This is a genomic window from Streptomyces sp. NBC_01224 (genome assembly GCF_036002945.1).
In the GTDB taxonomy this organism is placed as follows: domain Bacteria; phylum Actinomycetota; class Actinomycetes; order Streptomycetales; family Streptomycetaceae; genus Streptomyces.
In genome coordinates this window covers 3,676,740-3,734,154 of sequence record NZ_CP108529.1, presented here as the reverse complement: position 1 = coordinate 3,734,154, position 57,415 = coordinate 3,676,740, and the positions used below count along the sequence as shown (strand labels likewise).

Sequence of the window (57,415 nt, the reverse complement as noted above, 5' to 3'; positions counted from 1 at the left end):
CCCTGCTGTCGCTCGCCTGGCGGCAGGGCATCCGCGTACCGGACCAGCGGGAGGCCATCGAGTCGTCCGTCGAACTGCTCACCCGGTGGGCGGTGCGCGACGAGCACGGGCTGTACTGGCCCCCGTACCTGAGCCTCACCGAGTGGCTGGCCGGACCCGACGCCTTCGCCGCCCCCGCCGGACGGCCCGCCTGGTGCTACGGCGCCCCCGCGGTCTCCCGCGCGCTGCAACTGGCCGGGCTGGCGCTGGGCCGCGCGGACTGGGCCGGCACGGCGAAGGCGTCCGTGGAGCGGCTGCTGACGCTGACCCCGGACCGGTGGGACATCGACGACAACGCGCTGTGCCACGGCTGGGCGGGGGCCCTGCACCAGCTCGGGCGGCTCAACGAGCACTTCGGCGACGGCCGGATCGAAGAGGTCCGGGACCGGATCGCTGCCCCGCTGGTCGACGCCTTCGACCCGGAGCTGCCCTTCGGCTACCGCTTCACCATGACGAAGGTGCCGTACGGGTCGGACGTCTCCGGATACCTCGACGGGGCGGCGGGCCTGGCCTTGGCCCTCGACGCGTACTCCGCGGGGGGCTCCCCCTCGGACTGGGACATGCCGCTGCTGCTGGCCTGAGACGACGTGGTGCCGACGGCGTTCCCTGCCGCCTTGTTCACCTTCTGCGACGATGCGAAGAAGAGGGGAGAGCGACCAGGAAGGGAACGGTATGTGCGGAATCGTCGGATACGTCGGTGGTCAGTCGGCGCAGGACGTCGTCGTCGCGGGTCTCAAGCGCCTCGAATACCGGGGCTACGACTCGGCGGGAATCGCCGTCCTGGCGGACGGCGGGCTGGCTGCCGCCAAGAAGGCCGGGAAGCTCGTCAATCTGGAGAAGACGCTGGCCGAGGCGCCGCTCCCGGCCGGGACCACCGGGATCGGGCACACCCGCTGGGCCACTCACGGCGCTCCCACCGACGCCAATGCCCACCCGCACCTCGACAATGCGGGCCGCGTCGCCGTCGTGCACAACGGGATCATCGAGAACTTCGCCGTCCTGCGCGCCGAACTCGCCGAGCGGGGCCACGATCTGGCCTCCGAGACCGACACCGAGGTCGTCGCCCATCTCCTCGCCGAGGCGTTCTCGTCCTGTGCGGACCTGGCGGAGGCGATGCGGCAGGTCTGCCGGCAGCTGGAGGGCGCCTTCACCCTCGTCGCCGTGCACGCGGACGCGCCCGACGCGGTGGTCGGGGCCCGGCGCAACTCGCCGCTCGTGGTGGGGGTGGGGGAGGACGAGTCGTTCCTGGCCTCCGACGTGGCCGCGTTCATCGCGCACACCCGCTCCGCGATCGAGCTGGGGCAGGACCAGGTGGTGGAGCTGCGCCGGGAAGGTGTCACCGTCACCGACTTCGACGGGCGGCCCGCCGAGGTCCGTAAGTACCACGTGGACTGGGACGTCTCCGCCGCCGAGAAGGGCGGCCACGACTACTTCATGCTCAAGGAGATCGCCGAACAGCCCAAGGCCGTCGCCGACACGCTCCTCGGGCGGATCGACGGCGCGGGCCGGCTCCACCTCGACGAGGTACGGATCACGCCCCGCGAGCTCCGGGAGGTCGACAAGGTCGTCATCGTCGCCTGCGGTACCGCGTTCCACGCAGGGATGATCGCCAAGTACGCCATCGAGCACTGGACCAGGATTCCCTGCGAGACCGAGCTGGCCAGCGAGTTCCGCTACCGCGACCCGATCCTCGACCACCGCACCCTCGTCGTCGCGATCTCCCAGTCCGGCGAGACGATGGACACTCTGATGGCCCTGCGGCACGCCCGCGAACAGGGTGCGAAGGTCCTCGCCATCTGCAACACGAACGGCTCCACCATCCCGCGGGAGTCCGACGCCGTGCTCTACACGCACGCCGGGCCCGAAGTCGCCGTCGCCTCCACCAAGGCGTTTCTCACCCAGCTCGTCGCCTGCTACCTGGTCGCGCTGTATCTCGGACAGATCTGCGGTACGAAGTGGGGCGACGAGATCCGGACCGTCATCCGCCAGCTCTCCGAGATCTCCGGGGCGGTCGAACGGGTCCTTGCGACCATGGAACCCGTACGCGCACTCGCCCGCTCCCTCGCCGACCACGACACCGTGCTCTTCCTGGGCCGCCATGTCGGCTATCCCGTAGCCCTGGAAGGCGCGTTGAAGCTCAAGGAACTCGCGTACATGCACGCCGAGGGCTTCGCCGCCGGTGAGCTCAAACACGGGCCGATCGCGCTCATCGAGGACGATCTGCCGGTCGTCGTGGTCGTGCCCTCACCGCGCGGCCGGTCGGTGCTGCACGACAAGATCGTGTCGAACATCCAGGAGATCCGGGCCCGCGGCGCCCGCACCATCGTCATCGCCGAGGAGGGGGACGAGGCGGTCGTCCCGTACGCCGACCATCTGATCCGGATTCCCGTTACGCCTACGCTGCTTCAGCCGCTGGTGTCGACCGTGCCGCTGCAGGTGTTCGCCTGCGAACTGGCGACGGCCCGCGGCAACGACGTGGACCAGCCGCGCAATCTGGCGAAGTCCGTGACCGTGGAGTAGCGAGCAGTGAAGGAACAGGCGTGATCATCGGGGTCGGGATCGATGTGGCGGAGATCGAACGGTTCGACGCGGCGCTGGAGCGTACGCCGCAGATGGCCGACCGGCTCTTCCTGAAGAGTGAGTTGCTGCTGCCCAGCGGCGAGCGGCGCGGTATCGCCTCGCTCGCCGCGCGGTTCGCCGCGAAGGAAGCCCTCGCGAAGGCGCTCGGCGCACCGAGCGGCCTGCTCTGGACGGACGCCGAGGTGTACGTCGAGGACAGCGGGCAGCCCCGGCTGCGGGTGATCGGCACGGTCGCCGCACGCGCGGCCGAGCTGGGCGTACGGCACTGGCATGTGTCGCTCAGCCACGACGCGGGGGTGGCATCGGCCGTGGTGATCGCGGAGGGTTGAGCACATGCGTACTGCGTACAGCGTTCAGACCGTAAGGGCCGCCGAGCGGGCCCTGATGGCCAAGCTGCCCCAGGGCGCCCTGATGCAGCGCGCCGCGGCGGGACTCGCGGCGGCCTGCGCCGATGTGCTGCGGCGGCGCGGCCGGGTGTACGGGTCCCGGGTCGTCCTGCTCGTCGGCAGCGGCGACAACGGGGGCGACGCGCTGTACGCGGGCGCCCGGCTGGCCCGCCGCGGCGCGGGCGTGCGCGCCGTGCTCACCTCCCAGGGGCGCGCCCATGAGGGCGGGCTCGCGGCGCTGCTCGCGGCGGGCGGGCGCGTGGCGGAGGGGGGCGCGGCGACGAGCGCCTGGGGCGGGCACATCGATCTCGTCGTGGACGGGATCACCGGCATCGGCGGGCGCGGCGGGCTGCGCGCGGAGGCCGCCGAGCTGGTGCGGGCCTTCGAGGCGACCGGTGCGGCCTTCGTCGCCGTCGATCTGCCCAGCGGGGTCGAGGCCGACACCGGTGAGGTGCTCGGCGACGCCGTGCGCGCCGACGCGACCGTCACCTTCGGTACGCACAAGCCGGGGCTGCTCATCGACCCGGCCGCCGACCTGGCGGGCGCCCTGCACCTCGTCGACATCGGGCTCGGGCCCGAGCTGCCCGACGTACCCGACCTGGAGGCCTTGCAGTACGCGGACGTCGCCGCACTCCTGCCGGCTCCCAGCAACGAGAGCGACAAGTACCGGCGTGGTGTCGTCGGCATCGTTGCCGGGTCGGCGCGGTACCCGGGGGCGGCGGTGCTGGCCGTCTCCGGGGCGCTGCGGGGCGGTGCCGGAGCCGTGCGGTACGTCGGGCCCGGGGCCGGCGCGGTGATCGCCTGCCATCCGGAGACGCTGGTCCACGCGGGGCCGCCGTCGAAGGCCGGGCGGGTGCAGGCATGGGTCGTCGGGCCCGGGCTCGGTGACGGTACGGAGGCCGTCGAGGCGGTCCGTGGCGTGCTGGCCGCGGACGTTCCGGTGCTCGTCGACGCGGACGGGTTGCGGCTGCTCGACGCCACCGCCGTACGCTCGCGCACCGCGCCGACCGTCCTCACCCCGCACGCCGGTGAGGCCGCGGCCCTGCTCGGCGTCCCGCGCGAGGAGGTCGAGACGGGGCGGCTCGCCGCCGTACGGGAACTGGCCGCCCGCTACCGCGCCACGGTCCTGCTCAAGGGGTCGACGACCCTGGTCGCCACCGACACCGCAGACACTCCCGTACGGGTCAACCCGACCGGCACCTCCTGGCTGGCCACGGCCGGCAGCGGCGACGTCCTCTCCGGCCTGACCGGCTCCCTGCTGGCTGCGGGCCTCGCCCCGCGCGACGCCGCGTCCGTCGGTGCGTATCTGCACGGCCTGGCCGCCCGCCACGCCTCGAACGGCGCTCCCGTCGCCGCGCAGGACGTCGCCGAGGCGATTGCGGCGGCGTGGCGGGACGTACGGGGCTGAGTGATCCTGGGCGCAGGCAGCCGCCGACACGGGCTGACAGGAGCGACAGGAGGGCCGATCGTGGGCAGCAGCAGCGATGTGCGAGTACGCCGGGTGTACGACCCGCAGGAGGACGGCGACGGCACCCGCGTCCTCGTCGACCGGCTCTGGCCGCGCGGCGTGGCGAAGGACCGGGCCGGGATCGACAAGTGGCTCAAGGACGTCACCCCGTCGAACGAGCTGCGCGCCTGGTACCACGAGGACCGCACGGGCACCCGCTACGACGACTTCGTCGACCGCTACCGCGCCGAGCTGGCCGACCCCGCCCACACGGCGGCCGTCGGGGAGCTGGTGGAACTGGTCCGCGCGGGCGGCCCGGTGACGCTGGTCACGGCGGTCAAGGACGTACCGCACAGCCATGTCCCGGTCCTCGTCGACCATCTGGAACACGAGCTGCGCCATCACTGAGGTGTACACACCCAGCACGGCGGGCGACTCGGGCGGCGGGTCCTTCCCGACCCGCCGCCCGAGGGTGCTGTCGTACGCCTCTGAGAGACTGGGCGCGATGAACGAGACAGCGTCCTTGAGAGCCCGTGCCGAGATCGACCTCGCCGCATTGCGCGCCAACGTGCGTGTGCTGCGCGCGCGGGCGGCCGGCGCGCAACTCATGGCCGTCGTCAAATCCGATGCGTACGGGCACGGGGCGGTGCCCTGCGCCCGGGCCGCGCTGGAGGCCGGGGCGACCTGGCTGGGCACCGCGACGCCGCAGGAGGCGCTCGCCCTGCGGGCGGCCGGGCTCGGCGGCCGGGTGATGTGCTGGCTGTGGACGCCGGGCGGCCCCTGGCGCGAGGCGATCGAGGCCGACATCGATGTGTCGGTGAGCGGGATGTGGGCCCTGCGCGAGGTCGTCGCCGCGGCCACGGAAGCCGGTATTCCGGCCCGTGTCCAGCTCAAGGCCGACACCGGCCTCGGGCGCAACGGCTGCCAGCCCGCCGACTGGCCGGAGCTGGTCGCTGCCGCCCGCACCGCCGAGGACGCGGGCACTGTCAGGATCACCGGCCTCTGGTCCCACTTCGCCTGCGCCGACGAGCCCGGCCACCCCTCCATCGCCGCCCAGCTGAACGTGTTCCGGGACATGGTCGCGTACGCCGAGAAGGAGGGCGTCGACCCCGAGGTGCGCCACATCGCCAACTCCCCGGCGACGCTGACGATCCCCGAGGCGCACTTCGATCTCGTACGGACCGGGATCGCGATGTACGGCATCTCGCCCAGCCCCGAGCTGGGCACCCCGGCCGACTTCGGGCTGCGCCCCGTCATGACGCTCGTCGCGTCGGTCGCCCTGGTCAAGCAGGTGCCGGCCGGTCACGGGGTCAGTTACGGACACCACTACACGACGACCGCCGCGACCACCCTGGGCCTGGTGCCGGTCGGTTACGCGGACGGCATTCCGCGCCATGCCTCCGGCCGTGCACCCGTCCTGGTCGGCGGTGCGCGGCGGCGGATCGCGGGCCGGGTGGCCATGGACCAGTTCGTCGTCGACCTCGACGGGGACGAGATCGAGGTGGGCAGCGAGGCGGTGCTCTTCGGCCCGGGGGACCGGGGCGAGCCGAGCGCCGAGGACTGGGCGCAGGCCTGCGACACGATCGCGTACGAGATCGTCACCCGGATCGGCAGCCGTGTGCCGCGCGTCCATCTGAATGGAACCCCGGCCGGGTCCTGACCGATCAAGCGCCCCTGACCAGGCACGATCTGAGCACGGCCGGAACAGGCCAGCCCTGACCTGACGGATACGACCGACGAGGAGCGCGGCACGGTGAGCGAGATCGGTGCGGGGGACGCGGTCACGACGGCCGCTACGGCGGTCGGCTGGCGCCGGGCAGGGATCGCCGGAGCCGCCATAGGTGTGATCGCGGCCGGTGCGGCCGCCGGTGTCGCGGTCGAGCGGCTGACCGTGGGCCGTGGCATGCGCAGAAGGGCGAGGCTGGCGCTGGACGCCTCGGGGCCGTACGGCTCGCTGCGCGGGCTGCCGGGCCGGGCCGCGGCCGACGACGGCACCGAGCTGTACTACGAGGTCGACGAGGTCGAGCCGGACGGCGGTGCGGGGGCCGCCGGGGGCGACGAGAGCGGTACCAGCGCCTCCGGTACCGCCACGGGGGCCGGTACGCGCCGCCGCCGGCTCTTCGGCCGCAAGGCACCCGCGCCCGTCACCGTCGTCTTCAGCCATGGCTACTGCCTCAGCCAGGACTCCTGGCACTTCCAGCGGGCGGCGCTGCGCGGCCTGGTCCGCACCGTCCACTGGGACCAGCGCAGCCACGGCCGCTCCGAGCGGGGCCGGGCCCAGGCGGACGGGGTGACGGTCGGCATCGACCAGCTCGGCCGCGATCTGAAGGCGGTCATCGACGCGGCCGCACCGGAGGGGCGGCTGGTGCTGGTCGGGCACTCGATGGGCGGCATGACGATGATGGCGCTCGCCGAGCAGTACCCCCAGCTCATCCGGGACCGGGTCGCCGCCGTCGCCTTCGTCGGCACATCGAGCGGAAAGCTCGGCGAGGTCACTTTCGGGCTGCCGATCGCGGGCGTGAACGCCGTGCGGCGGGTGCTGCCCGGGGTGCTCAGGGCGCTCGGCTCCCAGGCCGAGCTGGTGGAACGGGGCCGGCGGGCGACCGCCGATCTCTTCGCCGGGCTGATCAAGCGGTACTCGTTCGGTTCGCGGGACGTCGACCCGGCGGTCGAGCGGTTCGCCGAGCGGCTCATCGAATCCACCCCGATCGATGTGGTCGCCGAGTTCTACCCGGCCTTCACCGAACACGACAAGAGCCACGTCCTGCCCGCCTTCCGTGACCTCCCGGTGCTGATCCTGGCGGGCGACAAGGATCTGGTGACGCCCAGCTCGCACAGCGAGGCCATCGCGGACCATCTCCCGGACGCGGAGCTGGTCATCGTCCCGGACGCCGGTCATCTGGTGATGCTGGAACACCCGGAAACGGTGACGGACCGGCTGGCGGACCTGCTGGTCCGCGTCGGGGCGGTGCCGGCAGCGGCTAACGTTGGCGGGCATGGAAGCACCGCACAACAGCCTGGCGGCTGAGGTGGACGAGGGCGCCGCGCCGGGCACCGTCACCGTGAGCCTCGCCGTCGAGTCCCCCGAACAGATGCAGGCCCTCGGCCGCCGGATCGCGGGTGTACTGCGCCCCGGCGACCTCGTGATGCTCACCGGTGAGCTCGGCGCCGGAAAGACGACGCTCACCCGTGGGCTCGGCGAGGGCCTCGGGGTGCGCGGCGCCGTCACCTCTCCCACCTTCGTGATCGCTCGCGTCCACCCGTCGCTGACCGGCGGTCCCGCGCTGGTCCACGTCGACGCGTACCGCCTCGGCGGCGGGCTGGACGAGATGGAGGACCTGGACCTCGATGTGTCGCTGCCGGAGTCGGTGGTGGTCGTGGAATGGGGCGACGGCAAGGTCGAGGAACTGTCGGAGGACCGGCTGCAGGTGCTGATCCACCGCGCGGTCGGCGACACGGACGATGAACGGCGCTCGGTGACGCTGGTGGGGATCGGGGCGCGCTGGGCGGGGCTGCGGGGGGCGCGAGAGACGCTGGAGGGCTGAGCACGGGTGTGCTTTCCGACAGTGTGTCGGCAAATTGTTGCGCCGGGCGGGGCGGGCGTGGTCACATGGATGGCGAGAGCGGGTTAGGTCTACCTAACCACGCCTTCCATCGGAGCCTCAGGAGGCATCCATGACGACGCCCGCCGAACGTGAAGTGCCGCCGCCGCCATCGATGAGAGACCTGCTGGCGGCTTGCGCTGCGGCCACGGCGGTCTCGACGCCGCCACCGCCGTCCACGGACCGGGCCCCGGCCGTTGCCCCGCCCTCCGACGCCGACCACGCCGAGTCCGCCCTGGAGCGCCGGGCAGGCTGAACGGATGGGCGGCACGCGGTGCTGGGTACGCAAACCGTGTGGGTGGAATTTCAAGCCTGTCCCGGCGACCGAGGACACCGTGGCCTGCCGGCTACGGGAGGACGACGACCTTCGTGCGCACCGTCGCGAACTTCCACATCGCATCCCCGTCGGCCCGGGACATTCGCACGCCGCCCGTCTTCAGCGACGGGTCCGGGCTCTCCATCGAGCCGTCCACTGCCGCGCTGAATCCCACGGCCACGCCGTCCGCCATCGCGAACCGCACCACGTGCTCGATCGTCACGCCGTCCGAGCCCCTGGTGGCCGGCCCCTGTCGCGGCGTAACCACCTGGTACGTGCCGGGCTGCGGACTCAGCGTGCTCGGCATGACCTCGAAGGTCCGGGTCACCTTCCCGGCCTCGTCGACGAGCCACACCTGACGGTCCTCCAGGGCGTACACCACACGCTTCCCGGAACCGGAGACGGCAGGGAGCGCGGCCGGAGGCTTCTTGGCCTTCGGCTTGTCGTGGCCGGCGGCGGGGGCGCTGCTGGAAGCCTTCGGCTTGGGGGCGGCGACGGTGTCGGGGGCGTTCGCCGATGCCTGGTAGGCCAGGAAACCGACCGCGGCGAGAGCCGCCACAGTGAGCCCGGCCACGATTCCCGAGCTGCCCCTAGCCACCGTGCGCGCCCCTTTCGCTTCCGTATGTACTACAAGCGTTTACGTCGTACCCGCGTGTACACGGTGACGGTAGCAGCCGGGGCCGGTCGTACCAGGACGCCGTACGGGACGCCGTGCCCGGTCGGAGGAGCCGTAGGCTGTTTGCGTGCTCTTGCTCGCCGTGGATACCGCCACCCCCGCCGTCACCGTCGCCCTTCACGACGGGACCTCCGTCGTCGCCGAGTCCGGTCGGGTCGACGCCCGAAGGCACGGGGAGCTGCTGCTGCCCGCCGTCGACCGGGTCCTCGCCGAGGCCGGGGTGAAACTCGACGCCGTGACCGACGTGGTCGTGGGCGTCGGGCCCGGACCGTACACCGGGCTGCGGGTCGGCCTGGTCACGGCCGCGACCTTTGGCTCCGCGCTCTCCGTACCCGTGCACGGGCTGTGCACCCTGGACGGTCTCGCGTACGCCGCCGGGCAGGGCGGCCAGGAAGGCCCGTTCGCCGTCGCGACGGACGCCCGCCGCAAGGAGGTCTACTGGGCGAGGTACGACGACTTCCGTACGCGTGCCACGGAGCCCGCTGTCGACCGGCCCGCCGACATCGCCGAGCAGCTCGCCGGACTTCCCGTCGTCGGGGCGGGCGCGGTGCTCTACCCCGAGGCGTTCCCGGACGCCCGGGGCCCCGAGCACGTCTCCGCGGGTGCGCTGGCAGCCCTCGCCGCCGAACGTCTCGCCGCGGGCGCGGAGCTGCTGCCGCCGCAGCCGCTCTACCTCCGCAGGCCCGACGCCCAGGTCCCGAAGAACTACAAGGTGGTCACCCCGAAGTGACGACCACGACTGCCGTACTGCGCGAGATGCGCTGGTGGGACATCGATCCGGTGCTGGAGCTCGAACACGAGCTGTTTCCGGACGACGCCTGGTCGGCCGGCATGTTCTGGTCCGAGCTGGCGCACTCCCGCGGCCCGCAGGCCACCCGCCGCTACGTCGTCGCCGAGGACCCCGTCACCGGCCGGGTCGTCGGCTACGCAGGGCTCGCCGCGGCCGGTGACCTCGCCGATGTGCAGACGATCGGTGTCACCCGCGACCACTGGGGCGGCGGCCTCGGCTCCGAACTCCTCAACGATCTGCTGAAGCATGCCACGGCCTTCGAGTGCGCCGAGGTGCTGCTCGAAGTCCGCGTCGACAACACCCGGGCGCAGAAGCTGTACGAACGCTTCGGCTTCGAACCGATCGGCTTCCGACGCGGCTACTACCAGCCGGGCAACATCGACGCACTCGTCATGCGCCTCCACGTACACGAACACGATCACGTACAAGAGCTCGTACAGGAAACAGAGACTGACTGATGGCTGACGAACCGCTCGTACTCGGCATCGAGACCTCCTGCGACGAGACCGGCGTCGGCATCGTCCGCGGTACGACGCTGCTCGCCGACGCCGTCGCGTCCAGCGTCGACACGCACGCCCGCTTCGGCGGCGTCGTCCCCGAGATCGCCTCCCGCGCGCACCTGGAGGCGATGGTCCCCACCATCGAGCGCGCCCTGAAGGACGCCGGGATCAGCGCCCGCGACCTCGACGGCATCTCCGTCACCGCGGGTCCCGGGCTCGCGGGCGCGCTGCTCGTCGGTGTCTCGGCGGCGAAGGCGTACGCGTACGCGCTGAACAAGCCGCTCTACGGGGTCAACCACCTCGCCTCCCACATCTGCGTCGACCAGCTGGAGCACGGCCCGCTGCCCGAGCCGACGATGGCGCTGCTGGTCAGCGGCGGCCACTCCTCGCTGCTGCTCGCGCCGGACATCACCAATGACGTACGGCCGCTGGGCGCGACCATCGACGACGCGGCGGGCGAGGCCTTCGACAAGATCGCCCGGGTGCTGGACCTCGGCTTCCCCGGCGGTCCGGTCATCGACCGGCTGGCGAAGGAGGGCGACCCGAAGGCGATCGCGTTCCCGCGCGGTCTGAGCGGCTCGCGCGACCCCGCGTACGACTTCTCCTTCTCCGGTCTGAAGACCTCGGTGGCCCGCTGGATCGAGGCCAAGCGCGCGGCGGGCGAAGAGGTGCCGGTACGGGATGTGGCCGCGTCCTTCCAGGAGGCCGTGGTGGATGTGCTCACCCGAAAGGCCGTCCGGGCCTGCAAGGACGAGGGCGTCGACCACCTGATGATCGGCGGCGGTGTCGCGGCCAACTCACGGCTGCGGGCGCTGGCCGAGGAACGGTGCGAGCGGGCCGGCATCCGGCTGCGGGTGCCGCGGCCGGGGCTGTGCACGGACAACGGGGCGATGGTCGCGGCGCTGGGCGCGGAGATGGTGGCCCGGGGCAGGCCGGCGTCGGACCTGGAGCTGTCCGCGGACTCGTCGCTGCCGGTGACCGACACCCACGTTCCCGGTGCCCACGCGCACGACCACGACCATGTGCACGAGATCAGCAAGGACAACCTCTACTCATGAGCGGTACGACCGTTGCGCTGATGTGGGAGGCCCGCGCCGTCGACGGCAGGGGTTCCGAACTCCTGGAGTGGGCGCGCGCCCGGTCGGCCGAGCTGGCCCGCGAGCCACTGCGCCGCGAGCTGCTGCGCGCCCCGCAGGACCGGGTCCTGGTCATCACCTGGTGGGAGGGGGCGTACGGCGACGAGCTGCCCGAGCTCCCCGAACCGGACCCCGAGCTGATCACTCGTCCGGTGCACCGCTGGCGTTTCGAGTCCGTGGGGGCCGTCGGGTCCCTCGGCTGAGTCGAGCCGCAGAGTCCGGGGGAATCTCCAGCCCCCGGGAAGTCCCCGGCCCCGGGGAAACCCTAGCCCCGGGAAGTTCCTCGGCTGATCAGCCCCTCGATGATCGCGTCGAGTTCCTCCGCCACTTCGTAGTCGGCTGCGTACTCGCGCCACCGGTCCCTGACCTCCGTCAGCCGGGGCAGCGCGGCCGCGTCCTCCTCGTTGATCATCTCGGGGAAGTACCGCCTGCCCGGCGGGTTCTCCGCGCGGCGCTCGGCCGCCCTGCGGAAGACCAGGTCGCCGTAGACGTAACTCCAGATCGTCCGGTACGCGCGTACCGCCTGGGCGGGGGAGAGACCGCAGGCGAGCGCGGAGCCGATGATCTCCTCGACCATCCACAGCGCGTTCTTGTCGGTGAGCTCGCCCAGCGCCAGGATGTCCAGCACCCAGGGGATTTGCGCCAGTATGCCGTGCATGTGCACCGCCACCGCGAGCAGCCGCTCGCGCGGGTCCTCGGGCAGTTCGGGGCGCGGGAAGGCGGCCGCGGTGCCCGACAGGGTGAGCATCAGCAGCTCGTCCTTGTCCTGCACATAGTGGTACAGCGCCATCGGCGTGGAGCCGAGCTCCTTCGCCACCCGCCGCATGCTCAGGGCGTCCAGGCCCTCTTCCTCGATGATGCGGCGCGCGACGGCGACCATCGCGTCCGGGTCGAGCCTGCGCGGCCGCCCGACGGACCGTTTCGCCGCCGTCTGCTTCTTCGCTGTTCCTGATGCCTTTTCTGTCCCTGACACCCGGGCATTGTCTCCCGTTCCAACGCGTCCGCCTCTTCCCCGATCCCCTCGCAGCTAATTTCTATACGCGTATAGTAATGGCTCGACCGAGCGACCGCGAGGGAAGGGGAAGTCGTGAACGACCAGTCACGACAAGTGCGTTGGCTGCTGATGGTGGCTCTCATCGTGCAGTTCATGGTGGCGTTGGACATGTCCGTGGTGAACGTCGCGCTGCCGGACATGCGCCGCGATCTCGGCTTCACCCCGGAGGGGCTCCTCTGGGTGGTGAACGCCTATGCGCTGGCGTTCGGCGGGCTGTTGATGCTCGGCGGGCGTCTCGCCGACCTGATCGGCAGCGGCCGGGTCCTGACGGCGGGCCTGGTGCTCTTCGGCGTGGCGAGCCTGGCCGGGGGACTCGCATGGTCGCCCGGTGGGCTGATCGCCGCACGGGCGGTGCAGGGGATCGGCGCGGCCGCGCTCGCCCCGGTCGCCTTCGCCCTGATCGCCATCGCCTTCCCGGCCGGGCCCGCCCGCTCCCGTGCCCTGGGGCTGTGGGGCATGGCGGGTGCGGCGGGCGGAGCGGTGGGCGTGCTCGCCGGCGGGGTGCTCACCGATGCGGCGAGCTGGCGTGCGGTGATGCTGGTGAATGTGCCGATCGTGGTGTTCGCGCTGGTGGGAGCCGTACGCTCCGGGCTGGAGAGCCGTCCCGCCCGGACCGGCGCCCGGCTCGATGTGGCCGGAGCGCTGCTGGCAACCGCCGGTGCAGCCCTGCTGGTCCTCGGGCTCGTACGCACATCGAGCCACCCATGGGGGTCGGCACAGACGCTGAGCACGCTCGGTGCCGCCGTGCTCCTGCTGGTCGCCTTCGCCGCTGTCGAGCTGCGGGCCGGGACTCCACTGCTGCGTCTCGGTCTGCTGAAGGGGAGGCCGGTCCTGACCGCGAATCTCTTCTGCCTGCTGCTGAGCTCGGGGCAGTTCGCCGCGTTCTACTTCGCCTCGCTCTACATGCAGCAGGTGCTCGGTTACGGGCCGACCGCCGCCGGTGCCGCGTTTGTGCCGTTCTCGGTGGGCGTCGTCGCGGGCTCGCTCGTCGCCACCCGTACGATCGCGGCGCTCGGCACCCGGCGGCTGCTGGCGGCGGGCGGTGGTCTTGCCGCGCTCGGCCTCGCCGGGTTCGCGGCGACGGCGCAGGCGGACGGCAGCTTCCTGTACTCGGTCCTCGGCCCGTCCCTGGTCTGCAGCACCGGCATCGGGATGTGCTTCGTACCGCTCGGCACCGCGGCCACGACCGACGTCGCGTCCGACGAGACGGGGATGGCCTCCGGGCTGCTGAACAGTGCCCGCCAGGTCGGCGGCTCGCTGGGGCTCGCGGTCCTGGTCACCGTCGCCGCCCGGGTCACCGGCGACGGTGACCGGCCGGCCGATCTGGCGGCGGGGTACGCGGCGGCGTTCTGGGTCTGCGCGGGGCTGCTCGCGGCGGCGGCGCTGGCGGCCCTGGTGCTTCTCCCGGCACTGGAACGGACCGCTCCGGTGGCTGCCCCGGTGGCCGTTCCGGAAGATTCTCAGAAGAATTCCGGTGGAGCTGTCGATCCGGCCGCCTCCCGTTCGACGCAAGGGTGAGAGGCGGGGAAGGACCCCGCCCTTCCGACCGAGGAGTCACCATGCCCCGCTTCATGTCGCTGATCCGCATCGATGAGCAGAACCTCCCCTCCGAGAACCCGGGCCCCGAGTTCGAGAAGCGCATGGGCGCCCTGTTCGAGGAGATCACCAAGGCCGGGGTCATGCTGGAGACGGCCGGGCTCACCCCGACCGCCCAGGGCACGAGGGTCACCTGGTCCGGCGGCAAGCTCAGCTGCACCGACGGTCCCTTCACCGAGACCAAGGAGGTCGTCGGCGGCTACGCCATCCTCCAGGCCAAGGACAAGGCCGAAGCCCTGGAATGGACCAAGCGGTTCCTGCAGATCCACCCGGCGAACTGGACCGTCACCTCCGAGGTCCGCCAGATCGACGAGGCCACGGGCCTCTGACCGGTCGCGCTTGCCGCCTCCCACCGCGGCTGCTCTGATGAGTGACCGTGACGGCAGCAAGTGCGAGGACGGCGGTCGAAGCGGTCTTCAGGATCGAGTCCGCGCGGATCATCGCAGGTGTCACCCGCATCGTGCGGGACGTGGGCATCGCCGAGGAACTCGCGCAGGACGCCCTGGTGGCCGCGCTGGAACAGTGGCCGGAGTCAGGTGTCCCGGACCGGCCGGGCGCCTGGCTCATGGCCACCGCCAGACACCGCGCGATCGATCTCGTACGCCGCAAGGAGACGTACGCGCGCAAGCTGGCCGAGGTCGGGCGGGCCCTGGAGGACGTGCCGCCGCCCGAGCCCGCCGAAGCGGACGACATCGACGACGACCTGCTCCGGCTGATCTTTACCGCCTGCCATCCGGTGCTCTCCACCGCGGCCCGGATCGCCCTCACCCTGCGGCTGCTCGGCGGGCTCACCACCGATGAGATCGCCCGCGCGTTCCTGGCCCCCGAACCGACCGTCGCCCAGCGCATCGTCCGGGCGAAACGGACCCTGGGCCGGGAGGGCGTCCCCTTCGAGGTGCCCTACGGACCCGAGCGCGCCGCCCGCCTCGATTCCGTGCTCGAAGTCATCTACCTGATCTTCAACGAGGGGTATGCGGCGACCACGGGCGACGACTGGCTGCGACCGGCGCTGTGCGAGGACGCGCTGCGGCTGGCCCGGGTGCTCGCGGGCCTGATGGAGCAGGAGCCCGAGGTCCACGGCCTGGTCGCGCTGCTGGAACTCCAGGCCTCGCGCACCGCCGCCAGGACCGGGCCGGACCGCGCGCCGGTGCTGCTCGCCGACCAGAACCGGGCCCGCTGGGACCACTTGCTGATCCGGCGCGGTGTCGCGGCCCTGGAGCGGGCCGTGGCCGCGACGGAGGAGGGCGCCGGGCTCGGCCCGTACGCCGTGCAGGCCGCGATCGCCGCGTGCCACGCCCGGGCGGTGACGTACGAGGACACGGACTGGACGACCATCGCCGTCCTCTACGACCGCCTCGCCGTCATCGCACCGTCTCCGGTCGTCGAGCTCAACCGGGCCGTGGCGGTCTCGATGGCACAGGGCCCGGCGGCCGGTCTCGCCCTGGTCGACGCGCTGGCCGACGACCCGGCGCTCAAGGACTACCACCTGCTGCCCAGCGTCCGCGGCGATCTGCTGGCCAGGACGGGCCGTACGGACGAGGCGCGGGCGGAGTTCGTACGGGCGGCCGGACTGACCCGGAACGAACGGGAACGCGCGATGCTCCTGGACCGCGCGGCACTTCAGGGCCGCGCCGAGCGATGAGTTCCGGGCGCCGGACCGGTCTACCCCGAACAAGCTTCGGCACCATCCGACTCCGCGCCACCTGACAGGAGCAGACCATGCAGAAGATCAAGACCTTCCTGTGGTTCGACAACCAGGCCGAGGAAGCCGCGAATCACTACATCTCCATCTTCGGCGGCGACTCGAAGGTACTGAACACGACGTACTACAACGAGGCGGCGCCCGGCGAGACGGGCAAGGTCATGACGGTCGACTTCCTCCTGGCCGGCCAGGAGTACATCGCGCTCAACGGCGGCCCGCAGTTCCCCTTCACCGAGGCGATCTCGCTGTCCGTGGACTGTGCGTCGCAGGAAGAGGTGGACACCCTGTGGTCCAGGCTCACCGAGGGCGGCGAAGAGGGGCAGTGCGGCTGGCTCAAGGACAAGTACGGTCTGTCCTGGCAACTCGTTCCGCAGGGGCTGAGCGAGGCGCTGTCCGACCCGGACCCGGCGAAGGCCGAGCGGGCGATGAAGGCGATGCTCGGCATGAGGAAGCTGGACATCGAGGCGCTGCGCAACGCCTGAACCCCGCCTCCCGGCCCCGTCAGCGCACGGCGACGCCCAGCGAGTAGGCCCCCATCGACTTCGGCGCGCCCTTCCCGTAGAACACGTCGAGAGCGATGATCGTGAACCCCGCGGCCGTCAGCATGTCGGCGATCCGCCGGGTCAGATGGCACCCGGCGAAGAGCCGCTGCTCCAGAGGATCGAGGCGGCGTTGCCAGCGGCGTACGTTCTCGTCCTCCTCCGGCGCCAGCCCGTGCTCCAGGAAGTGCAGGGCCGCACCGGGTTTGAGTACCCGCCGCACCTCGCGCAGCGCCGCATCGGCGTCGGGGATGGTGCACAGCGTCCACGTGGACAGGGCACCGTCGAAGGTGTCGTCCTCGAACGGCAGGTACTGACTGTCCAGACAGGCGCGCCGCACCGGGGTGTGCCCCGTGTCGATACGGTCATGGGCCAGCTCCCAGCCGAGATCGGACGGCTCGACCGCGGCCACGTCGGTGACGGCGTCCGGATAGAACGGAACGTTGTGCCCGGAACCGAACCCGATCTCGATGATCTCGCCGTACAGGCCCTCGCAGACCCGCCGCCGCAGCGGTTCGACTGCCTCTGTACCGCCGACGGCATCGGCGATCCGGGGCACGATCCGCTCGACATAGAACCCCATCTCGAACCTCCATGTGTCCCTTCCCAGCATGGCACCCCGGCGGCCCCGACGCACCGTGCCGTCCACAGGCGGCGCACGGTCGATAGGGTCTGGCTCATGTTCAGCCGCGTACAACTGCCGCCGCCCCCACCGCCCGTGGAGATACGTGCCTGGCCCGACCGTGAGGCGCTGCTCGCCGACCGGGCCGTGGTGCTCGGGGAGTTGGTGAAGATGCATGTCTCACCGGGGCGACTGGCGGTGCTGTGGCTGTGGGGAGCGCTCTGTGCGGTGGGCTGGTCGCTGGTGGGCTCGGCGATCGTCACGTTCGAGGAGTCGTACGACATCTTCAGCACCGTGATCGGCGTGATCCTCGTCGGCATGGGTGCCTGCTGTATGGTGCCCGCGATCATCCTCGTCGTCGTCGGTCTGCGCCGCGACCGCCACATCCGCCGACTGCTCGCCGCCTGGGGCGGGTTGGACCGCGATCCGGTGCGCGATGCGCGGCTGCGGATGCCGGGCGTCAGCCTCGTCTGGCTGCTGATGTCCTTCGCGCTGTGCGCACTCGGGCTGTACGCGTGCATCGCTGTTCCGGCGACCGTCGAAGCGGGCCGGGGGGCCTACGGCCTGGTCGCCCTGGTCATGGGACTCGGGATGACCGGCTGGATCGTCGGACTGATCGGCACCACCAAGGCGTTCGCCCACCGACGTTGGGTGCTGCGGGTACTGATCGGAGCGCCCGCTCCGGAGCCGCTGTTTTCCGTCGGGGGCGGCGCGCACCGCTGACCCCGGACCTATCCTGACCGGATACATGAGTCACGCAGGGGGAGGAGCGTCACATGGAGTGGTACTGGTGGGTGCTCATCATCTTCTGGACGGGCGGGTTCGGATGGGCCGTCGACAACGTCCGTACCGCGCTGCGCAACCGGCACACCCGCAAGCTGGAGCTGCTGGAGGCGGCCAAGCAGGAGCGGCTGGCCGTCGAAGCGGCCCACAAGCCGCCGGAGCCTGTCTGCGGCTGCACGCACCATCTCGCCAAGCATGACAAGCAGGGCAAGTGCCACGAGCGGGTCGAGGTGCCGACCGCCTGGGACGATTCCAAGAAGCCGGTCCGCTTCGAGTCGGGGCAGTGCAACTGCCAGCAGTACGTGGGTCCTCAGCCGCTCTCGCAGGTGTACGCCGAGGACCTGACCGACCTGGCCTGATGGCCGCCCCGCCGGTCAGGCGGGTCCGGTCAGCGGGTGGCCGATCAGCATCGTCGGGGCTCCGGCCACCCGGGTGAGGAAGACCGTCGCGGAGTTCGGCCCCTGGAGCTTCATCCTGCGGCGCAGCTCCTCCGGTTCGACGGCCGAGCCGCGCTTCTTCACCGTCAGGACGCCGACCTTCCGCTCCCGCAGCAGCGCCTTGAGCTTCTTCATGTTGAACGGCAGCCGGTCGGTGATCTCGTACCCGGCGGTGTACGGGGAGTCGTACAGCTGGTCGCTCGTGACGTACGCGATGGTCTCGTCGACCAGTCGGCCGTCGCACCGCGCCACGATGTCGGCGACCAGATGGGCGCGGATGACGGCGCCGTCCGGCTCGTACAGATAGCGGCCGACCGGGCCGACGGGCGGGGCGGGCAGCGGGGCGCCGGACCACAGGGTGGCGCGGGCGGGAAGCACGGTGGCGCGGTAGGAACCGGCCGCGAAGCCCTCGCCGAACCAGAGCACCGCCTCCTTCACATCACCGCCGTCCGAGATCCACTCGGCCTCCGCCTGCGCCGGGATCGCCTCGTGCGGGATGCCGGGGGCGATCTTCAGCGCGGCACGGGGCGCCTCGAGTGCGGCGCCGGTCGCCCAGGAGAGCGGCGGTGAGTACGCCTCGGGGTCGAAGATCCTGCCCCGGCCGCCGCGCCGGGCCGGGTCGACGAAGACCGCGTCGTAGGGCGAGGTGTCGATCTCGGTGACATCGGCGCACCGCACCTCGATCAGCCCGTCCAGGCCGAGCGCGGCGGCGTTGGCGCGGGCCACCTCGGCGGTCAGCGGGTCGCGGTCCACTGCGAGGACGGAGATGCCCGCCCGTGCGAGCGCGATCGCGTCGCCGCCGATCCCGCAGCAGAGATCGGCGACGCTCCGCACCCCGCCCGCCGCCACGAACCGCTGTGCGCGATGGGTGGCCACCGACGTACGCGTCGCCTGCTCGACGCCGTTCGGTGTGAAGAACATCCGGTACGCGTCCTCGGCACCGAATTTCGCCACCGCCCGCTGCCGCAGCCGCGCCTGCCCCAGCGCCGCCGAGACCAGCGAGGCCGGATGGGTGCGGCGAAGCCGGGTGGCGGTGGCGAGTTCCTGGGCGGGGTCGTACGACCGCAGTCCGTCCAGGAGCGCCGCGCCCTCGGGGGTGCGCAGGGCCATGAAAGCGGCGAGGGGGTCGGACGGGTCGGGGGCGTCGGACCTGTCGTCGGCGTCGGACGGGTCGTTCGGGGCGAAGGCGTTCACGCGCCCCATTGTGAGCCAGCCGGGTTGACCGGCGGGCCCGGTGGCGGTGTCGGACCGGGGCGCCCCTCACGTGCTGGCAGGATGCGACGCCATGCAACTTGTACGACAAAAGGAAAAACTGACCATGAAAAGGAGTAGATCGGGCACGCCTCGGCCGGGGGGCGGGCGGGGCTCCGGCAGGCATCGGCCGGTCTGCGCGGTCCTGGCCGCACTCCTGGTCGCCGCGGTCTGCTCCGGCTGCGCCTCCGGGGCCGGCGGCCAGTCCGGCGACGGTGACGAGCACGGGGCCCGACCTGCCGCCGGACCGCCGGGTGGTCCGGGACTGGGGGCGGGCCCCGGACAGCTTGCCGGCCAGGGCGGCGCACCCGCCGGGCTCCGTGAGAACGCGAGGTTCGGCCCGGCCGTACGGGCGGCCCTCGCCAAGAAGTGGGGGCTGGACAGGCCACCGCTGATCGCACCCCCGTCGCCCGCCGTGAAGCCGCACATCACCACCCGCGAGGGGTTCGAGGTCGACGGCGGCGACGACTCGCTGCCGCCGGTCTTCACCACCGTCCCGACCAAGGACCGGGTCGTCTTCCTGACGATGGACGACGGTGACGAGAAGGATCCCGAACTGCTGCAGATGATGGACGAGCTGGACATCCCGTACAGCGCGTTCCTCAGCGACTACCTGGTACGCGACAGCTACGGGTACTTCCTGGAGATGCAGCGGCTGGGTGTCGGCCTCAACAACCACACGCTCAACCACCCCTACCTGCCCGGACTCTCGTACAAAGAGCAGAAGAGCGAGATCTGCGACCAGCAGGCCGTCATCGCGGAGCAGTACGGGCAGCGGCCCACCCTCTTCCGCCCGCCGTACGGCAACTACAACGCGGACACGCTCCGCATCGCGAAGTCCTGCGGCATCAAGGCCGTACCGCTCTGGAACGCGGAGGCGTTCCCGGACCACATGGAGTGGCGCGAGGCGGACCAGGACCTGCACCCCGGCGACATCATCCTCACGCACTTCCGGGGCCGGAAGGACTGGGGCGGCAGCATGGCCGACCTGGTCCGGGCGGTCATGAAGACCATTACGGACAAGGGGTATGCCGTGGCCCGGCTGGAGGACTACGTATGAGAAGGGCGCATCGGCTGCTCGCCGGACTGCTGACCGCCGGTGCGCTCCTGGCCGCCACCGCCGGGTGCGCACAGTCGGTGGACCCGATCGAACGGCTGGGCCGCAAGGCCGCACAGAAGATGACCCACCCGAAGCCGGCCCCCGCGGCGGGCCCGCAGGCGCATCCGCACGGCGACCACGGGGCGCCGGGATCGCTGGTCGTCATCGCCTGCCGTCAGCTGGAGGAGTCCAGGCACTCGCGGTTGTCGCCACCGCTGAGGCACTGGTGGCCGGACCGGCCGGGATCGTACGGGGGAGCGGAGGCCGGCGCCGGGTGCGAGCGGCGGTAGTCCTCGTGCCCGATCAGCGCCGCCACCACGCACAGCAGGAGCGCGGCCAGGATCTGGACCGCGCCCGCCCAGGGCCGGTTCGCGCGGATCAGCACCACGGCGAACAGGCAGATCACCGCGGCGATCCCGCCGAAGACGAGGACAGGCGTCCAGTCCATCGGCGGCGGCCCCGCCGGCTCCTGACCGTCGGGGTCCCACCGCGAGAGGATCAGGTAATAGAGGGCGCCCACACAGATCAGCCCTTCCAGGACCACGAGCAGCAGACCCGGCAGCACATCGAGGCAGCCGTTCACGGGGCGCGAGGAGTCCTGTGCGGCCGAGGGGCGATGCGGCAGCGGGTTCGACGGCCGGTACGGAGGTTCGAGCATGAACCCACGGTCGTACGGAACGGTGTGGTCCGTCCCCGCGTTGTCCCTGATGTTGCCCGGACCTTTGCGTTGTCCGGACTGCCGCATGCGACCAGCGCCCCGTCGCACCGTGCGCGAGCGGGGTCCACATGACGCCACGACTGGCTGAATTGGCACTCCGCTTGACCGAGTGCTAATCCCGGTCATAGTCTCGGTGCTGGCACTCACCACTGGAGAGTGCCAGCAGTACTGTGCGACTGGCAGGTCCGGCACCCGCGACGACGGATCCACCTGGTCGCCATCCAAAGACTCTTAACCCCGTGAGATCTCCGAAGGGGGAGACCGGATCGTGTCGACCGCCAGCTCCAAGGTTGCGATCAAGCCGCTCGAGGACCGCATTGTGGTCCAGCCGCTCGACGCCGAGCAGACCACGGCCTCCGGCCTGGTCATTCCGGACACCGCTAAGGAGAAGCCCCAGGAGGGCGTCGTCCTGGCCGTGGGCCCGGGCCGCTTCGAGAACGGCGAGCGCCTTCCGCTCGACGTCAAGACCGGCGACGTCGTGCTGTACAGCAAGTACGGCGGCACCGAGGTGAAGTACAACGGCGAGGAGTACCTCGTCCTCTCGGCTCGCGACGTGCTCGCGATCATCGAGAAGTAATTCACCCACGTTTGCTTCTGTTCTGCGCCCCTGGCCCCCTGCGAATAACCAGCCGGGTGGCCGGGGGCGCAGTTCGTTTGAGAGGAATGCTCAGCTGCCATGGCGAAGATTCTGAAGTTCGACGAGGACGCCCGTCGCGCCCTTGAGCGCGGCGTCAACAAGCTTGCCGACACGGTCAAGGTGACGATCGGCCCCAAGGGCCGCAACGTCGTCATCGACAAGAAGTTCGGCGCTCCCACCATCACCAACGACGGTGTCACCATCGCGCGCGAGGTCGAGCTCGACGACCCGTACGAGAACCTCGGTGCCCAGCTGGTGAAGGAGGTGGCGACCAAGACCAACGACGTGGCGGGTGACGGTACGACCACCGCCACCGTGCTGGCCCAGGCGCTCGTCCGCGAGGGTCTGCGCAACGTTGCCGCGGGTGCTTCCCCGGCCGCCCTGAAGAAGGGCATCGACGCCGCGGTCAAGGCCGTGTCCGAGGAGCTCCTCGCGACCGCCCGCCCGATCGACGACAAGTCCGACATCGCCGCCGTGGCCGCGCTCTCCGCGCAGGACCCGCAGGTCGGCGAGCTCATCGCGGACGCGATGGACAAGGTCGGCAAGGACGGTGTCATCACCGTCGAGGAGTCCAACACCTTCGGTCTGGACCTCGACTTCACCGAGGGCATGGCCTTCGACAAGGGCTACCTGTCCCCGTACATGGTGACCGACCAGGAGCGTATGGAGGCCGTCCTCGACGACCCGTACATCCTGATCCACCAGGGCAAGATCGGCGCGATCCAGGAGCTGCTCCCGCTGCTGGAGAAGGTCATCCAGGCCGGTGGCTCCAAGCCGCTGCTGATCATCGCCGAGGACGTCGAGGGCGAGGCGCTGTCGACCCTCGTCGTCAACAAGATCCGTGGCACCTTCAACGCCGTCGCGGTGAAGGCCCCGGGCTTCGGTGACCGCCGCAAGGCCATGCTCGGCGACATCGCCACCCTCACCGGTGCGACCGTCATCGCCGAGGAGGTCGGCCTCAAGCTCGACCAGGCCGGTCTGGACGTGCTGGGTACCGCCCGCCGCGTCACCGTCTCCAAGGACGACACGACCATCGTGGACGGCGGCGGCGAGCCCGGCGACGTCAAGGGCCGGGTCAACCAGATCAAGGCCGAGATCGACGCCACGGACTCCGACTGGGACCGCGAGAAGCTCCAGGAGCGCCTCGCGAAGCTGGCCGGCGGCGTGTGCGTGATCCGTGTCGGTGCCGCCACCGAGGTGGAGCTCAAGGAGAAGAAGCACCGTCTGGAGGACGCCATCTCCGCGACCCGCGCCGCGGTCGAGGAGGGCATCGTCTCCGGTGGTGGCTCCGCTCTGGTCCACGCCGTCAAGGTTCTTGAGGGCAACCTCGACAAGACCGGCGACGAGGCCACCGGTGTCGCGGTCGTGCGCCGCGCCGCCGTCGAGCCGCTGCGCTGGATCGCCGAGAACGCCGGCCTCGAGGGTTACGTCATCACCTCGAAGGTCTCCGAGCTCGACAAGGGCCAGGGCTTCAACGCCGCGACCGGCGAGTACGGCGACCTGGTGAAGGCCGGCGTCATCGACCCGGTCAAGGTCACCCGCTCCGCGCTGGAGAACGCCGCGTCCATCGCGTCGCTGCTGCTCACGACCGAGACGCTGGTCGTCGAGAAGCCGGCCGAGGAAGAGGCCGAGGCCGGTCACGGTCACGGCCACTCGCACTAGCGTGTAGCTCGGACAGCCACTGAGGCCCGGTACCCCGTCGCGGGGTACCGGGCCTCAGAGGTGCCCGGCCAGGCGTTGAGCGATGGTGCTGCCCGCTGTGCGTCGCTCGTTCTCGCGGACGTGGTGGACGTGGATCATGTGCAGCCGCTCGCGCGTGGTGGCGAGGACACGGACGGGGTTGTTCAGCCGCTGTGCCGTGAGTGTCACTTGGTGAAGACCGGCGAGGACTTCGGGGCTGCCGGCGACTCGTCCTGATGCAGTCTCGGACGGTGGAACGGCCGCCCGAGACAGATCGGCGCTCAGCCCGCTGTCAGCTACAGCCGCCGCCGCACTGACATGGGCCGCCGGACCGGCAGCAGCCGCATGAGTAGCCCGGGCCGCACTGACAGCCACTCGCGAGGGGCTTGCCGACTGCGGGATCACTACTCAACTGGGTTTCCGGGAGGGCTCCTTGGCGCTCGGACGAGCCGCAACGAGGGCCCATGGCATACCAATGCCGTTATAGATGTCCGGCCTTTTGTTCGTGCTCCACTGCTGCTGCTTGTAGGACTTGCCCTCAAAGGACACCAACTCGTCGGCGGTGTCGTATTTCCTCTCGGGGTCCCACGGTAACGCGCCTGCCATTGGACTCGCCCCTCGCTCTGGTCGTCTGCAAGCCGATCCATGCGGATCTTCCCATCGTCACCGGTGGCTGCAACAGCTTTCCTCCGGACAAGAGTTGGAGGCAGAACCATGCGGCACGACCACGGCGTCCCCGCGCTCGTCACCCCTCACCGGGGCGGCGGTGAGGGGGTTTCGTCATTTCCGCGCGCGGTCGGGAGCACTGGCGGGGGCGGGGAGCCTCCGATCCCGGCTCAGCAGCTCACAACCCCCGTCACGCCGAGCGCGGCAGCGCCCCCGCCCGGACCGGGTCCGCGAAGGGCAGGCCGGCCGCGAACCGCTCCATCTCGTCCAGCGCCTGGTCGGCCATCCGGTGCAGCTCATCGCCCAGCGAACCCGCGACATGCGGGGTGAGCAGCACATTCGGCAGGTCGTACAACGGCGAGTGCGCAGGCGGAAGTTCAGGCTCCGTCACATCCAGCACCGCGTGCAGCCGCCCGGTGGTCAGCTCGGGCAGCAGCGCCTCCTCGTCGATCAGCGACCCCCGCGCCGTGTTGATCAGCGTCGCCCCGGTCGCCATGGCCGACAGCTGCGCCACGCCGATCATGTGGTGCGTCTCCGGGAGCTGCGGCGCGTGTACAGATACGACCGAGCTGCTCGCGCACAGCTCGTCGAGCGAGGTGAGCCGTACACCGAGCCGCGCCGCCTCCGGACCGTCCACGTACGGGTCGTACAGCAGGACGTCCAGGTCGAAGGGGCGCAGCAGCTCGATCACGCGCCGGCCGATGCGGGAGGCGCCGACGATGCCGACCGTACGGCGGTAGTTGCCGGAGCCGTCGAGCTCCGCGAGCCAGTCGTGGTCGGCGCGCAGGGCGCGATAGCGATCCGCGGAGTGCAGGATGCGCTTGCCCGCGAAGAGGATCGCGGCGAGCGTGAATTCGGCGACCGGCAGCGCGTTGGCCCCGGCCGCCGAGGTGACGGCGATCCCGCGCTCCCAGCAGGCGTCCGTGATGTGGTGCTTCACGGAACCGGCCGCGTGCACCACGGCCCGCAGCCGGGGCGCGGCCGTCAGCACCTCGGCGGTGAGCGGAGTCGCGCCCCAGCAGGTGAACAGCACCTCGGCATCGGCGAGCGCGGCGGCCACCTCGGGCGTCGGGTCGGCCAGGTCGTGGGCGACGAGGTGCGGATCGGTACGGGTGAGGGTCGCCAGCCGGGTGCGGTGGCGGTCGGCGAGGAGGCGTCCGGCGATGCCGGGGCCCATCGCGAGCAGGGCCGTCGGCCGGTTGTCAGTGGCGTGGGGCATGGTGGAACTCGTACTCCTCAGGTCTCGTGTGAGAGTCACTTGACGCTGCCGGCGGTCAGACCGGCCTTCCAGTGCCGCTGCAGCGAGACGAAGGCGACGATCAGGGGGATGACGGCGAGGAGGGAGCCGGTGACGACGAGCGGATAGAAGCTCGGCTCGCCGTGGGTGTTGGTGTTCCAGGAGTACAGACCGAGGCTCAGCGGGAAGAGCTTGCGGTCCGAGAGCATCACGAGGGGGAGGAAGAAGTTGTTCCAGATCGCGGTGAACTGGAAGAGGAAGACGGTCACGAAGCCCGGCATGACCATGCGCAGTCCGATGGACCAGAAGACGCGCAGCTCGCCGGCCCCGTCGATCCGGGCGGCCTCCAGGGCCTCGTTCGGTATGTACCCGGCGCTGAACACCCGGGCGAGATACACGCCGAACGGATTGACGAGCACCGGGATCAGCACGGACCAGTAGGTGTTGACCAGGCCGGTCTTGGAGGCCAGGAGATACATCGGCAGGGCGAGCGCCGTGGTGGGGACGAGCACGCCCATCAGCACGAGGCCGAACAGCTTCTCCTTGCCCCGGAATTCGTACTTGTCGAAGGCGTATCCCGCGGCGACACAGATCAGCGAGCAGACGATCGCCCCGCCGCCCGCGTAGAAGAGGCTGTTGAGGTACCAGCGGAAGTAGATGCCGTCGCCGTAGGAGGCCAGGTTCGACAGATTCTCGCCGAGGTTGAAACCCTCGAAGGAGAAGGCGTTGCCCGCGAGCAGACCGCCCGTGTCCTTCGTGGCGGCGGTGACCAGCCAGACGAGGGGGAAGAGCATGTAGACGACGGCGAGCAGGAGGAAGCCGTTGACCGCGGTCTTCGACATCCAGCGGCCGCGGGAGGCGGGGGAGTTCATGCTTTCTTGCCCTTCCGGCCGGTGAAGCGGGTGACGACGAAGGACAGCAGCGCGGCCGTGAGCGCCAGCAGGATGGAGGCGGCCGCGGCGAGACCGTAGTCGTTGCGTTCGAAGGCCGCGGTGTACGCGTACATGTTCGGCGTCCAGGTGGAGGTGACGGCCGAACCGGTCCCCTTGTTGAGGATCAGCGGCTCGGTGAACAGCTGGAGCGAGCCGATGACCGTGAACAGCGCGACCATCACGACCGAGGCGCGGATCAGCGGGACCTTGATGCTGAGTGCGACGCGCCAGGCACCAGCCCCGTCGACCGTCGCCGCTTCGAGTACGGAGCGGTCGATTGCCTGCAACGCGGCATAGAAGATCACCATGTTGTAGCCGAGCCACTCCCACAGGGCGATGTTGACGATGGAGGGGAGGGCGCCCTCGGGTGAGAAGAAGTCGAAGCCGATGCCGCCGGACTCCATGGCGCTGACCACCGGGCTGAGCTGGGGTGTGTAGAGGTACACCCAGATCAGCGCGGCGATGATGCCGGGCACGGCGTGCGGCAGGAAGAGCGCGAGCTGGAAGAACCGGCGGGCGCGGGCCAGCGTGGAGTCCAGCAGCAGGGCGAGGGCGAGGGCCCCGATGAGCAGCAGCGGAATGTAGAACAGGCAGTATCCGAGGAGTACGCCGAAGCCCTCGCGGAACGCCCGGTCGCCCAGGGCCGCCGTGTAGTTGTCGAGTCCGCTGAAGACGGTCTCGGTGCCGCCGAAGCCCAGGCCGGACTGTTTCTCCGTGAACAGGCTGAGCCAGACCGCGTATCCGATCGGCAGCACCATGGCCACGGTGAACAGTACGAAGAAGGGCCCCAGCAGGATGGCGGCGGCTCTGGTCGTCCGGGCGCGCTTCATCAGCCGGCGTCCTCGACCTTCAGACCGCGCTTCTTCAGCTCGGCGACGGTGGCCTCGTGCCCGGCCTTCACGGCGTCCTTGATGGTGGTGCCACCGCTCGCGACCTTGCCGAACTGGTCCTTCATGGTGGTGTTCGTGGTGCCGGTCGTCGGGCCCCAGTTCCAGTCCGGGCCGATGGACGCGGCGGCGCCCTCGAACACCTGGTAGATGTCCTCGCCGCCGTAGAAGCCGGCGTCGAAGGACTTCTTCGCCACCGGGCGCAGAGCCGCCGCGGCCGGGAAGGCACTCGAAGTGCCGGACTCGATGCGGGCCTTGATGCCTTCCTCGGTGGTCGACATCCAGGTGGCGAACTCGACCGCGGCCTCGGCCTTCTTGCTGGTCTTCGTCACCGCGAAGGTGGAGCCGCCGAGCATGCCGCTGGCCGGCTTGCCGTCCCAGCTGGGCATCGGGGCGACGGCCCACTTGCCGCTCTGCTCGGGCAGCGTGCCCTTGAGGACACCTGCGCCCCAGGCGGCGCCGAGGTAGCCGACGGTGCCGCCGTTCTTGAGGGAGTTGGTCCACTCGGGACTGAACGAGGCGTTGGCGCGGATCAGGTCGTCGTCGAGCAGGCCCTGCCAGTAGTCGGCGACCTTGTTGGTGGCCGCGTCTGCCGTGCTGACCTTCCAGGTGTCGCCCTCGGGCTTGTACCACTGGGCGCCGGCCTGCCAGGCCATCGCCTGGAACGTGGTCGGGTCGTCGGGGAAGAAGGTGCCGATCCGGGCCTTCTTGTCGGCCTTCTTGATCTTCTCGGCGGCCTTGCGGAACTCGTCCCAGGTCTTGGGGACCTCGACGCCGTACTTCTCGAACAGGTCCTTGCGGTAGTAGAAGGACTGCGGCGAGGCGTCGAACGGGACAGCCCAGTTCTTGCCGCCGAGCGTCGTCAGCTCGACCGCCTGCGGCAGCAGCTTCTTCTTGATGTCGTCGGTGAAGTACTGGCCGATGTCCTGGAGCGCGCCCTGACTGACGTACTCCGGAAGCTGCGGGTACTCGATGGAGACCAGATCGGGGGCGTTGCCCGCCTTCACCGCGTTGGAGATCTTGGCGTAGCCGCCCGCGTTGCCGGACGGGATCTCCTCGTACACCACCTTGATGTTCTTGTGCGAGGCGTTGAACGCGTCAACGACCTCCTTGGACCCCTTGGTCCAGCCCCAGAAGGTGATGCTGACGGGCTTGCCGTCGCTTCCGGCGGCGGCATTGTCGTCGCCGCTGCCGCCACAGGCCGTGAGAACGGCGAGGGCGGTGGCGGCGCCGACTACGGCGAGGGACGTTCTGCTCGAACTGCGGCTCACAGCGAGGCTCCTGAACAGGCGACAACATTGGCGTTGGCCGTGATCCTTGGACCAGCCGTGACCGAAGTCAAGAGCGAAAGAGCGATTGATCGAAAAAAGATCAGATAAGTTACGTACGGAAGCGGGTGGAATGCCCCGCGGGAGGGGGCGTGAGGCCGCGAGGACGCCTGCTCCAAGCCGGCTTCAACGCCTGCTTCACCGCCTACGAGAAAGGTGCTCCGCACGAGTCCCGGACCCGCAGCTGCGGGAGCAGCGTCAGATGACGCCGGGGCATGTCCGTGCCCTGGCCGAGCCGCTCCACCAGCAGTTCCGTCGCATGGCGGCCCACTTCGCGCTTGGGCGGTGCCACCGCCGTGAGCGGGGTGTCCGCGAGGGCGGCCACCTCGTCGTCGTACGCGATCAGCGCCAGATCGTCCGGCACCCGTACGCCCAGCTCGGCCAGGCGCTGCACCACCTGGATCGCGTCCACGTCGTTGTGGATCAGCGCCGCCGTCGCCACCCCCGAGTGGACCGCCTCACGCAGCGCCTGCACGGCCTGTTCGAACGCGTCCGGAGCGAGTTCGGCCGGTACGGAATCGATCACGTCCTGCGGTGCCCGCAGCCCGAGCACAGCCAGGGCCTCCTCGTACCCGGACCGCACCGCGACGGCGGTCGGGGAGTCCGCCCGAGCCATCAGCAGCGGCGCCCCGTGTCCGAGATCCACCAGGTGGCGCACGGCGAGCAGCACCCCGTGCGCATGGTCCGAGCAGACCCGGTCCAGGCCGTCCAGCGGGGATCCCGCGGTGGGCCTGCGCTCCAGCAGGACGGTCGGCACGGGCAGCGAGGCGATCCAGCCGCCGAACGCGGCGGGGTCGCCGGGGTGCTGCCAGCCCGGCGCGACCAGCAGCCCCTCGGCGCCCGCGGAGAGCAGGCCCTCGGTGCGGGCGTGGTCCTCCTGCGGCCGGTAGTCGGAGATCCGCAGGATCAGCCGGGCACCCGCCCTGGCCGCGGCCTCGTGTGCCCCACGGATGACCTCGGCGAAGTAGTAGGTCGACGAGGGTGCGAGCATGCCGAGGACCAGGCCGGCGCCGGTGCCGGTGCCGCCGGGCCCCGTCGCGGCGGGGGCGGCGTTCTGCGGCCAGGACACCGAGCCGTGGACCCGGTCGAGCAGGCCCCGGCCGGCCAGCTCCTCCACGTCCCGGCGCACCGTGACGGGCGAGACCCCCAGCTGCGAGGCCAGGTCCGAGACCCGGGCCGAGCCCCTTTCCCGTACCAGCCCCAGCAGGCGGTCATGGCGTTCAGCAGCACTTTCGCGCACGGCAGCAGTCCCCTCGCAGTGTGTGGCCCGGCCCCCGGTCCGGCCGGTGCCGAGGCCCGTTGTCCGACCCTAGACCAACGTGATCGAACGATGGGAGTTTCGATCATTCAAACGCAATCCATTGACGTTCGATCAATCCGAGTCCAGGATTCCGGCGATGCCGACTCGTCCCGTCCCTGACTGTTCGTACGGAGGAATTGTGAGACATCGCGTCACCGCTGCGACGCTCGCGGCCCTGACGGCCGCCGCCGGTCTGACTGTTGCCGGCCAGAGCGCCGCACAGGCCGCACCCACCGGCCGTACCTTCCACGTCGACTGCACAGCCGCCCCGGCCGACGCCACCGGCAGCAAGCAGCACCCCTGGACCACGCTCGCCGAGGCCAACGCGCACATCTATGGCCCCGGCGACCGGCTGCTCTTCAAGCGCGGCGCCACCTGCACCGGCACCCTCGCCCCCAAGGGCACCGGCTCCGCCCGCGCACCGTTCACCATCGCCGACTACGGCAACGGCCCGGCCCGCGCCAAGCTGGACGGCGCGGGCGCCCACGATGCCGTGCTGCTCTCCAACATGCAGTACGTGCACCTCAAGGCCCTGGAGATCACCAACGCCGACAACCCCGGCAGCGAGCGCAACGGCGTCCGCCTCCGCCTCACCGACTACGGCACCGCCCGCGGCTTCGACATCTCCGGCCTCTACATTCACGATGTGCGCGGCGGCGACTACAAGACGGTGTCCGGTTCCAGCGCGATCCACATCGCGGTCGAGGGCAAGGCGAAGGCGAGCCGGTACGACGGCCTGGACATCGGGCACAACCGTATCGAGGACGTCGACCGCGAGGGCATCTACTTCAAGTCGACCTTCTCCAAGCGCGATCTGGTCGGCCAGCAGCAGGACCCGAACGTCTACCCGGGGGAGTGGACGCCGAGCACCGGAGTCCGCATCCACCACAACACGCTGAAGTCCCTGGCCGGCGACGGCATGAAGCTCGACACCACCAGTGGCGCCCGCGTCGACCACAACCGGGTCGACGGCTTCCAGCTGCGCTCGCCCTCCGCCAACGCGGGCATCTGGACCTTCAACACCGACGACACGACCGTCGAGTACAACGAGGTCTCCGGCGGCGGCAACACCCACGACGGGATGTCCTTCGACGCCGACGGCGCCTCGCAGAACACGGTCTTCCAGTACAACTACAGCCACGACAACAAGGGCGGCTTCCTGCTGATCTGCCCGTACAGCGGCGCCAAGACCATCGGCACGGTCGCCCGCTACAACGTCAGCCGCAACGACGGGGCCCGTCTGATCCAGAACTGCTGGGGCCCGATCCTCGGCACGGAGATCTACAACAACACCTTCCACAACAAGGAGCAGATCCCCGGCTACCTCGTCCAGGACGACGCCGGCAGCCCCGCCACCACCCAGCACGAACTTTCCATCCGGAACAACATCTTCGTGAGCGAGGGCATTGGCGGCTACGCCTTCAAGAACCCGACACCCGGGCTCTCCTTCGACCACAACGCCTTCTACGGCATCGGCATGACCCGCCCCAACCCCGGCGGCATCACGGCCGATCCGAAGCTCCGACCCGACTTCCGTCTCGGTGCGGGCTCCCCCGCCCTCGCCGCCGGAGCCGTCATCGAGAACAACGGCGGCAAGGACTACTTCGGCAACGAGCTGAAGCCCGGCGCCCCCAACCTCGGCGCCTACGCGGGCCGCGGGGTGAAGTAACAGCCCACTCGGTATCCGCCGACCCGGTAACGACCTCGCCCACGATTGGCAGTGGGAGAAGGAGCGGCGTCCGGGGCCTTCGAATCCAGGGTGGAGGAGGGAGTCGACGCGGAGCGTCGGCGACTGACGACAACGCCGGAGGCGGAGGTCCCGGACACCGCGACGCCGCTGACAATCGCGGGCGAGGCCGTAACCCACTCACTGTGGCCCGTACTTGCGGCCTGTCTTGGAGGTCACCCCTCCGAGCAGGCCGCGCGGCGTCACCTTCACGAGCCCCATCAACGCCTTGTACCGCGGGTCCGGGATCGAGACCGACTTGCCGCGTGCCAGGTCCGTCAGAGCAGCCGCCACCAGCTTGTCCGCGTCGAGCCACATCCAGCCCGGGATGTTGCCGGTCCCCATCCCGGCCCGCTCGTGGAACTCCGTCCGCACGAAGCCGGGGCACAGCGCCATCAGCCGCACCCCCGAACCGGCCAGGTCCTTCGCCGCGCCCTGGGTGAACTGCACGACCCACGCCTTGGACGCGCCGTACGTCCCGCGCGGCACGAACGCCGCCACCGAGGCCACATTGACGACCCCGCCCCGCCCGCGCTCCCGCATCCCGGCCGCGGCCGCCGAGGTCAGCCGCAGCACCGCCTCGCAGTGCACCTTCAGCATGTTCAGCTCATCGGCCATGGGCACATCCAGATAGCGGCCCTTGTTGCCGAACCCGGCATTGTTGACCAGTAGATCGACCGACTGGTGACGGTTCGTCAACCGGGCCTCGACCGTGGCGATCCCCTCGTCCTCGGACAGGTCGGCCGTCAGCACCTCTGCCTCGATGCCGTGCCGGTCGTGCAGTTCGGTCGCCTGCTCGCGCAGCCGCTCGGTGTTGCGCGCCACCAGCACCAGGTTGTGCCCATCGGCCGCGAGCCGCCGCGCGAATGCGGCTCCGATCCCTGCGGTCGCGCCCGTAATCAGTGCAGTCGTCATACGCGGCACGTTAGTGCCTGTCCGGCACGCCGCGATCAGTCGTCCGCCGCCTCCGTCTCCACGTACTTCAGAGCGGCACGCAGCGTCTCGGGACGCAGCGCGTCCCGCGCCGGGAGCAGCTTCGGGAGCAGCTCCCGGCGCGTCGTCGAGGCCAGGAAGTCCAGCTCCACGGTGACGTCGTGGTCCGGCCGGTGCACGATCTCGACCGGGTCCCCGGAGCGGATCTCGCCCGGCTCGATCACCCGCAGGTAGGCACCCGGGGCAGCCGCCTGTATGAACCGCTTGACCCAGTGCTTCTCGTCGACATGGCCGGCGAACGTACGGCAGGGAATCCGGCTCGACGTGACCTCCAGGACCAGGTCGGGGCCGATCCGCCAGCGCTCGCCGATCCTCGCGCCGCTCACGTCCAGACCGCTGGTCGTCAGGTTCTCGCCGAACGTGCCATTGGCCAGCGGGCGGCCGAGCTCCCGCTCCCAGACGTCGAGTTCCTCGCGGGCGAATGCGTACACGGCCTGGTCGGAGCCGCCGTGGTGACGCAGATCGCAGACCGCGTCCCCGGCCAGGCCGCTGCCGCCGGTGCCCTTGGGGCCGGGGTCGGTGACGCGTACGGGGCCGTCGGCCGGCTGCTTGCCGATCCCGGTCGCGCCGCCGGGGGCGTCGGTGTAGTCGACGGCCTCGGGCCGTCCCACATTCACAGTCAGCAGCTTCATCGGCCTCATACGGAGAACGCTAACCACTCCACCCCCAAAGATGCGCGCCAATAACTCGCATGCAACCCAAGAGTCGCTTATGGTTGGAGTGTGATCGAAGCCCGTCATCTCCGTGTCCTGCGCGCCGTGGCCGCCACCGGCTCGTTCTCCGCCGCCGCCCGCGAACTGGGCTGCACCCAGCCGGCGGTCAGCCAGCAGATGAAGGCCCTGGAAGCCTCTGCGGGGACCACCCTGCTGATCCGTACGGGACGCGAGATGCGGCTCACCCAGGCGGGCGAGGCCCTCGTCCGGCACGCCTCCGGAATCCTCGCCGGGCTCATCGCCGCCGAGGAGGAGGTCGCCGCGATCGCCGGGCTGCGGGCCGGCCGGGTCCGGCTCGTCTCGTTCCCCAGCGGCAGCTCCACGCTGGTCCCCTGCGCCCTCGCGGCGCTGCGCGCGGCCCATCCCGGCACCCGGGTCTCCCTGGTCGAGGCCGAGCCGCCGCGTTCGGTCGAGATGCTGCGCGAGGGTGACTGCGACATCGCGCTGGCGTTCCGTTACGGCGCCTCCGGCGCGGAGTGGGACGACCTGGTCGTACGCCCGCTGCTCACCGACCGGCTGATCGGCCTGGTCCCCGAGGGGCACCGGCTGGCCGGTTCGGCTGCCGTCGGCATCGCCGAGCTGGCCGACGAGTCGTGGATCGCGGGCTGCCCGCGCTGCCGCCGTCAGCTGGTGGAGGTCTGCGAGGAGTCCGGCTTCACGCCCCGGATCGACTTCGCCACCGACGACTATCCGGCAGTGATCGGCCTGGTCGGCGCCGGTCTGGGGGTGGCCGTACTGCCGGAGCTGGCGATCGAGTCGGTACGCCCCAAGGGGGCCCGCACGGTGACGGTGGAGCCGGCCATCGAGCGCGAGATCGTCGCCCTGACCCTGCCCGACCTGGCCCAGGTGCCGGCGGTGGCGGCCACCCTCGACCGGCTGTCCCTGGCGGCCGCCCGCTGAGCGGGGCCTGCCTGTGGCCCGGCCCCCCTCGGTGGCCGGGTGAAGTGCGGAAACGTTTTTGTATTTGTTGTGCCGGGCGGGGTGGGATCAGCCGTGCCCCGACGGGGACGGTAGGCCCGACGGCGCCGCTGCCGCGATCAGCCGGTTGCGGGCCCGTCCCATGAGCTCCTCGCGTTCGTCCTCGGTCAGCCCGCCCCACACTCCGTAGGGCTCTCGCACCGCCAGTGCGTGTGCTGCGCACTCGGCACGTACCGGGCATCGCATACAGACCTCTTTCGCCGAGTTCTCGCGGGCGCTCCGTGCCGCCCCGCGTTCACCCTCCGGGTGGAAGAACAGCGAGCTGTCGACCCCGCGGCAGGCCGCCAACAGCTGCCAGTCCCACAGATCGGCGTTGGGTCCGGGAAGCCGGGAGAAATCTGCCATTGCTTGTCCCCTCGAAACCATGCTGAGTCGGAATCGTCGTTGTCGTCCGTTGTTGACCGTGCCCATGACATTTACATCTACGGTGTAAGTAGATGTAAATATGACTGATTGCGAATCTAGCCACAGACACCAGTAAAAGGGAAGAAAACCCGCCAAATAGGGCATATCTTCATGTGAAGTTTCGGTTGACGGTTGGATGATTCGCGCCGCTCTCCTCTGTGCACGGGTCCTCACGTAGAGTGCCGATCCCGGCCGTCCGACCCGTAACTCTTTCGAGTGACCATCGTTGAGAGGGCGGAGGCGGTTGACAGAAAAAGCGATCGGGCAGATGTCCGAGAGCGTCAACCGCTCAGGTGACGACTTGTAACAGCCTGGAGGCTCAAGGTGACGCGCATCAGCTGCGGAGGACGGTCATGACATCCGTCCTCGTCTGCGACGACTCCCCGCTTGCCCGAGAAGCGCTCCGTCGCGCGGTCGCGACCGTGCCCGGCGTCGAGCGTGTGACGACGGCGGCCAACGGCGAGGAAGTCCTCCGCCGCTGGGGCGCCGACCGTTCGGATCTGATTCTGATGGACGTACGCATGCCCGGTCTGGGGGGTGTGGAGACGGTCCGGCGGCTGCTCTCCGCCGACCCCGGCGCCAGGATCATCATGCTGACCGTCGCCGAGGACCTGGACGGTGTCGCGCTCGCGGTCGCCGCCGGTGCCCGCGGCTATCTGCACAAGGACGCCTCCCGCGCGGAGTTGCGGGCCACCGTCACTCAGGCGCTGGCCGATCCGACGTGGCGGCTCGCCCCCCGCCGGCTGCGGTCGGCCGAGATGGGTGCGGCGCCGACGCTCACCGCGCGTGAGATCCAGGTGCTCGAAGGAATGAGTCACGGCCGCTCGAACGCCGAGATCGGCCGTGAGCTGTTCCTCTCCGAGGACACGGTGAAGACGCACGCCAGGCGTCTGTTCAAGAAGCTCGGCGCCTCGGACCGGGCGCATGCCGTGGCGCTCGGCTTCCGCTGGGGCCTGGTCCGCTGAGGACCGGCCATGGCCGGCAGCCGATCGACGCCCCGTCCGCACACCGGCGGACGGGGCGATGTGACCGACGTGCGCGGGGCGGGCTCCGCCCCCCTGGTGGAGCCCTCCGCGCCGGCGGTATGTGACGCTTCCCGGCCGATGCCGCATCCTTGAGTTGTGGAGTTCCTCGGGAACGATTCGGTCGAGCGGAAGGGGAGGGCGCAGGACATGACTTCCGGCGCACCCGCTCATAACGCTTCGGTGCACAACTACGGACGCGGCGGCACGGATGACGCGGCTCCGGGGCACCATGGTCCGATGCGCGACGACGAGACGACGGTGATCGGTGCACTGGTGCACCGTGCTGTCGAGGGCGACGCGCAGGCCACCCATGATCTGCTGGCCCATGTCCACCCCCTCGCGCTGCGCTACTGCAGGTCCCGGCTGAACCGGCTGCCCGGTGATGCTCGCCACTTCGTGGAGGACCTGGCGCAGGAGGTCTGTGTCGCGGTGCTGATGGCTCTGCCGCGCTACAAGGACACCGGCAGACCCTTCGAAGCCTTTGTCTTCGCCATCGCGGGCCACAAGGTCGCCGATCTCCAGCGGGCCGCCATGCGGCACCCGGGATCGACGGCCGTGCCCTCCGACGAGATGCCCGAGCGGCCGGACGATTCGCTCGGGCCCGAGGAGCGCGCGCTGCTCAGCAGCGATGCGGCCTGGGCCAAGAAGCTTCTTGCCAACCTCCCGGACAACCAGCGTGAGCTGCTCGTTCTGCGGGTCGCGGTCGGTCTGACCGCCGAGGAGACCGGGCAGATGCTGGGCATGTCTCCCGGTGCGGTCCGGGTCGCCCAGCACCGGGCGCTCAGCAGGCTGCGGGCCCTCGCGGAGCAGTGAGCCGGGCCCCGTTCCGGTTCTGTACGAAGCTACAGAACCTCTAGGTGATCTTGCTCGTGGAATGAGACACCCCCGGAGGCCGTTAGCATGGACATCCGCACCGATCAAGGCCATTTGGGGAAGGTGTCATGACTGCAAACGTCGACGGAGTGCCCGAGAAATTCGCGACGCTCGGGCTGACATACGACGACGTGCTGCTGCTGCCCGGCGCGTCCGACATGACGCCCGACCAGATCGACACTTCCTCGTACATCTCCAGGAACGTGCGGGTGAACATCCCGCTGCTCTCCGCCGCGATGGACAAGGTCACCGAGGCCCGCATGGCGATCGCCATGGCCCGGCAGGGTGGCGCCGGTGTGCTGCACCGCAACCTCTCCATCGCCGACCAGGCCAACCAGGTCGACCTGGTGAAGCGCTCCGAGTCCGGCATGGTCACCGACCCGATCACGGTGCACCCGGACGCGACGCTGCGCGACGCCGACGAGCTGTGTGCCAAGTTCCGTATCAGCGGCGTCCCGGTCACCGACGGCGCGGGCAAGCTGCTCGGCATCGTCACCAACCGTGACATGGCCTTCGAATCGGACCGCACGCGCCAGGTGCGCGAGGTCATGACGCCGATGCCGCTGGTCACCGGCAAGGTCGGTATCTCCGGCGTGGACGCCATGGAGCTGCTGCGCCGCCACAAGATCGAGAAGCTTCCGCTGGTCGACGACGCGGGGGTCCTCAAGGGCCTCATCACCGTCAAGGACTTCGTCAAGGCCGAGCAGTACCCGAACGCCGCCAAGGACAAGGAAGGCCGGCTGCTGGTCGGCGCCGCCGTCGGTGTCGCGGGCGACGCGTACGAGCGGGCCCAGGCGCTCATCGAGGCGGGCGTCGACTTCATCGTCGTCGACACCGCCCACGGTCACTCCCGACTGGTCGGCGACATGGTCGCCAAGATCAAGTCGAACTCCTCGGTCGACGTCATCGGCGGCAACATCGCCACCCGTGACGGCGCCCAGGCGCTGATCGACTCGGGCGTCGACGGCATCAAGGTCGGCGTGGGCCCCGGCTCCATCTGCACCACCCGCGTCGTCGCCGGCATCGGCGTCCCGCAGGTCACCGCGATCTACGAGGCCTCGCTCGCCGCCAAGGCGGCCGGTGTCCCGGTCATCGGTGACGGTGGCCTGCAGTACTCCGGCGACATCGCCAAGGCCCTGGTGGCCGGTGCGGACACCGTGATGCTCGGCTCGCTCCTCGCGGGCTGCGAGGAGTCTCCGGGCGAGCTGCTCTTCATCAACGGCAAGCAGTTCAAGTCGTACCGCGGCATGGGTTCCCTCGCCGCGATGCAGACCCGTGGCGACCGCAAGTCGTTCTCCAAGGACCGCTACTTCCAGGAGGGCGTCGCCTCCGACGAGAAGCTGGTCCCCGAGGGCATCGAGGGGCAGGTCCCCTACCGCGGCCCGCTCTCCGCGGTCGTCCACCAGCTCACCGGCGGTCTGCGCCAGTCGATGTTCTACGTCGGCGGACGCACCGTCCCGGAGCTCCAGGCCAACGGCCGGTTCGTCCGGATCACCTCGGCGGGTCTCAAGGAGAGCCACCCGCACGACATCCAGATGACGGTCGAGGCGCCGAACTACAGCAGGAAGTAACGCAACAGCGCAGCTGAGGGGCGGCCCGGGGTTCCCGGGACCGCCCCTCAGCCGTGTGTCGGGGATACTGGACAACGCAGACGTAGAGGGAAAGGCCACACCATCGTGACTGAGATCGAGATCGGGCGCGGCAAGCGCGGCCGCCGGGCGTACGCATTCGACGACATCGCCGTCGTTCCGAGCCGTCGTACCCGCGACCCGAAGGAGGTCTCGATCGCCTGGCAGATCGACGCCTACCGTTTCGAGCTGCCGTTCCTGGCGGCCCCCATGGACTCCGTGGTCTCCCCGCAGACCGCGATCCGCATCGGTGAGCTGGGCGGCCTCGGTGTCCTCAACCTCGAGGGCCTGTGGACCCGGCACGCCGACCCGCAGCCGCTGCTCGACGAGATCGCCGAGATGCCCGTGGAGTCGGCGACCCGCCGCCTCCAGGAGATCTACTCCGCTCCGATCCAGGAGGAGCTGATCGGGCAGCGCATCAAGGAGGTGCGCGACTCCGGTGTGGTCACCGCTGCCGCGCTCTCCCCCCAGCGCACCGCGCAGTTCTCCAAGGCCGTCGTCGATGCGGGTGTGGACATCTTCGTCATCCGCGGTACGACGGTCTCCGCCGAGCACGTCTCGGGTGCGGCCGAGCCGCTCAACCTCAAGCAGTTCATCTACGAGCTGGACGTCCCGGTGATCGTCGGCGGCTGCGCCACGTACACCGCCGCCCTGCACCTGATGCGTACCGGTGCGGCCGGTGTCCTCGTCGGCTTCGGCGGCGGCGCCGCGCACACCACGCGCAACGTCTTCGGTATCCAGGTCCCGATGGCGACCGCGGTCGCCGATGTGGCCGGGGCCCGGCGCGACTACATGGACGAGTCCGGCGGCCGGTACGTGCATGTGATCGCGGACGGCGGCGTCGGCTGGTCCGGCGACCTGCCGAAGGCCATCGCCTGCGGTGCGGACGCCGTGATGATGGGCTCCCCGCTGGCCCGCGCGACGGACGCGCCGGGCCGCGGACGCCACTGGGGCATGGAGGCCGTCCACGAGGACGTTCCGCGCGGCAAGCTGGTGGACCTGGGCTCCGTCGGCACGACCGAGGAGGTCCTCACCGGTCCTTCGCACACCCCCGACGGTTCGATGAACATCTTCGGTGCGCTGCGCCGGGCGATGGCGACGACGGGGTACAGCGACCTCAAGGAGTTCCAGCGCGTCGAGGTGACGGTGGCGGATTCGCAGCACCGCCGCTGATCGCTCCCGGCAGCACGCAAAGGAGGCCCGGACCGCAGGCGCGGTCCGGGCCTCCTTTGCGTGTCCGGGCAGGCGTTACGCGGCCTTCTTGGCGCCACCGAACGCCGCTGCGGCACCGAGCAGCAGGAAGAGGTACGTCTTGAAGTCGGCTCCCTCGCTCCACGCCTTCGTCAGGACGTCGAAGTGGTCGATGAAGAGACTGGACGCGGACTGGTGAACCAGGTCGGACAAGATGATCGCGATGCCCACGAGCTGGCCGAGGTAGACGGCGCCCACCGACAGGACGGCGCTGACGACGGCAATCACCGGGTTCTGTCCGCCGACCTTGCTCGCCGCGAAGCCGACGAGGAAACCGACGCCGACGGCGATGTAGCCGACCTCGCGCTCGATCGCGCCGGCAATGACTCCGTACAGGAGGGCCGCGACGAGTGCTGTGACCACCGCCGTCAGCAGGCCGAGGCCGATGTTGTTGCGGGCCGGGGCCGGCGGGGCGAACGGCGCGCCGGCGAACGGGACGCCGGGCTGACCGGGCTGGCCGTACGCGCCGGGCTGCTGGCCCGCGAACGGGTTGCCGGTCGGGGCGGCGGGCTGGCCGGGCTGCTGGCCTGCGTACGGGTTGCCGCCGACGGGCTGGGCGTCGTTCGGCTGGTTCGCCGGTGGCACGGGCTGGCTCATGGTGGGATCCCCCTGGGACGGAAGCGCACGACTGTGCGAGAAGTGACGCCGCAGGCTAGCAGCCGCCTACGACATCGCCTATCGAAATCCGTGGGGAGCTCTTCACCGACCCTTGGAACCCCTCTCTCACAACCGGTGTGCGGCCCCCGCCGGGGTCGCGCCCCGGGTGTCCAGGAGGAGCTGGGCCTTCACTGCGAGGCCCTGGAGATCGTACGTACGGTGGTGCTGGAGCAGCACCGTGAGGTCGGCGCTCGATGCGGCCTCGTACAGCGAGTCGGCGCGCGGGACCGGGAGTTCACGCAGTCGCCAGTCCAGGACATGCGGGTCGTGGTAGCCGATCTGGGCGCCCATGTCCATCAGCCGGGTCGCGATCTCCCGGGCGGGGGAGGCCTCCTGGTCGGCGAGGTCCGGCTTGTAGGTGACGCCGAGGAGCAGCACCCTGGCCCCGCGTACGGACTTGCCGTGCTCGTTCAGGAGGGTGGCGCAGCGCTGGATCACGTACTGCGGCATCCGGTCGTTGATCTCCTGGGCGAGCGAGACCATCCGCAAGGGGTGGCCCGGGGTAGGGCTGTTGTACGGGAGGTAGCCCGGGTCGACGGGGGCGCCGTGGCCGCCGACGCCGGGGCCCGGACGGAACGGCTGGAAGCCGAAAGGCTTGGTCTCGGCGCATCTGATGACGTCCCAGAGGTCGACGCCGAGATCGTGGCAGAGCACCGCCATCTCGTTGACCAGGGCGATGTTGACGTGCCGGAAGTTGGTCTCCAGGACCTTCGTCATCTCGGCCTCGCGCGGCCCGCGGGCCCGGACGACCTTGTCGGTGAGCCGGCCGTAGAAGGCGGCGGCGGATTCCGTGCAGGCGGGGGTGAGGCCGCCGATGACCTTGGGGGTGTTGGCGTAGACGTGGGTCCTGTTGCCGGGGTCGAGGCGGCTGGGGGAGTAGGCGAGGTGGAAGTCGCGTCCGGCGCGCAGCCCCGATCCCTCTTCGAGGAGGGGCAGTACATAGCTCTCGGTGGTGCCGGGCTGCACGGCCGATTCCAGCAGGACGGTGGTGTGCGGGCGCAGCCGGGCGGCGAGCGCGCGGGCCGCGTCGCCGACGGCGGTGAGGTCGAGGGTGCGGTCGGCGCCGAGCGGGGTGGGCGCGCAGATCACCGCGGTACGGACCCGGCCCAGTTCGGCCGGGTCGGTGGTGGGCCGGAAACCCCCCGAGAGCATCCGGCGCACGTCCGAGGCGGTGAGCGATCCCTCGACGGGGGTGCGGCCCGCGGAGAGTTCCGCGTAGGCGCGTGGGTCGGTGTCGTAGCCGACGGTCTGGACACCGGCGGCGGCGGCGGCTTGGGCGAGGGGCAGGCCGAGGTGGCCGAGTCCGATGACTGCGAGGTCTGCGGGCATGTGGATGGGCCGTCCTTCCCTTGGACCGACCGGCAGATGGAGGGCGCCACCCTCCGTTTGCCGGTCGGTCCAGGACCATGAGAGCAGAAAGCGCAACCGCTGGGGACAGCGCAATGTCAGACTAGGCGTAAATATGACCTATATGTCGCATTGTGAGGCTCCAGTCGACCTGGTGTTGTCCACAGGCGGTGGCCGAAGTCGTGTACGGCGGACAGAATCGAGAGGTGGGCACGGGTCGCCCGACCGCTCGGTCGGGTCGCACCGCGTGTCGGACCACCCCGATCTACCCGGGAGGCAGCAGTGAGGACAGCGACACTGGGACCTGCGGAGCGCGCCGAGGCGCTTGCCGCGATGGCCGAGCGCGAACTGGACGTGCTGGTCGTGGGGGCGGGCGTGGTCGGCGCCGGTACGGCGCTGGACGCGGCGACAAGGGGACTCTCGACCGGCCTCGTCGAGGCGCGCGACTGGGCCTCGGGCACATCGAGCAGGTCGAGCAAGCTGATCCACGGTGGGCTGCGGTATCTGGAGATGCTCGACTTCGCGCTCGTCCGGGAGGCGCTGAAGGAGCGCGGGCTGCTCCTGGGACGGCTGGCCCCGCATCTGGTGAAGCCCGTGCCGTTCCTCTATCCGCTGCAGCACAAGGGCTGGGAGCGGCTCTACGCCGGTTCCGGCGTGGCGCTCTACGACGCGATGTCGGTGTCGTCGGGGCACGGTCGCGGCCTGCCCGTCCACCGGCATCTCTCCCGCCGCCGCGCCCTGCAGGTCGCCCCGGCGCTGAAGAAGGACGCCCTGGTCGGGGCGTTGCAGTACTACGACGCGCAGATGGACGATGCCCGCTATGTGGCGACGCTGGTGCGCACCGCCGCCGGATATGGCGCCCATGTGGCGAACCGGGCACGGGTGATCGGCTTCCTCCGGGAGGGCGAGCGGGTCGTCGGCGCCCGCGTGGAGGATGTCGAGGCGGGCGGGGAGTACGAGGTCAGGGCCAAACAGGTGGTCAACGCGACCGGGGTCTGGACGGATGACACCCAGGCGCTGATCGGGGAGCGCGGGCTGTTCCACGTCCGGGCGTCCAAGGGCATACACCTGGTCGTCCCGAAGGACCGCATCCACTCCTCGACCGGCCTGATCCTGCGGACCGAGAAGTCCGTCCTCTTCGTCATCCCGTGGGGACGGCACTGGATTGTCGGGACGACGGACACGGACTGGGACCTGGACAAGGCGCACCCGGCGGCGTCCAGCGCCGATATCGACTATCTGCTCGAACACGTCAACTCGGTCCTGGCCACGCCCCTGACCAGGGATGACGTCCAGGGCGTCTACGCGGGGCTGCGGCCGCTGCTGGCCGGCGAGTCGGATGCGACCAGCAAGCTCTCGCGCGAGCACACGGTGGCGCACCCGCTGCCGGGCCTCGTGGTCGTGGCGGGCGGCAAGTACACGACGTACCGGGTGATGGCGAAGGACGCCGTGGACGAGGCGGTGCACGGCCTCGACCAGCGAGTGGCGGAGTGCGTCACCGAGGACGTTCCGCTCCTGGGGGCGGAGGGATACCGCGCGCTGTGGAACGCCCGGGCGAGAATCGCGGCCCGTACGGGGCTCCATGTCGCCCGGGTGGAGCATCTGCTCAACCGCTACGGCTCCATGACGGAGGAGCTCCTCGATCTGATCGCCGACGATCCGGCGCTGGGTGAGCCGCTGCCGTCGGCGGACGACTATCTGAAGGCCGAGATCGTCTACGCCGCCTCGCACGAGGGGGCCCGCCACCTCGACGACGTACTGACCCGCCGGACCCGGATCTCCATCGAGACGTTCGACCGGGGCACGCTCAGTGCCCGGATCTGTGCGGAGCTGATGGCGCCGGTGCTGGGCTGGGACGAGGGGCAGATCGACCGGGAGGTCGAGCACTACGAGAAGCGGGTTCAGGCGGAGCGGGAGTCGCAGCGGCAGCCGGACGACCTCACGGCGGACGCCGCGCGGCTCGGGGCGCCGGACATCGTGCCGCTCTAGGCCACGTCACGTGTCGGGTGCGCGGCCGCAGAACTCCGCGTCGAGGAGCGCCGATTCGAGTGTCGTCGCAGCGGTCAGGGTGTCCGTGTCGATGCGGTACGTCAGGGTGTGCCGGCCGTTGCGCGTGGCGGCTGTACGGACGTAACTGCCCGCTATGTGGCCGTTGTGGCCCCAGACGGTGGTGCCGCAGGAGAGTTTCTGCGGATAGACGCCCAGCCCGTAGACGCCGTGCGTGGCACCGGTGTTCAGCAGCGTCGCCAGCTGGGCGGGCGGCAGAAGGCGTCCGCCCAGCAGAGCCGCGTAGAAGCGGTTCAGATCGGCGAGCGTGGAGATCAGCTCCCCGGCCGCACCCGCCGTGCGCGGGTCGAGCGCGGTGACATCGCGCAGGCTGCCGTCGGCTGGATCGCGGGTATAGCCGCGGCCGTGCGGGGCGGGCAGGGAGGTACGGGCGCCTGGCAGGGAGGTGCCGGTGAGACGGAGGGGGGTGATGATGCGGTGGCGGATCTCGGTGGCGTAGTCGTGTCCGGTGACGCGCTGAACGATGAGTCCGAGAACGACGTAATTGGTGTTGGAGTAGGCGTAGCCGCCGGGGGCATTCGTCGGACGGTGGGCCATGGCGACACGGACCGCGGCGGTGGCGGAGACGGGGTGGGCGGAGGTGTCGGCGGTGTAGTTGTAGAGGCCACTGGTGTGGCTGAGCAGGGCGCGCAGGGTGATGCGGCGGCCGTCGTTGCCGTTGCCCCGGAGCAGGCCCGGCATCAGTCGGTCGACGGTGTCCGAAAGCTGCAGCCTTCTCTCCCGGGCGAGTTGGAGTACGACCGTCGCGACGAACGTCTTGGTGATGCTGCCGGCCCGGAACCGGTCCGTCCTGCGGATACCCGGGCCCGTCGAGCGGTAGGTGTCGTACGGTGCGGAAGAGGCACGATGGGCCAGCAGTGCCGCCGTGGGAGCACCGCCCCGGGCGACGAGCCGGGGAAGATAGGCCGCTGCGGGCGTGAGGTGTGGTTCGCTGGGCAGGGTCGCTGTTCCCAGGCCGAGCAGCGCCAGCAACAACGGGGCGACGAGCAGCGCCCTTAGTGTCGACATGGCAGGGAATCCCTTCCTCGGGCCACATCATGACGGGCCTGTGGACCCGGCACCATGGCCGGTCCCGGGGTGAGGGACAATGAACGCTCTGCCAGGGCGGGTTGATCGCAGAGGGGACGCATGTCGGAGGCGGAGCAGGCACGGGAGCCCCAACGGGACAAGGACGGACGTCTTCTTGCGGGGCGGTACCGGCTCGGGGAGGTGCTCGGCCGGGGCGGTATGGGCACGGTCTGGCGTGCCGTCGACGAGACGCTGGGCCGCACGGTCGCGGTCAAGGAGCTGCGGTTCCCTTCGGCCATCGACGAGGACGAGAAGCGCCGGCTCATCACGCGCACGCTGCGTGAGGCGAAGGCGATCGCCAGGATCCGCAACAACGGCGCGGTGACGGTCTACGACGTGGTCGACGAGGACGACCGGCCGTGGATCGTGATGGAACTCATCGAGGGCAAGTCCCTTGCCGAGGCCATCCGCGAGGACGGGGTGCTGACACCGAAGCGCGCCGCCGAGGTCGGGCTCGCCATCCTCGACGTGCTGCGATCGGCGCATCGTGAGGGCATCCTGCACCGCGATGTGAAGCCGTCCAACGTGCTGATCGCCGAGGACGGCCGGGTCGTGCTGACCGACTTCGGTATCGCGCAGGTCGAGGGCGACCCGTCGGTCACCTCGACGGGCATGCTCGTCGGCGCCCCGTCGTACATCTCCCCGGAGCGCGCCCGCGGGCACAAGCCGGGACCGCCCGCCGACCTGTGGTCGCTCGGCGGACTGCTGTACGCCAGCGTCGAGGGCTCCCCGCCGTACGACAAGGGGTCGGCCATCGCCACCCTGACCGCGGTGATGACCGAGCCGCTCGACCCGCCGAAGAACGCCGGTCCGCTGGAGGAGGTCATCTACGGCCTGCTCGCCAGGGACCCCGATCAGCGACTCGACGACGCCGGTGCGCGCGCCTTGCTCAACGACGTGATCCACGCTCCCGAGAAGCCGGACCCGGTGGTGCCCCCGCCCGCCGACGCCACCCAGATCATGGCGCTGCCCGGCCAGGCCGCCGAACCGGGCACCAAGGCGGCGTCGAAGTCCGGGGAGTCGGGCGAGGGCGCCCGGGACCGGCTGCGGGGCGCACTGCGCTCCGTACGGAACGCGAAGGCGACACCGGCGGCGGTGGGTGCGGCCGCGGCCTCGACCACTGCGCCGCCCCCTCCCTCGACACCTCCGTCGACCGCTCCCTCGACGGGCTCTTCGAAGCCTGCCCGGCCTTCTGCTCCGGCGAAGCCGGCCGCGGCCTCCGCCGCCGTACCCTCGCCGCGTCCCGCCATGCCGCCGACCACCCCGCCCCGTGCGTCCATCACGGACGTGGTGCCGCGCCGCACCCTGGCGATCGTCGCGGCCGTGATCGTGCTCGCCGTGATCGGTACGGTCCTCGCCCTCACGCTCGACGGAGGCGGCAAGGACGACGTGAGCGGCGGCAACGGCAAGGACGGCAAGTCCACCTCGGCCGGGGCCTCGACGACCGGCGGCTCCGCGGACACCGAAAGCGGCAGTGGCGGCGACAAGGCCCAGGACCAGGGCGGCAACCAGGGTCAGGGCAAGGGTCAGGGCAAGGGCAAGGACGACAACTCGGACAAGGGGTCGGACGGTTCGAAGGGCGACGCCCCGGACGCCGCCGACGCGCTGCCCGCGGGATACAAAGCCATCAAGAACAAGCAGTTCCACTTCGCGATGGCGATGCCCGAGGACTTCCGGCTCACCGACACGGCCGGTAGCAACTCCGGCGGCATCTACAACGTCGAGCGGGGCGGCTTCCCGCGCGTCCAGGTCGACTACACCGATTCGCCCGGCGGTGACGCCGCAGCAGCCTGGAACGCCGCGAAGGGCGCCGTCGCGGCCAGCAGCAACGGCTACCACCACCTCGGCGTGAAGAAGGTCCAGTACAACGGCTACCCGACCGTCGCCGACTGGGAGTTCGAGCGCACCCAGCAGGGTCAGCGGATCCATGTGCTGAACCGGGGCTTCAAGGTCGACGCCACCCACGGCTACGCGATCATGATCAGCTGCAAGGTGAGCGAGTGGGACAGCAAGGAGTGCCGGACGCTGCGCGAGACCGCGTTCGACACGTTCGAGCCCACCGACTGATCCATGGGGCGAAAAGGGCCGGGATGTGCCGACCCTGACGCGCGGCCGCCACTTGCCACGTATCGTGAGAGCCTGAAGACCGTACGCAGCCGGAACGGCGCGTCAATTGCACGGTAAGTGACCGCGATTGATGGATTCGTGCGGTCTTCGTGGCCGGGGGGACAGCGCGCTCTGGGGAGGCGTCGTGGATGACTATGCGGGTCGGGTACTTGCCGACCGCTATCGCCTTCCGCTCCCCCCGTCCGATGAGTACGAACTGGTCGAGACCCGGGCGTTCGACACCTACAGCGGGCAGGAAGTCCTGGTGCGGCAGGTGCCGTTGCCCGAAGTGGTGGACGCCGAGGTGCTCGACGGCGACGGTCCGGTCCCGGCGGCCCGGCGGGTCACCGGGCGCGCCGTGCGACGGTCCACGGACCCGGCGGTCCGGCGTGCCATCGAGGCGGCGCAGGCGGCGGCCCAGGTCCCCGACCATCCCAGGCTCGACCAGGTCTTCGACGTGTTCGCCGAGGCCGGCTCGCTCTGGATCGTGAGCGAACTGGTCATGGCCCGCCCGCTTGCGGCCCTGCTGGCGGAGCGCCCGCTCAATCCCTTCCGGGCCGCCGAGATCGGCTCCGACGTACTGACGGCGCTGCGGGTGCTGCACGCCCATGGCTGGACCCACCGCAACATCACCGTCCGCACGGTGCTGGTCTGCGACGACGGCCGCGTCGTGCTGACCGGTCTGGCGGCCGGTGCCGCGGAGGAGGCGCTCTGCGGGTATGTCCCGACGCCGCAGCCCGACGACGAGGACGAGATCGCCTTCGGCCGCCCGGCGGTCGAGACGGGCCCCACCGGGCCGTACGCACCGCCGCCCGAGCCGGCTCCGCCCGTCGCTCCGGCCGAGGTGCCGGCTTTGCGCGGCCCGGCGGCGATCGAGACGGGCCGGGCGACCGGCGATCCGTACGGCGATGACGATCCGTACGCCGACGATCCGCACCCCGACGACCGGTACGCAGATGCCCCCCATGACGGTGTGCCGGGCGAGCTGGAGGCCGTACGGCGGCCGGTGAATCCCGCCCCCCCGGCGCCCGCTCCCGCAGCGGCCGACGCCGCGCAGTTGCGGGCCGAGCGAGCCGGAGCCATCGCCGCCTACCGTGCGGGCGCCCGCGCCGCCGCCCGCGTCGGCGAGGACCGGCGCCGGGCCGGGGCGGGCGAGGCGGAGGACACCGGCAGTCTCCCGGTCCAGCGCGCCGCGCGGCCGGAAGGCGCGGGGCCGCCCGGCACGGACCACGGCCACCCGCAGCCGGCCGGCCCCTGGAACGAGCCCGCCGAGGACCCGTACGAAGACGACCCGTACGACGACGACGGCTACGGAGGCGACGGCCAGTCGCCGCCCGGCCGGCGACTGCATCTCACCGGTACCTGGAGCGACGGCCCGGGGTCCGGGCGCCCCGTCCCCGCCGGAGGCTCGGGCGAGGACGCCCTGCGCGCCGATGCCCGCCGCCACGGCAACTCCCCGGCGCTGCCCGCGCACCGGCCCGAGCCGCAGCAACAGCCGGGCCGCTGGGACGAGATCGTCGTCGGCGGCCGTACGGGCCCCGCCTACCGCGGTCCCGCCACTACCCTCGCCGCCGAGCGCGCCCGGCAGGCACGGATCGCCGTCGTCGGCGCGGTCACCGAGCGCTGGGCGCCCGAGCAGGCCGGACCCGTCCACGAGAACTGGCAGCTGGCGCCGCCGATCGGTCCTGCCACCGACCTCTGGGCGCTGGGCGCGCTGCTCTACCGCGCCGTCCAGGGCCACGCCCCGTACCCCGAGGAGAACGCGGCCGAGCTCGTCCAGATGGTGTGCGGGGAGCCGCCCGCATTCGCCGAGGAGTGCGGTCCGCTGCGCCCCGTCGTCGAGTCGCTGCTGCGCCAGGACCCCACCGAGCGGCCGGACTTCGAGGAGCTGCGAGGCTGGCTGCGCTCCCTTGTACGGTCGGCGCCCGAGCCCGAGGCCGGTCTGGACGTCGTGCCACTGCCGTCCGTCGACAGCGCCCGGCTTCCCGTCGTACGCCGTCGGGGCGAGCTGGTCCGCAGGCGCCGAGGCCGCCTGGGGCAGAGCGCGGCCCACGGCCGCCACCGCCACACGAAGGAGAAGTCCGACCGCCACGACAGACCCCGGGCGGAAAAGGCACCCAGGGCGCCGCGCGAGCCCAAGGGCCCCAAGGCGCTGCGTACCCCGCCGCCCCGCCCCCGGCCGGGCGAGGGGCGGGCGCCGCGACGGCTCGGGCGGCTGCTTCTGGTGCTGGTCCTGCTGGCCCTGGTCGCGGCCATCGCGTACGCCGTGATGTTCATGCCCAAGGCGGACAGCGACTCTGGCACCCGCTCCTCGGGCCCGGCGTCGTCGACGTCCGGTTCGCCGGAGCCCGGCGCCGGTACGACCGGCGGGCAGTCGCCCCCGCAGCCGTCCGGCGCGCAGCAGCCGCAGACCAGCCGCTCCGCCGTCGCGCTCGCCCCCGGCTACGCCCTGCGCAAGGACCCGGAGGGTTTCGAGGTCGGCGTGCTCAAGGGCTGGCAACGCAGCCCCGCCAACGCGGACCGTCAGATCCGCTACGGCAGCGACGGCTTCAGCCTGCTGATCGTCCCCGGACGCGACACCGTCAAGGCCAACGGCGACGACCCGCTGGCGTACCAGGCCGACAAGGAGCTGGAGTTGCAGCCGTTCCGCGACTCCAGCTGGTCGGGGTCGAGCGGGCTGCGCCGGATCGATGTCGGCCGACAGGCCATGGCCGAGGGCCAGTTCACCTGGCAGGACGCCTCCGGCCGCGAGGTGTACGCCCGTAATCTCGCGATGATTGTCGACGGCCGCTACCACATCCTCCAGGTCATCGGCCCGGAGAACCGGCGCGACAAGGTTTCGGACATCTACGAACAAGCCATCGCCTCTTACCGCGTGACGCCCTGAAGTATGCCGGTACGTCACCCGAAGGGTGGCGGAGCGACAAGCATCACAGTGCGGTCTCTTGGGGGATGCGAGGTTCCGTGGCCTACATCCCCTCCGTAATCTGGCCTCCGAAGGAACGGGGCGGGGATACGTGGATCGATCACAGGGCACGGAAGCGGGACTGGTACTGGCCGGAAGGTACCGGCTCGGCGAAGTCCTCGGGCGCGGCGGCATGGGCAAGGTCTGGCGCGCCCACGACGAGGTGCTGCACCGCACGGTCGCGGTCAAGGAGCTGACCGCCGGGCTCTACGTCGCCGAGGCCGACCGGGTCGTGCTGCACGCCCGCACGCAGAAGGAGGCCCGCGCGGCCGCCCGGATCACGCACCCGGGCGTGGTCACGGTCCATGACGTGATCGAGTACGACAACAGGCCCTGGATCGTCATGCAGTACGTCGACGGCCCGTCACTCGCCGACGCGGCCAAGGAGTCCGGCGAGATCGAGCCGCGCGAGGCCGCCAGGATAGGCCTCCATGTGCTGGGTGCCCTGCGCGCCGCACATGGTGCGGGGGTCCTGCACCGGGACGTGAAGCCCGGCAACGTACTCCTGGCCAGAGACGGGCGGGTGCTGCTCACCGACTTCGGGATCGCCGCTATAGAGGGCGACTCGACCATCACCAGGACCGGTGAACTGGTCGGCTCCATCGACTATCTGGCGCCCGAGCGGGTACGCGGCGGCGATCCGGGTCCCGCCTCCGACCTGTGGTCCCTCGGCGCCACGCTCTACACCGCGGTCGAGGGGCGCTCGCCGTTCCGTCGTACGTCCCCGATCTCGACCATGCAGGCCGTCGTCACCGAGGAACCGCCGCCGCCCGGGCGGGCGGGCCCGCTGGCCTCCGTGATCACCGCGCTGCTCCGTAAGGACCCCGAGGACCGGCCTTCGGCGGCGGAGGCGGAGCGGATGCTGCTGGATGCCATGGAGGGCCGCGAGCCCCGGGCCGCTCAGGCGTACGTACCGACGCAGCGCGTACCCGACGAGGTCCTGCGTTCGCTGGGCCCGGAGGCCACGTCCGGGGCGGGTGCGGCGGGTACGGCCCGACTTCCCCACTCGGCCGCCGGTTCCACCGCCGGCCCGGTGTCGTCCCCGGTGACCCGGCGCAGCCGGGGCCGGTGGCGTACGGCGGTGCTGGTCATCGCCGCAGCCGCGCTGGTCGGCGGCGGTGCGGGGCTCGCCGTGATGAAGTACGGGGACCGTGCGGAGAGCGCCGTCGGGCGCGGCACGGGCACGCACGCGAGCGGGACCCCCACGACCCCCAGCAACATTGGTACTCCGTCCGCGCCGAAGCCCGGTCGCCCGGTCAACGGCATACCCAAGGGCTGGCACCGGGTGAACGACCCCGAGGGGTTCAGTCTGATCGTGCCGGTCGGCTGGGAGCGCCGGGTGGACCGCAACCAGATCGACTACACGCCGGACAACGGTGTGCATTACATCCGGATCGCCGTCGACCCGGCGCCGGACTTCGAGAACCCCTACATGCACATGCTGAACCTGGAGAAGCAGCTCGCCAAGCGGCTGCCCGGGTACGAGCGCAAGACCCTGCACTCCAACACGTACCGTGACCGGGAGGGCTCGCTCTGGGAGTTCACCTGGACCGAGACCAAGGACCATCCGGGCCCGCGTCACGCGATCGACCAGATGTACTTCGGGGAGGACGGCGGCCCGGAGTACGCGTTGTACATGACGGGTCCGGCGGCGGACTGGGACACCACGCGGGAACAGTTCGACACGATACTGCGCGGATGGCAGGCGCCCGACAGCTCCGGCTGAGGCCCGCCGGATCGTGCCGACGACCACAGGGGTCCTGATCAGGGGCTTTGTTGCCAGTGATCACTGGCTTGTTTGTGGGGACTGTGAAAACCTGTTACTCACGGGTACCCAAAGCGTGCGGCTGGCCGTACTCTCGCCCTCATGACGGACTCGCAGGCCTCCACGTCCACCTCCGCAGCCCCGGTCGGCACCAACCCCGTGGCCCCCGCCCCCGCAGGCGTGCGTACCGCCGCAGATGTGGTGACGCCCGAGGTGATCGCCCAGCTGACCCGTGATGTGGTCGGCTCCGGCCGTACGGCCAACCACACCCCCTTCACCGGGGAGAAGCTGGCCGATCTGCCCGAGTCCACCCCCGAGGACGTGGCGACGGCCTTCGAGCGGGCCCGTGCCGCCCAGCCGGCCTGGGCCGCGACCTCCGTCCGCGCCAGGGCGGCCGTCCTGCTCCGCTTCCACGACCTCGTGCTCCAGCGGCAGGCGGAGGTCCTCGACCTCATCCAGCTGGAGACCGGCAAGGCCCGGCTGCACGCCCACGAGGAGGTGCAGGCCGTCGCCGTCGCGGCCCGCCACTACGGGCGCAGGGCCGGCTCGTATCTGAAGCCGAAGCGGCACACCGGAGTCGTCCCGACCCTCACCAAGGTCACCGAGCTGCGTCAGCCGCGCGGCGTCATCGGGCAGATCGCACCGTGGAACTACCCGTTCGAGCTGTCCGTCGGCGACGCGCTGCCCGCGTTCGTCTCCGGCAACGCCGTCGTGATGAAGCCCGATACGGAGACCGCGCTGACCGCGCTGTGGGCCCGGGACCTGCTGATCGAAGCCGGGCTGCCCGCCGAGGTGTTCCAAGTGGTCCTCGGCGACGGACCGGTCGTCGGCCCCGAGGTCGTCAAGCACGCCGACTACGTCTCGTTCACCGGTTCCACCCGCACCGGCCGCGAGGTCGCGCAGGGTGCGGCGGCCCGGCTCGTCGGGGTCTCGCTGGAGCTCGGCGGCAAGAACGCCATGCTGGTGCTCAGGGACGCCGACGTGGAGAAGGCCGCCGCCGGCGCCGTCCGCGCCTGCTTCTCCTCGGCCGGTCAGCTCTGCATCTCCATCGAGCGGCTGTACGTCCACGAGTCGGTGGCCGACGACTTCGTGGAGCGGTTCGCCGCCCGCACGAAGGCCATACGGCTCGGCAACTCCCTCGCCTACGGCGCCGACATGGGTTCCCTGGTCGGCGAGCGCCAGCTGGAGACCGTCACCCGGCATGTCGCGGAGGCCGTCGAGAAGGGTGCCAAGCTCGTCGCGGGCGGGGTCGCCCGTCCCGACATCGGCCCGCTCTTCTACGAGCCGACCATCCTCGACGGTGTCGAGGCGCCGATGGCCGTCTGCAACGAGGAGACCTTCGGCCCGGTCGTCTCCATCTACCGCTTCACCGACGAGGACGAGGTCGTCGCCCTCGCCAACGCCACCCCGTACGGCCTGAATTCGAGCGTCTGGACCAAGGACTCGAAGCGCGGCCACCAGGTCGCCGCCCGGCTGCGGACCGGCACGGTCAACATCAACGAGGGATACGCCCCCGCGTACGGCAGCGTGCAGTCCCCGATGGGCGGCATGAAGGACTCCGGTCTCGGCCGGCGGCACGGCTCCGAGGGCATCCTCAAATACACCGAGGCCCAGACCGTCGCCCAGCAGCGGCTGATCCCGCTCGCCCCGTCCTTCGGCATGGACGACGAGAAGTACGCGGCGTTCATGAGCCGCAGCCTGAAGGCGATGAAGGCGTTCCGCCTGCGCTGAACCCCGTAACACCGAAGTGCGTTCTGCCCTTTTCGTACCGAGGAGAGCCATGTCCCAGGACAGCCCTGCCCAAAATCAGGCCGGACCGGCCGGTGAGACCGATGACGACGTGGCGTACGACTACGACGTCCTGGTCGTCGGCTCGGGCTTCGGCGGTGCGGTGTCGGCCCTGCGGCTGACCGAGAAGGGATACCGGGTCGGCGTCCTGGAGGCGGGCCGCCGCTTCAGCCCCGGCACCCTCCCCAAGAACTCCTGGGACATCAAGAACTACCTGTGGGCCCCCGCACTCGGGCTCTACGGCATCCAGCGCGTGCATCTGCTCGGCAATGTGATGGTGCTGGCCGGTGCGGGTGTCGGCGGTGGCTCGCTCAACTACGCCAACACGCTGTACGTACCCCCGGCGCCGTTCTTCGAGGACCGCCAGTGGGCGTCCATCACCGACTGGCAGGACGAGCTGAAGCCGTACTACGACCAGGCCAAACGGATGCTCGGGGTCCGGCTCAACCCGACGATGACCCCCTCCGACGTCCATCTGAAGGCTGCCGCGCAGGCCATGGGCGTCGGCGACACCTTCCATCTCGCCCCGGTCGGCGTCTTCTTCGGTGACGGCGAGGACGCCGACGGTACGGCGAGGGCGAAGCCCGGTGAGACGGTCGCCGACCCGTACTTCGGGGGTGCAGGCCCCGCCCGCAAGGCCTGCACCGAGTGCGGCGAATGCATGACGGGCTGCCGCCACGGCGCGAAGAACACGCTCAACGAGAACTACCTCCACCTCGCCGAGAAGGCCGGAGCCGTCATCCACCCGATGACCTCTGTCGTCGCGATCAAGGACGACCCGGAGGGCGGCTACCACGTCACCACCGTCCCGACCGACCGCCGCAAGGCGGAGCCCAAGCTGCTGCGCGCCCGCAAGGTGGTCGTCGCGGCGGGCACGTACGGAACGCAGACCCTGCTGCACACCATGAAGGACCGGGGACTGCTGCCCCGGCTCTCGGACCGGCTCGGCGAGCTGACCCGTACCAACTCCGAGGCGCTCGTCGGTTCGCAGACCAGCGACCGGCGCTACCAAAAGAAGCACGGCGCATCGAAGGCCGACTTCACCCAGGGCGTCGCGATCACCTCCTCGATCCACCCCGACGAGAACACCCACATCGAGCCGGTCCGCTACGGCAAGGGCTCCAACGCGATGGGTGCGATGTCGATCCTCCAGGTGCCGTACGGCAGTCGCCGGGTGCTGGGCTGGCTCGGCAACGTGGCCAAGCATCCGACGCTCGCCGTGCGGTCGCTCTCCAACCGCCGCTGGTCGGAGCGGACCATCATCGGGCTCGTCATGCAGTCGCTGGACAACTCCCTGACGACGTACCGCAAGCCGGGCGGCATAGGGAAGGGCCTGCTCACCGCCCGGCAGGGGCACGGTGCTCCCAACCCGACGCAGATCGAGGAGGCGACGCGCAGCGCCTCACTGCTCGCCGACGAGATCAACGGCTTCGCCGGCTCGAACGTCGGCGAGCTGATGGGCACCCCGCTCACGGCACACTTCCTCGGCGGCTGCCCCATCGGTGCGAGCGCCGAGGACGGGGTGATCGATCCGTACCACCGGCTCTACGGACACCCCGGCATCTCGGTGGTCGACGGCTCGGCGGTCTCCGCGAACCTCGGCGTCAACCCGTCGCTCACCATCACCGCTCAGGCCGAGCGCGCGATGTCCTTCTGGCCCAACAAGGGCGAGGCGGACCCGCGTCCGGAGCAGGGCGAGGCGTACGAACGGCTGGCCGCGGTCGAGCCGCGGGCGCCGGCGGTGCCGAAGGAGGCCTTCGGTGCGCTGAAACTGCCGTTCCTCGGGCTGCCGACCGTCCCGCCGAAGAAGAAGTCGTAGCAGCCATAGCGAATCGGGACAGCAGAAGGGGCTGCACCCCCCTCCGAGTGCAGCCCCTCCGTGCTTACGGTGACCAGACGCCTTACGCGCCGGTGTCACCGTTCCTGCGGCGCCGCACGATGAACATCGCGCCTGCGCCGAGCACTACGGCCGCGCCGCCCGCCGTGGCGAACACCGGCATCGCGGAGGACGAACCCGTCTCCGCGAGGCTGCCGGAGACCAGGCCCGTCGGGTTGTCGGCCGGCTTCACGGCCCGGGCAGCCAGTACCGCGGCAGGGGCGCTCACTGCCGGGGCGGCGGCGAGCGCCATGGCGCGGCGAAGCCTCATGTGACCTCAGAAGTCCGGCGTACCGCTGTGAGCGGTACGGCTGTCGGGACGGGCCTGCCGTGCCGGGGCACGGGCGGGGCCGGTGGTTCCGCATGGTTGACCCGTGGCCCGCCGCAATGGTTGTCCGGATGCTCACGGAACCTTTATGTGACGCCGCTCACGTTCCTCTCCGTGCTCAATCCGTGACCTGCGGCCGCGCAACTGTTCACCGGGCCACGCGGTCGAACTCGTATCGCTGTCACAGCGGTCGCACCGCCCCCACCGACCTCAGAGAGTCCGCGATGAGAACCATTTCCCCGCGAGCCGCGCTGCGTCGCGCCGCCGGCGGTTTCGCCGCCGCCGGTCTGTTGGCCGCCGGCTCGCTCGCCCTCGGCACCCCCGCGCAGGCCGCCGGCCCGGAGCTGGTGATCGGCGGCCCCGCCGCGACCGCCCTGCACCCCTACCCGGCGAGCGGTTCACCGCGGAAGTCGACGGTCGAGATCACGGTCGACAATCCGTCGCGGAACGCAGAGCCCGGCACCTTCGACGGGGACTTCACCGTGACCTTCGATCTGACCGGGATCGTGGGCATCGCCGATGCGGCCTTCGGCGAGACCGGCGGCGCGGACTGCGAGGTCACCGGCCCCACCGCCGTCTGTCGCGGCCACGGCCTCGGGCCCGGCCGGAGCACGCTCGCCGAACTCGGCCTCTTTGCCGCCGATGGCAGCCGCATCGGCGACTCGGGCACCATCCGGGCCACCGGCAGGGCGGACGGGGCGACGTTCACGGCCTTCTCCACCGAGGTGGTCATCGGTGGCCCCGACCTGGTGATGGAGCGGCTCCCGCTGAAGCAGAATCTGAAGCCCGGCGAGACCCAGCCGGTCCCGGTCACCTTCACCAACAACGGCACACGGGCGGCCGACGGCGTCCTGCTCACCCTGATGTACACGCGCGGCCTGGACTTCATCGAGCGCTACGCGAACTGCGAGTACAGCGAGGGCGAAGCAGGCCGGGGCTTCCCCGCCGGAACGACCGCCCGCTGCTCCGTCCCCGGCACGTACGAAGCGGGGGCGACCTACCGGCTCGCCGTACCGCTCTCCCTCAAGGCCACCGAGCACGCCTTCCACGACACATTCGTCTACCGCATCGACGAGGACGTACCGGGGCGGGGCGCGCAGCGTTCGGCGGCGAGCGTCACCGCGGGCAAGGGCGCCGGGCTCACCCTGAAGGAGGCCGCCACCGTCCGAGGCGTGGACCTCGATCCCCGGGACAACCAGCAGGAGGCCGACTTCGTCACCGCGAACTTCGCCGACTTCGTGGCCTACGGCGCCCGGGCGCGGGGCGCCGCGGGCGAGACCGTCGCGACCACCATCGGCTTCCGCAACAAGGGCCCGGCCTGGGTCGGCCACCCGAGCTCCGGCGACCCCGTCGCCACCGTCGACTTCACCGTCCCCGAGGGCGCCTCGGTCACCGGCAGTCCTGCCGCCTGCCGGGGTGTGACGGTCGACGGTGAGTACCGCGAGAGCCGGAGCGGGGCGCCCCGCTATGTCTGCGACACGTCCATGGCGGTACGGGACGGCGCCGACTTCGCCCTGCGCTTCCAGCTGAAGATCGACAAGGTGGTGACGGGAGCCTCCGGCGCGGTCACAGTACGCACCCCGCGCCTCGACGAGTCCCCGAAGCTGCCCTTCGACCCGAAGCCGGGCAACAACACCGCGCTGCTGGTCCTGAACAGTGACAACGCCGCCGGTGGCCCCGGATCCACCACCTCGGGCGGGGTCTCCGGCCACGGCTCGGCCGGCCCGGCCACCGCCGGCGGCTCGACCGGCGGCTCCGGCGCCACGTCCAACGGCTCGACCACCTCGGGAGCCGCAACGGGCGGTTCCACCGCGGCCGGTTCCACCAACGGCGCCCTGGCGGCCACCGGCACCGCCGCGCTGCCGGTGGCCGCAGGTGCGGCGGTCGCACTCGCAGCGGGCGGCGTGCTGTACGCG

The 57,415-nt window shown here is 70.8% G+C and carries 52 protein-coding genes and 1 pseudogene (2 of these 53 only partly in view); 36 read left to right on the top strand and 17 right to left on the bottom strand.

Annotated features, from left to right (window positions below):
* From OG609_RS16180 to OG609_RS16140, 9 genes are all read left to right on the top strand, one after another.
* Positions 1–620: the final stretch of a lanthionine synthetase C family protein gene (locus OG609_RS16180; protein ID WP_327273483.1), read on the top strand. The gene continues 709 nt to the left of window position 1, outside the view; only the last 620 of its 1,329 coding nucleotides appear in the window; the start codon falls outside the window, past its left edge; its stop codon occupies positions 618–620.
* A 91-nt stretch (positions 621–711) separates the two neighbouring features.
* A complete protein-coding gene (gene glmS, locus OG609_RS16175) occupies positions 712–2,559 on the top strand; it encodes a glutamine--fructose-6-phosphate transaminase (isomerizing) (protein WP_327273482.1) in 1,848 nt (615 codons plus the stop codon).
* 20 nt (positions 2,560–2,579) lie between these two features.
* Positions 2,580–2,948: a holo-ACP synthase gene (locus OG609_RS16170; protein WP_093897275.1), complete on the top strand. Its 369-nt coding sequence runs from the start codon at positions 2,580–2,582 to the stop codon at positions 2,946–2,948.
* Between the two features lie 4 nt (positions 2,949–2,952).
* Positions 2,953–4,413, top strand: coding sequence for an NAD(P)H-hydrate dehydratase (locus OG609_RS16165; protein ID WP_327273481.1), 1,461 nt, complete (start codon positions 2,953–2,955; stop codon positions 4,411–4,413).
* 60 nt (positions 4,414–4,473) lie between these two features.
* The gene (locus OG609_RS16160; RefSeq protein WP_327273480.1) at positions 4,474–4,860 is read left to right on the top strand and encodes a DUF488 domain-containing protein; all 387 of its coding nucleotides are present in this window, start codon (positions 4,474–4,476) and stop codon (positions 4,858–4,860) included.
* Positions 4,861–4,957: 97 nt separating this feature from the next.
* Positions 4,958–6,112, top strand: a complete 1,155-nt coding sequence (gene alr, locus OG609_RS16155) for an alanine racemase (protein WP_327273479.1) — start codon at positions 4,958–4,960, stop codon at positions 6,110–6,112.
* 93 nt (positions 6,113–6,205) lie between these two features.
* On the top strand, positions 6,206–7,480 hold the full coding sequence (locus OG609_RS16150; protein ID WP_327273478.1) for an alpha/beta fold hydrolase: 1,275 nt from the start codon (positions 6,206–6,208) through the stop codon (positions 7,478–7,480).
* Positions 7,449–7,997: a tRNA (adenosine(37)-N6)-threonylcarbamoyltransferase complex ATPase subunit type 1 TsaE gene (gene tsaE / locus OG609_RS16145; protein ID WP_327273477.1), complete on the top strand. Its 549-nt coding sequence runs from the start codon at positions 7,449–7,451 to the stop codon at positions 7,995–7,997. The genes OG609_RS16150 and tsaE overlap by 32 nt, the downstream gene beginning before the upstream one ends.
* A gap of 130 nt (positions 7,998–8,127) precedes the next feature.
* Positions 8,128–8,310 carry a hypothetical protein gene (locus tag OG609_RS16140; RefSeq protein ID WP_327273476.1) on the top strand — a complete coding sequence of 61 codons (183 nt, stop codon included), beginning with the start codon at positions 8,128–8,130 and terminating at the stop codon, positions 8,308–8,310.
* 91 nt (positions 8,311–8,401) lie between these two features.
* Here OG609_RS16140 and OG609_RS16135 read toward each other — a convergent pair whose 3' ends face one another.
* The gene (locus OG609_RS16135; RefSeq protein WP_327278071.1) at positions 8,402–8,944 is read right to left on the bottom strand and encodes a hypothetical protein; all 543 of its coding nucleotides are present in this window, start codon (positions 8,942–8,944) and stop codon (positions 8,402–8,404) included.
* A gap of 169 nt (positions 8,945–9,113) precedes the next feature.
* Here OG609_RS16135 and tsaB point away from each other — a divergent pair, with 169 nt between their 5' ends.
* The 4 genes from tsaB to OG609_RS16115 are packed head-to-tail and all read left to right on the top strand — an operon-like array spanning position 9,114 to position 11,675.
* Positions 9,114–9,776, top strand: coding sequence for a tRNA (adenosine(37)-N6)-threonylcarbamoyltransferase complex dimerization subunit type 1 TsaB (gene tsaB / locus OG609_RS16130; RefSeq protein WP_327273475.1), 663 nt, complete (start codon positions 9,114–9,116; stop codon positions 9,774–9,776).
* The gene (gene rimI, locus OG609_RS16125) at positions 9,773–10,294 is read left to right on the top strand and encodes a ribosomal protein S18-alanine N-acetyltransferase (protein WP_327273474.1); all 522 of its coding nucleotides are present in this window, start codon (positions 9,773–9,775) and stop codon (positions 10,292–10,294) included. The genes tsaB and rimI overlap by 4 nt, the downstream gene beginning before the upstream one ends.
* The gene (tsaD, locus tag OG609_RS16120) at positions 10,294–11,394 is read left to right on the top strand and encodes a tRNA (adenosine(37)-N6)-threonylcarbamoyltransferase complex transferase subunit TsaD (protein ID WP_327273473.1); all 1,101 of its coding nucleotides are present in this window, start codon (positions 10,294–10,296) and stop codon (positions 11,392–11,394) included. Before rimI ends, tsaD begins: the two co-directional genes overlap by 1 nt.
* On the top strand, positions 11,391–11,675 hold the full coding sequence (locus OG609_RS16115) for a hypothetical protein (protein WP_327273472.1): 285 nt from the start codon (positions 11,391–11,393) through the stop codon (positions 11,673–11,675). Before tsaD ends, OG609_RS16115 begins: the two co-directional genes overlap by 4 nt.
* A 62-nt stretch (positions 11,676–11,737) precedes the next feature.
* Here the strand turns inward: OG609_RS16115 and OG609_RS16110 are convergent, their stop codons facing one another.
* Entirely contained in the window at positions 11,738–12,445 is a 708-nt protein-coding gene (locus OG609_RS16110; RefSeq protein ID WP_327273471.1) for a TetR/AcrR family transcriptional regulator, read from the bottom strand.
* A 150-nt stretch (positions 12,446–12,595) separates the two neighbouring features.
* On the opposite strand from OG609_RS16110, the gene OG609_RS16105 reads away from it, so the two are divergent.
* The 4 genes from OG609_RS16105 (at position 12,596) to OG609_RS16090 (ending at position 16,306) form a co-directional block, all read left to right on the top strand.
* The gene (locus tag OG609_RS16105) at positions 12,596–14,044 is read left to right on the top strand and encodes an MFS transporter (protein ID WP_327278070.1); all 1,449 of its coding nucleotides are present in this window, start codon (positions 12,596–12,598) and stop codon (positions 14,042–14,044) included.
* A gap of 41 nt (positions 14,045–14,085) precedes the next feature.
* Positions 14,086–14,451, top strand: a complete 366-nt coding sequence (locus tag OG609_RS16100) for a YciI family protein (RefSeq protein WP_266358684.1) — start codon at positions 14,086–14,088, stop codon at positions 14,449–14,451.
* A 41-nt stretch (positions 14,452–14,492) separates the two neighbouring features.
* Positions 14,493–15,764 carry an RNA polymerase sigma factor gene (locus OG609_RS16095; RefSeq protein ID WP_442817970.1) on the top strand — a complete coding sequence of 424 codons (1,272 nt, stop codon included), beginning with the start codon at positions 14,493–14,495 and terminating at the stop codon, positions 15,762–15,764.
* 77 nt (positions 15,765–15,841) lie between these two features.
* Complete coding sequence (locus OG609_RS16090; RefSeq protein WP_327273469.1) at positions 15,842–16,306, top strand: VOC family protein; 465 nt, start codon at positions 15,842–15,844, stop codon at positions 16,304–16,306.
* Between the two features lie 19 nt (positions 16,307–16,325).
* Here the strand turns inward: OG609_RS16090 and OG609_RS16085 are convergent, their stop codons facing one another.
* The gene (locus OG609_RS16085) at positions 16,326–16,946 is read right to left on the bottom strand and encodes a class I SAM-dependent methyltransferase (protein WP_327273468.1); all 621 of its coding nucleotides are present in this window, start codon (positions 16,944–16,946) and stop codon (positions 16,326–16,328) included.
* A 96-nt stretch (positions 16,947–17,042) separates the two neighbouring features.
* On the opposite strand from OG609_RS16085, the gene OG609_RS16080 reads away from it, so the two are divergent.
* Entirely contained in the window at positions 17,043–17,708 is a 666-nt protein-coding gene (locus OG609_RS16080; protein WP_327273467.1) for a hypothetical protein, read from the top strand.
* A 53-nt stretch (positions 17,709–17,761) separates the two neighbouring features.
* Positions 17,762–18,127 carry a hypothetical protein gene (locus tag OG609_RS16075; protein ID WP_327273466.1) on the top strand — a complete coding sequence of 122 codons (366 nt, stop codon included), beginning with the start codon at positions 17,762–17,764 and terminating at the stop codon, positions 18,125–18,127.
* Positions 18,128–18,142: 15 nt separating this feature from the next.
* On the opposite strand, the gene OG609_RS16070 is transcribed toward OG609_RS16075, so the two are convergent.
* Positions 18,143–19,408 carry a class I SAM-dependent methyltransferase gene (locus OG609_RS16070; RefSeq protein WP_327273465.1) on the bottom strand — a complete coding sequence of 422 codons (1,266 nt, stop codon included), beginning with the start codon at positions 19,406–19,408 and terminating at the stop codon, positions 18,143–18,145.
* Between the two features lie 82 nt (positions 19,409–19,490).
* Between OG609_RS16070 and OG609_RS16065 the strand changes: the two genes are divergently transcribed.
* Positions 19,491–20,516, top strand: coding sequence for a polysaccharide deacetylase family protein (locus tag OG609_RS16065; protein ID WP_442817969.1), 1,026 nt, complete (start codon positions 19,491–19,493; stop codon positions 20,514–20,516).
* A gap of 214 nt (positions 20,517–20,730) precedes the next feature.
* Here the strand turns inward: OG609_RS16065 and OG609_RS16060 are convergent, their stop codons facing one another.
* Complete coding sequence (locus OG609_RS16060; RefSeq protein ID WP_327273463.1) at positions 20,731–21,213, bottom strand: DUF6234 family protein; 483 nt, start codon at positions 21,211–21,213, stop codon at positions 20,731–20,733.
* 328 nt (positions 21,214–21,541) lie between these two features.
* Between OG609_RS16060 and groES the strand changes: the two genes are divergently transcribed.
* The 3 genes from groES (at position 21,542) to OG609_RS46185 (ending at position 23,827) form a co-directional block, all read left to right on the top strand.
* Positions 21,542–21,850, top strand: coding sequence for a co-chaperone GroES (groES, locus tag OG609_RS16055; protein ID WP_018101172.1), 309 nt, complete (start codon positions 21,542–21,544; stop codon positions 21,848–21,850).
* Between the two features lie 99 nt (positions 21,851–21,949).
* Positions 21,950–23,572 carry a chaperonin GroEL gene (groL, locus tag OG609_RS16050; protein ID WP_327273462.1) on the top strand — a complete coding sequence of 541 codons (1,623 nt, stop codon included), beginning with the start codon at positions 21,950–21,952 and terminating at the stop codon, positions 23,570–23,572.
* Between the two features lie 60 nt (positions 23,573–23,632).
* Positions 23,633–23,827: an HNH endonuclease gene (locus OG609_RS46185; protein WP_442817968.1), complete on the top strand. Its 195-nt coding sequence runs from the start codon at positions 23,633–23,635 to the stop codon at positions 23,825–23,827.
* Between the two features lie 619 nt (positions 23,828–24,446).
* Here OG609_RS46185 and OG609_RS16040 read toward each other — a convergent pair.
* From OG609_RS16040 to OG609_RS16020, 5 genes are all read right to left on the bottom strand, one after another.
* Entirely contained in the window at positions 24,447–25,475 is a 1,029-nt protein-coding gene (locus OG609_RS16040; protein ID WP_327273460.1) for a hydroxyacid dehydrogenase, read from the bottom strand.
* Between the two features lie 35 nt (positions 25,476–25,510).
* On the bottom strand, positions 25,511–26,365 hold the full coding sequence (locus OG609_RS16035; RefSeq protein WP_327273459.1) for a carbohydrate ABC transporter permease: 855 nt from the start codon (positions 26,363–26,365) through the stop codon (positions 25,511–25,513).
* Positions 26,362–27,255, bottom strand: coding sequence for a carbohydrate ABC transporter permease (locus tag OG609_RS16030; protein ID WP_327273458.1), 894 nt, complete (start codon positions 27,253–27,255; stop codon positions 26,362–26,364). The genes OG609_RS16035 and OG609_RS16030 overlap by 4 nt, the downstream gene beginning before the upstream one ends.
* A complete protein-coding gene (locus tag OG609_RS16025) occupies positions 27,255–28,583 on the bottom strand; it encodes an ABC transporter substrate-binding protein (RefSeq protein ID WP_327273457.1) in 1,329 nt (442 codons plus the stop codon). Before OG609_RS16025 ends, OG609_RS16030 begins: the two co-directional genes overlap by 1 nt.
* 202 nt (positions 28,584–28,785) lie before the next feature.
* Positions 28,786–29,880, bottom strand: coding sequence for a substrate-binding domain-containing protein (locus OG609_RS16020; RefSeq protein ID WP_327273456.1), 1,095 nt, complete (start codon positions 29,878–29,880; stop codon positions 28,786–28,788).
* Positions 29,881–30,079: 199 nt separating this feature from the next.
* Here OG609_RS16020 and OG609_RS16015 point away from each other — a divergent pair, with 199 nt between their 5' ends.
* Positions 30,080–31,609 carry a right-handed parallel beta-helix repeat-containing protein gene (locus tag OG609_RS16015; protein ID WP_327273455.1) on the top strand — a complete coding sequence of 510 codons (1,530 nt, stop codon included), beginning with the start codon at positions 30,080–30,082 and terminating at the stop codon, positions 31,607–31,609.
* 198 nt (positions 31,610–31,807) lie between these two features.
* Here OG609_RS16015 and OG609_RS16010 read toward each other — a convergent pair whose 3' ends face one another.
* Positions 31,808–32,581 carry an SDR family NAD(P)-dependent oxidoreductase gene (locus OG609_RS16010; RefSeq protein ID WP_327273454.1) on the bottom strand — a complete coding sequence of 258 codons (774 nt, stop codon included), beginning with the start codon at positions 32,579–32,581 and terminating at the stop codon, positions 31,808–31,810.
* Positions 32,582–32,616: 35 nt separating this feature from the next.
* Positions 32,617–33,291: an MOSC domain-containing protein gene (locus tag OG609_RS16005; protein ID WP_327278069.1), complete on the bottom strand. Its 675-nt coding sequence runs from the start codon at positions 33,289–33,291 to the stop codon at positions 32,617–32,619.
* 90 nt (positions 33,292–33,381) lie between these two features.
* Here OG609_RS16005 and OG609_RS16000 point away from each other — a divergent pair, with 90 nt between their 5' ends.
* The gene (locus OG609_RS16000; protein ID WP_327273453.1) at positions 33,382–34,272 is read left to right on the top strand and encodes a LysR family transcriptional regulator; all 891 of its coding nucleotides are present in this window, start codon (positions 33,382–33,384) and stop codon (positions 34,270–34,272) included.
* 87 nt (positions 34,273–34,359) lie between these two features.
* On the opposite strand, the gene OG609_RS15995 is transcribed toward OG609_RS16000, so the two are convergent.
* On the bottom strand, positions 34,360–34,695 hold the full coding sequence (locus OG609_RS15995; RefSeq protein WP_093893461.1) for a WhiB family transcriptional regulator: 336 nt from the start codon (positions 34,693–34,695) through the stop codon (positions 34,360–34,362).
* A 413-nt stretch (positions 34,696–35,108) separates the two neighbouring features.
* Here OG609_RS15995 and OG609_RS15990 point away from each other — a divergent pair, with 413 nt between their 5' ends.
* The 4 genes from OG609_RS15990 to OG609_RS15975 all read left to right on the top strand — a co-directional run bounded on the left by OG609_RS15990 (position 35,109) and on the right by OG609_RS15975 (position 39,454).
* A complete protein-coding gene (locus OG609_RS15990; RefSeq protein WP_003948568.1) occupies positions 35,109–35,720 on the top strand; it encodes a response regulator transcription factor in 612 nt (203 codons plus the stop codon).
* Between the two features lie 297 nt (positions 35,721–36,017).
* Positions 36,018–36,593 (top strand): sigma-70 family RNA polymerase sigma factor, encoded by a 576-nt coding sequence (locus OG609_RS15985; RefSeq protein ID WP_093893485.1) that lies wholly within the window; start codon positions 36,018–36,020, stop codon positions 36,591–36,593.
* Between the two features lie 128 nt (positions 36,594–36,721).
* Entirely contained in the window at positions 36,722–38,224 is a 1,503-nt protein-coding gene (guaB, locus tag OG609_RS15980) for an IMP dehydrogenase (protein WP_327273452.1), read from the top strand.
* Positions 38,225–38,329: 105 nt separating this feature from the next.
* Complete coding sequence (locus OG609_RS15975) at positions 38,330–39,454, top strand: GuaB3 family IMP dehydrogenase-related protein (protein WP_072486665.1); 1,125 nt, start codon at positions 38,330–38,332, stop codon at positions 39,452–39,454.
* Between the two features lie 75 nt (positions 39,455–39,529).
* Here the strand turns inward: OG609_RS15975 and OG609_RS15970 are convergent, their stop codons facing one another.
* Both OG609_RS15970 and OG609_RS15965 read right to left on the bottom strand, forming a co-directional pair.
* Positions 39,530–40,129 (bottom strand): hypothetical protein, encoded by a 600-nt coding sequence (locus tag OG609_RS15970; protein WP_327273451.1) that lies wholly within the window; start codon positions 40,127–40,129, stop codon positions 39,530–39,532.
* 126 nt (positions 40,130–40,255) lie between these two features.
* Positions 40,256–41,518 carry a nucleotide sugar dehydrogenase gene (locus OG609_RS15965; RefSeq protein WP_327273450.1) on the bottom strand — a complete coding sequence of 421 codons (1,263 nt, stop codon included), beginning with the start codon at positions 41,516–41,518 and terminating at the stop codon, positions 40,256–40,258.
* Between the two features lie 300 nt (positions 41,519–41,818).
* Here OG609_RS15965 and OG609_RS15960 point away from each other — a divergent pair, with 300 nt between their 5' ends.
* The gene (locus OG609_RS15960; protein ID WP_327273449.1) at positions 41,819–43,525 is read left to right on the top strand and encodes a glycerol-3-phosphate dehydrogenase/oxidase; all 1,707 of its coding nucleotides are present in this window, start codon (positions 41,819–41,821) and stop codon (positions 43,523–43,525) included.
* A gap of 6 nt (positions 43,526–43,531) precedes the next feature.
* On the opposite strand, the gene OG609_RS15955 is transcribed toward OG609_RS15960, so the two are convergent.
* Positions 43,532–44,611: a serine hydrolase domain-containing protein gene (locus OG609_RS15955; RefSeq protein WP_327273448.1), complete on the bottom strand. Its 1,080-nt coding sequence runs from the start codon at positions 44,609–44,611 to the stop codon at positions 43,532–43,534.
* 120 nt (positions 44,612–44,731) lie between these two features.
* On the opposite strand from OG609_RS15955, the gene OG609_RS15950 reads away from it, so the two are divergent.
* The 5 genes from OG609_RS15950 (at position 44,732) to OG609_RS15930 (ending at position 55,114) form a co-directional block, all read left to right on the top strand.
* On the top strand, positions 44,732–46,738 hold the full coding sequence (locus OG609_RS15950; protein ID WP_327273447.1) for a serine/threonine-protein kinase: 2,007 nt from the start codon (positions 44,732–44,734) through the stop codon (positions 46,736–46,738).
* A gap of 184 nt (positions 46,739–46,922) precedes the next feature.
* Entirely contained in the window at positions 46,923–49,664 is a 2,742-nt protein-coding gene (locus OG609_RS15945; RefSeq protein WP_327273446.1) for a protein kinase, read from the top strand.
* Positions 49,665–49,794: 130 nt separating this feature from the next.
* The gene (locus OG609_RS15940; RefSeq protein WP_327273445.1) at positions 49,795–51,468 is read left to right on the top strand and encodes a serine/threonine-protein kinase; all 1,674 of its coding nucleotides are present in this window, start codon (positions 49,795–49,797) and stop codon (positions 51,466–51,468) included.
* Between the two features lie 141 nt (positions 51,469–51,609).
* A complete protein-coding gene (locus OG609_RS15935) occupies positions 51,610–53,238 on the top strand; it encodes a succinic semialdehyde dehydrogenase (protein ID WP_327273444.1) in 1,629 nt (542 codons plus the stop codon).
* A gap of 49 nt (positions 53,239–53,287) precedes the next feature.
* Entirely contained in the window at positions 53,288–55,114 is a 1,827-nt protein-coding gene (locus tag OG609_RS15930) for a GMC family oxidoreductase (RefSeq protein ID WP_327273443.1), read from the top strand.
* A gap of 82 nt (positions 55,115–55,196) precedes the next feature.
* Here the strand turns inward: OG609_RS15930 and OG609_RS15925 are convergent.
* A pseudogene (locus tag OG609_RS15925) lies at positions 55,197–55,343 on the bottom strand (LAETG motif-containing sortase-dependent surface protein); the annotation flags it as partial.
* 380 nt (positions 55,344–55,723) lie between these two features.
* On the opposite strand from OG609_RS15925, the gene OG609_RS15920 reads away from it, so the two are divergent.
* Positions 55,724–57,415 carry the 5' portion of a peptidase gene (locus OG609_RS15920; protein ID WP_327273442.1) on the top strand. Its footprint extends 30 nt past the window's final position, so 1,692 of the gene's 1,722 nt are visible here — the first part of the coding sequence; the start codon lies at positions 55,724–55,726; its stop codon lies off the right edge, out of view.

Coding starts and splice junctions, on each gene's coding strand:
- OG609_RS16060 (WP_327273463.1), bottom strand. CDS start 21,213: ATGCTCGAACCTCCGTACCGGCCGTCGAACCCGCTGCCGCATCGCCCC.
- OG609_RS15955 (WP_327273448.1), bottom strand. CDS start 44,611: ATGTCGACACTAAGGGCGCTGCTCGTCGCCCCGTTGTTGCTGGCGCTG.
- OG609_RS16070 (WP_327273465.1), bottom strand. CDS start 19,408: ATGGGGCGCGTGAACGCCTTCGCCCCGAACGACCCGTCCGACGCCGAC.
- OG609_RS16100 (WP_266358684.1), top strand. CDS start 14,086: ATGCCCCGCTTCATGTCGCTGATCCGCATCGATGAGCAGAACCTCCCC.
- OG609_RS15930 (WP_327273443.1), top strand. CDS start 53,288: ATGTCCCAGGACAGCCCTGCCCAAAATCAGGCCGGACCGGCCGGTGAG.
- glmS (WP_327273482.1), top strand. CDS start 712: ATGTGCGGAATCGTCGGATACGTCGGTGGTCAGTCGGCGCAGGACGTC.
- groL (WP_327273462.1), top strand. CDS start 21,950: ATGGCGAAGATTCTGAAGTTCGACGAGGACGCCCGTCGCGCCCTTGAG.
- OG609_RS16115 (WP_327273472.1), top strand. CDS start 11,391: ATGAGCGGTACGACCGTTGCGCTGATGTGGGAGGCCCGCGCCGTCGAC.
- OG609_RS15990 (WP_003948568.1), top strand. CDS start 35,109: ATGACATCCGTCCTCGTCTGCGACGACTCCCCGCTTGCCCGAGAAGCG.
- OG609_RS15935 (WP_327273444.1), top strand. CDS start 51,610: ATGACGGACTCGCAGGCCTCCACGTCCACCTCCGCAGCCCCGGTCGGC.
- OG609_RS16065 (WP_442817969.1), top strand. CDS start 19,491: ATGCAACTTGTACGACAAAAGGAAAAACTGACCATGAAAAGGAGTAGA.
- tsaD (WP_327273473.1), top strand. CDS start 10,294: ATGGCTGACGAACCGCTCGTACTCGGCATCGAGACCTCCTGCGACGAG.
- OG609_RS16010 (WP_327273454.1), bottom strand. CDS start 32,581: ATGACGACTGCACTGATTACGGGCGCGACCGCAGGGATCGGAGCCGCA.
- OG609_RS16090 (WP_327273469.1), top strand. CDS start 15,842: ATGCAGAAGATCAAGACCTTCCTGTGGTTCGACAACCAGGCCGAGGAA.
- alr (WP_327273479.1), top strand. CDS start 4,958: ATGAACGAGACAGCGTCCTTGAGAGCCCGTGCCGAGATCGACCTCGCC.
- OG609_RS16140 (WP_327273476.1), top strand. CDS start 8,128: ATGACGACGCCCGCCGAACGTGAAGTGCCGCCGCCGCCATCGATGAGA.
- OG609_RS16075 (WP_327273466.1), top strand. CDS start 17,762: ATGGAGTGGTACTGGTGGGTGCTCATCATCTTCTGGACGGGCGGGTTC.
- OG609_RS15985 (WP_093893485.1), top strand. CDS start 36,018: ATGCGCGACGACGAGACGACGGTGATCGGTGCACTGGTGCACCGTGCT.
- OG609_RS15995 (WP_093893461.1), bottom strand. CDS start 34,695: ATGGCAGATTTCTCCCGGCTTCCCGGACCCAACGCCGATCTGTGGGAC.
- OG609_RS16105 (WP_327278070.1), top strand. CDS start 12,596: ATGGTGGCTCTCATCGTGCAGTTCATGGTGGCGTTGGACATGTCCGTG.
- OG609_RS15965 (WP_327273450.1), bottom strand. CDS start 41,518: ATGCCCGCAGACCTCGCAGTCATCGGACTCGGCCACCTCGGCCTGCCC.
- OG609_RS16040 (WP_327273460.1), bottom strand. CDS start 25,475: ATGCCCCACGCCACTGACAACCGGCCGACGGCCCTGCTCGCGATGGGC.
- OG609_RS16165 (WP_327273481.1), top strand. CDS start 2,953: ATGCGTACTGCGTACAGCGTTCAGACCGTAAGGGCCGCCGAGCGGGCC.
- OG609_RS16080 (WP_327273467.1), top strand. CDS start 17,043: ATGTTCAGCCGCGTACAACTGCCGCCGCCCCCACCGCCCGTGGAGATA.
- OG609_RS16035 (WP_327273459.1), bottom strand. CDS start 26,365: ATGAACTCCCCCGCCTCCCGCGGCCGCTGGATGTCGAAGACCGCGGTC.
- OG609_RS16085 (WP_327273468.1), bottom strand. CDS start 16,946: ATGGGGTTCTATGTCGAGCGGATCGTGCCCCGGATCGCCGATGCCGTC.
- OG609_RS16005 (WP_327278069.1), bottom strand. CDS start 33,291: ATGAAGCTGCTGACTGTGAATGTGGGACGGCCCGAGGCCGTCGACTAC.
- guaB (WP_327273452.1), top strand. CDS start 36,722: ATGACTGCAAACGTCGACGGAGTGCCCGAGAAATTCGCGACGCTCGGG.
- tsaE (WP_327273477.1), top strand. CDS start 7,449: ATGGAAGCACCGCACAACAGCCTGGCGGCTGAGGTGGACGAGGGCGCC.
- OG609_RS15950 (WP_327273447.1), top strand. CDS start 44,732: ATGTCGGAGGCGGAGCAGGCACGGGAGCCCCAACGGGACAAGGACGGA.
- OG609_RS16030 (WP_327273458.1), bottom strand. CDS start 27,255: ATGAAGCGCGCCCGGACGACCAGAGCCGCCGCCATCCTGCTGGGGCCC.
- OG609_RS15970 (WP_327273451.1), bottom strand. CDS start 40,129: ATGAGCCAGCCCGTGCCACCGGCGAACCAGCCGAACGACGCCCAGCCC.